This is a genomic window from Halospina denitrificans (genome assembly GCF_004364635.1).
Taxonomy (GTDB): Bacteria; Pseudomonadota; Gammaproteobacteria; order Pseudomonadales; family Oleiphilaceae; genus Halospina; species Halospina denitrificans.
The window spans coordinates 56628-112408 of the sequence record NZ_SOAX01000002.1 but is presented as its reverse complement, the minus strand read 5'-3'; the positions used below and the strand labels follow the sequence as shown (position 1 = coordinate 112408).

General features: G+C 61.4%; 53 protein-coding genes, 2 tRNA genes and 1 pseudogene (2 of these 56 cut by a window edge). 33 read left to right on the top strand and 23 right to left on the bottom strand.

Translation table 11 applies throughout. The features are described 5' to 3' along the window. The 11 genes and pseudogenes from gyrA to pyrF all read left to right on the top strand — a co-directional run. Positions 1-2286 carry the 3' portion of a DNA gyrase subunit A gene (gene gyrA / locus DES49_RS04145; RefSeq protein ID WP_133735138.1) on the top strand. The gene continues 282 nt to the left of window position 1, outside the view, so 2286 of the gene's 2568 nt are visible here — the last part of the coding sequence; its start codon lies beyond the left edge, outside the window; the stop codon is at positions 2284-2286. A 3-nt stretch (positions 2287-2289) separates the two neighbouring features. Further along, positions 2290-3372, top strand: a complete 1083-nt coding sequence (gene serC, locus DES49_RS04140) for a 3-phosphoserine/phosphohydroxythreonine transaminase (RefSeq protein WP_133735137.1) — start codon at positions 2290-2292, stop codon at positions 3370-3372. A gap of 2 nt (positions 3373-3374) precedes the next feature. Continuing rightward, a complete protein-coding gene (pheA, locus tag DES49_RS04135) occupies positions 3375-4472 on the top strand; it encodes a prephenate dehydratase (protein ID WP_133735136.1) in 1098 nt (365 codons plus the stop codon). A gap of 1 nt (position 4473) precedes the next feature. Further along, complete coding sequence (hisC, locus tag DES49_RS04130; protein WP_133735135.1) at positions 4474-5580, top strand: histidinol-phosphate transaminase; 1107 nt, start codon at positions 4474-4476, stop codon at positions 5578-5580. Further along, a complete protein-coding gene (locus DES49_RS04125) occupies positions 5580-7811 on the top strand; it encodes a bifunctional prephenate dehydrogenase/3-phosphoshikimate 1-carboxyvinyltransferase (RefSeq protein ID WP_133735134.1) in 2232 nt (743 codons plus the stop codon). The genes hisC and DES49_RS04125 overlap by 1 nt, the downstream gene beginning before the upstream one ends. Next, the gene (cmk, locus tag DES49_RS04120; RefSeq protein WP_133735133.1) at positions 7808-8491 is read left to right on the top strand and encodes a (d)CMP kinase; all 684 of its coding nucleotides are present in this window, start codon (positions 7808-7810) and stop codon (positions 8489-8491) included. The genes DES49_RS04125 and cmk overlap by 4 nt, the downstream gene beginning before the upstream one ends. 132 nt (positions 8492-8623) lie before the next feature. Further along, entirely contained in the window at positions 8624-10309 is a 1686-nt protein-coding gene (gene rpsA, locus DES49_RS04115; RefSeq protein WP_133735132.1) for a 30S ribosomal protein S1, read from the top strand. 115 nt (positions 10310-10424) lie between these two features. Further along, positions 10425-10724: pseudogene (locus DES49_RS04110) on the top strand (integration host factor subunit beta); the annotation flags it as partial. A 20-nt stretch (positions 10725-10744) separates the two neighbouring features. After that, the gene (locus tag DES49_RS04105; RefSeq protein ID WP_133735130.1) at positions 10745-11050 is read left to right on the top strand and encodes a lipopolysaccharide assembly protein LapA domain-containing protein; all 306 of its coding nucleotides are present in this window, start codon (positions 10745-10747) and stop codon (positions 11048-11050) included. Then, a complete protein-coding gene (lapB, locus tag DES49_RS04100; protein WP_133735129.1) occupies positions 11047-12216 on the top strand; it encodes a lipopolysaccharide assembly protein LapB in 1170 nt (389 codons plus the stop codon). The genes DES49_RS04105 and lapB overlap by 4 nt, the downstream gene beginning before the upstream one ends. A gap of 18 nt (positions 12217-12234) precedes the next feature. Beyond that, positions 12235-12930, top strand: coding sequence for an orotidine-5'-phosphate decarboxylase (gene pyrF / locus DES49_RS04095; RefSeq protein WP_133735128.1), 696 nt, complete (start codon positions 12235-12237; stop codon positions 12928-12930). Here pyrF and DES49_RS04090 read toward each other — a convergent pair. The 4 genes from DES49_RS04090 to DES49_RS04075 form a co-directional block, all read right to left on the bottom strand. After that, positions 12927-13289 (bottom strand): translation initiation factor Sui1, encoded by a 363-nt coding sequence (locus DES49_RS04090; RefSeq protein ID WP_133735127.1) that lies wholly within the window; start codon positions 13287-13289, stop codon positions 12927-12929. The two genes, pyrF and DES49_RS04090, sit on opposite strands and share 4 nt — an antisense overlap. Positions 13290-13467: 178 nt before the next feature. Continuing rightward, positions 13468-14037, bottom strand: coding sequence for a nucleoside 2-deoxyribosyltransferase (locus DES49_RS04085; protein WP_133735126.1), 570 nt, complete (start codon positions 14035-14037; stop codon positions 13468-13470). Positions 14038-14102: 65 nt separating this feature from the next. Further along, positions 14103-14178, bottom strand: a tRNA-Asn gene (locus DES49_RS04080). A gap of 44 nt (positions 14179-14222) precedes the next feature. Then, positions 14223-15401 carry a pyridoxal phosphate-dependent aminotransferase gene (locus DES49_RS04075; RefSeq protein WP_133735125.1) on the bottom strand — a complete coding sequence of 393 codons (1179 nt, stop codon included), beginning with the start codon at positions 15399-15401 and terminating at the stop codon, positions 14223-14225. Between the two features lie 100 nt (positions 15402-15501). Between DES49_RS04075 and uvrB the strand changes: the two genes are divergently transcribed. Next, a complete protein-coding gene (gene uvrB / locus DES49_RS04070; RefSeq protein WP_133735670.1) occupies positions 15502-17529 on the top strand; it encodes an excinuclease ABC subunit UvrB in 2028 nt (675 codons plus the stop codon). Positions 17530-17702: 173 nt separating this feature from the next. Here the strand turns inward: uvrB and DES49_RS04065 are convergent, their stop codons facing one another. The 3 genes from DES49_RS04065 to DES49_RS04055 all read right to left on the bottom strand — a co-directional run bounded on the left by DES49_RS04065 (position 17703) and on the right by DES49_RS04055 (position 19676). Next, complete coding sequence (locus DES49_RS04065) at positions 17703-18101, bottom strand: PIN domain-containing protein (RefSeq protein WP_133735124.1); 399 nt, start codon at positions 18099-18101, stop codon at positions 17703-17705. Continuing rightward, on the bottom strand, positions 18098-18334 hold the full coding sequence (locus DES49_RS04060; protein WP_133735123.1) for an AbrB/MazE/SpoVT family DNA-binding domain-containing protein: 237 nt from the start codon (positions 18332-18334) through the stop codon (positions 18098-18100). Before DES49_RS04060 ends, DES49_RS04065 begins: the two co-directional genes overlap by 4 nt. A 136-nt stretch (positions 18335-18470) precedes the next feature. Further along, entirely contained in the window at positions 18471-19676 is a 1206-nt protein-coding gene (locus DES49_RS04055; protein ID WP_133735122.1) for a cation diffusion facilitator family transporter, read from the bottom strand. Positions 19677-20178: 502 nt separating this feature from the next. On the opposite strand from DES49_RS04055, the gene DES49_RS04050 reads away from it, so the two are divergent. Continuing rightward, positions 20179-21204, top strand: coding sequence for a quinone-dependent dihydroorotate dehydrogenase (locus DES49_RS04050; protein WP_133735121.1), 1026 nt, complete (start codon positions 20179-20181; stop codon positions 21202-21204). Positions 21205-21376: 172 nt separating this feature from the next. Here DES49_RS04050 and rmf read toward each other — a convergent pair whose 3' ends face one another. Then, positions 21377-21589: a ribosome modulation factor gene (rmf, locus tag DES49_RS04045; protein ID WP_133735120.1), complete on the bottom strand. Its 213-nt coding sequence runs from the start codon at positions 21587-21589 to the stop codon at positions 21377-21379. Positions 21590-21909: 320 nt separating this feature from the next. Between rmf and rlmKL the strand changes: the two genes are divergently transcribed. Next, complete coding sequence (gene rlmKL / locus DES49_RS04040; RefSeq protein ID WP_133735119.1) at positions 21910-23433, top strand: bifunctional 23S rRNA (guanine(2069)-N(7))-methyltransferase RlmK/23S rRNA (guanine(2445)-N(2))-methyltransferase RlmL; 1524 nt, start codon at positions 21910-21912, stop codon at positions 23431-23433. On the opposite strand, the gene DES49_RS04035 is transcribed toward rlmKL, so the two are convergent. Next, entirely contained in the window at positions 23430-24056 is a 627-nt protein-coding gene (locus tag DES49_RS04035) for an outer membrane beta-barrel protein (protein WP_133735118.1), read from the bottom strand. The two genes, rlmKL and DES49_RS04035, sit on opposite strands and share 4 nt — an antisense overlap. Before the next feature lie 87 nt (positions 24057-24143). Continuing rightward, positions 24144-24638 (bottom strand): hypothetical protein, encoded by a 495-nt coding sequence (locus DES49_RS04030; RefSeq protein WP_133735117.1) that lies wholly within the window; start codon positions 24636-24638, stop codon positions 24144-24146. A 97-nt stretch (positions 24639-24735) separates the two neighbouring features. Between DES49_RS04030 and DES49_RS04025 the strand changes: the two genes are divergently transcribed. Then, positions 24736-26031 carry a M18 family aminopeptidase gene (locus DES49_RS04025; RefSeq protein ID WP_133735116.1) on the top strand — a complete coding sequence of 432 codons (1296 nt, stop codon included), beginning with the start codon at positions 24736-24738 and terminating at the stop codon, positions 26029-26031. Positions 26032-26038: 7 nt separating this feature from the next. On the opposite strand, the gene DES49_RS04020 is transcribed toward DES49_RS04025, so the two are convergent. Further along, positions 26039-26114, bottom strand: a tRNA-Asn gene (locus DES49_RS04020). Positions 26115-26227: 113 nt separating this feature from the next. On the opposite strand from DES49_RS04020, the gene DES49_RS04015 reads away from it, so the two are divergent. Continuing rightward, positions 26228-27208, top strand: a complete 981-nt coding sequence (locus tag DES49_RS04015) for a YheT family hydrolase (protein WP_133735115.1) — start codon at positions 26228-26230, stop codon at positions 27206-27208. Between the two features lie 155 nt (positions 27209-27363). Here the strand turns inward: DES49_RS04015 and DES49_RS04010 are convergent, their stop codons facing one another. Beyond that, positions 27364-27915, bottom strand: coding sequence for an arylesterase (locus tag DES49_RS04010; protein WP_243864883.1), 552 nt, complete (start codon positions 27913-27915; stop codon positions 27364-27366). Positions 27916-28107: 192 nt separating this feature from the next. Between DES49_RS04010 and DES49_RS04005 the strand changes: the two genes are divergently transcribed. From DES49_RS04005 to DES49_RS03980, 6 genes are all read left to right on the top strand, one after another. Continuing rightward, entirely contained in the window at positions 28108-28794 is a 687-nt protein-coding gene (locus tag DES49_RS04005) for an ABC transporter ATP-binding protein (protein WP_133735113.1), read from the top strand. Continuing rightward, positions 28791-31277, top strand: a complete 2487-nt coding sequence (locus DES49_RS04000) for an ABC transporter permease (protein ID WP_133735112.1) — start codon at positions 28791-28793, stop codon at positions 31275-31277. The genes DES49_RS04005 and DES49_RS04000 overlap by 4 nt, the downstream gene beginning before the upstream one ends. Before the next feature lie 78 nt (positions 31278-31355). After that, positions 31356-32633 carry a 4-aminobutyrate--2-oxoglutarate transaminase gene (gene gabT / locus DES49_RS03995; protein WP_133735111.1) on the top strand — a complete coding sequence of 426 codons (1278 nt, stop codon included), beginning with the start codon at positions 31356-31358 and terminating at the stop codon, positions 32631-32633. A gap of 158 nt (positions 32634-32791) precedes the next feature. After that, entirely contained in the window at positions 32792-34486 is a 1695-nt protein-coding gene (locus tag DES49_RS03990) for a carbon starvation CstA family protein (protein ID WP_424955218.1), read from the top strand. Then, positions 34479-34739, top strand: a complete 261-nt coding sequence (locus tag DES49_RS03985; protein ID WP_133735110.1) for a cory-CC-star protein — start codon at positions 34479-34481, stop codon at positions 34737-34739. The genes DES49_RS03990 and DES49_RS03985 overlap by 8 nt, the downstream gene beginning before the upstream one ends. Then, positions 34730-35725, top strand: a complete 996-nt coding sequence (locus DES49_RS03980; RefSeq protein ID WP_133735109.1) for an ArsA family ATPase — start codon at positions 34730-34732, stop codon at positions 35723-35725. The genes DES49_RS03985 and DES49_RS03980 overlap by 10 nt, the downstream gene beginning before the upstream one ends. Here DES49_RS03980 and DES49_RS03975 read toward each other — a convergent pair. Together DES49_RS03975 and DES49_RS03970 are read right to left on the bottom strand one after the other, a co-directional pair. Beyond that, entirely contained in the window at positions 35722-36903 is a 1182-nt protein-coding gene (locus DES49_RS03975; RefSeq protein ID WP_133735108.1) for an iron-containing alcohol dehydrogenase, read from the bottom strand. The genes DES49_RS03980 and DES49_RS03975 overlap by 4 nt on opposite strands. Next, positions 36900-37448 carry a hypothetical protein gene (locus DES49_RS03970; RefSeq protein WP_133735107.1) on the bottom strand — a complete coding sequence of 183 codons (549 nt, stop codon included), beginning with the start codon at positions 37446-37448 and terminating at the stop codon, positions 36900-36902. The genes DES49_RS03975 and DES49_RS03970 overlap by 4 nt, the downstream gene beginning before the upstream one ends. A gap of 150 nt (positions 37449-37598) precedes the next feature. On the opposite strand from DES49_RS03970, the gene DES49_RS03965 reads away from it, so the two are divergent. Beyond that, positions 37599-38504, top strand: coding sequence for an alpha/beta fold hydrolase (locus tag DES49_RS03965; protein WP_243864882.1), 906 nt, complete (start codon positions 37599-37601; stop codon positions 38502-38504). Positions 38505-38782: 278 nt separating this feature from the next. On the opposite strand, the gene DES49_RS03960 is transcribed toward DES49_RS03965, so the two are convergent. Beyond that, the gene (locus DES49_RS03960) at positions 38783-40072 is read right to left on the bottom strand and encodes a M48 family metalloprotease (RefSeq protein ID WP_133735106.1); all 1290 of its coding nucleotides are present in this window, start codon (positions 40070-40072) and stop codon (positions 38783-38785) included. Positions 40073-40150: 78 nt separating this feature from the next. Between DES49_RS03960 and DES49_RS03955 the strand changes: the two genes are divergently transcribed. The 3 genes from DES49_RS03955 to htpG all read left to right on the top strand — a co-directional run bounded on the left by DES49_RS03955 (position 40151) and on the right by htpG (position 43065). Continuing rightward, entirely contained in the window at positions 40151-40627 is a 477-nt protein-coding gene (locus DES49_RS03955) for a PaaI family thioesterase (protein ID WP_133735105.1), read from the top strand. A 14-nt stretch (positions 40628-40641) separates the two neighbouring features. Continuing rightward, positions 40642-41055, top strand: coding sequence for a PaaI family thioesterase (locus DES49_RS03950; protein ID WP_133735667.1), 414 nt, complete (start codon positions 40642-40644; stop codon positions 41053-41055). Between the two features lie 102 nt (positions 41056-41157). Beyond that, positions 41158-43065 (top strand): molecular chaperone HtpG, encoded by a 1908-nt coding sequence (gene htpG, locus DES49_RS03945; protein WP_133735104.1) that lies wholly within the window; start codon positions 41158-41160, stop codon positions 43063-43065. Between the two features lie 32 nt (positions 43066-43097). Here htpG and DES49_RS03940 read toward each other — a convergent pair whose 3' ends face one another. The 3 genes from DES49_RS03940 to DES49_RS03930 form a co-directional block, all read right to left on the bottom strand. Beyond that, positions 43098-44123, bottom strand: coding sequence for a fatty acid desaturase (locus DES49_RS03940; RefSeq protein WP_133735666.1), 1026 nt, complete (start codon positions 44121-44123; stop codon positions 43098-43100). Between the two features lie 94 nt (positions 44124-44217). Next, a complete protein-coding gene (locus DES49_RS03935) occupies positions 44218-44790 on the bottom strand; it encodes a lytic transglycosylase domain-containing protein (protein ID WP_133735103.1) in 573 nt (190 codons plus the stop codon). A gap of 10 nt (positions 44791-44800) precedes the next feature. Beyond that, a complete protein-coding gene (locus tag DES49_RS03930; protein WP_133735102.1) occupies positions 44801-46534 on the bottom strand; it encodes a proline--tRNA ligase in 1734 nt (577 codons plus the stop codon). Positions 46535-46850: 316 nt separating this feature from the next. Between DES49_RS03930 and DES49_RS03925 the strand changes: the two genes are divergently transcribed. After that, positions 46851-47252 carry a PaaI family thioesterase gene (locus DES49_RS03925; protein WP_243864921.1) on the top strand — a complete coding sequence of 134 codons (402 nt, stop codon included), beginning with the start codon at positions 46851-46853 and terminating at the stop codon, positions 47250-47252. 12 nt (positions 47253-47264) lie between these two features. On the opposite strand, the gene DES49_RS03920 is transcribed toward DES49_RS03925, so the two are convergent. The 3 genes from DES49_RS03920 to DES49_RS03910 are packed head-to-tail and all read right to left on the bottom strand — an operon-like array spanning position 47265 to position 48457. Further along, the gene (locus tag DES49_RS03920; RefSeq protein ID WP_133735100.1) at positions 47265-47615 is read right to left on the bottom strand and encodes a HigA family addiction module antitoxin; all 351 of its coding nucleotides are present in this window, start codon (positions 47613-47615) and stop codon (positions 47265-47267) included. Positions 47616-47630: 15 nt separating this feature from the next. Continuing rightward, positions 47631-47912 (bottom strand): type II toxin-antitoxin system RelE/ParE family toxin, encoded by a 282-nt coding sequence (locus DES49_RS03915; protein ID WP_133735099.1) that lies wholly within the window; start codon positions 47910-47912, stop codon positions 47631-47633. 50 nt (positions 47913-47962) lie between these two features. Further along, entirely contained in the window at positions 47963-48457 is a 495-nt protein-coding gene (locus DES49_RS03910) for an Lrp/AsnC family transcriptional regulator (RefSeq protein WP_133735098.1), read from the bottom strand. Positions 48458-48832: 375 nt separating this feature from the next. Here DES49_RS03910 and leuA point away from each other — a divergent pair, with 375 nt between their 5' ends. Beyond that, entirely contained in the window at positions 48833-50509 is a 1677-nt protein-coding gene (gene leuA, locus DES49_RS03905) for a 2-isopropylmalate synthase (protein WP_133735097.1), read from the top strand. 10 nt (positions 50510-50519) lie between these two features. On the opposite strand, the gene lipA is transcribed toward leuA, so the two are convergent. Further along, positions 50520-51560 carry a lipoyl synthase gene (gene lipA, locus DES49_RS03900; protein ID WP_133735096.1) on the bottom strand — a complete coding sequence of 347 codons (1041 nt, stop codon included), beginning with the start codon at positions 51558-51560 and terminating at the stop codon, positions 50520-50522. 301 nt (positions 51561-51861) lie between these two features. Here lipA and cysQ point away from each other — a divergent pair, with 301 nt between their 5' ends. From cysQ to DES49_RS03880, 4 genes are all read left to right on the top strand, one after another. Continuing rightward, positions 51862-52629 carry a 3'(2'),5'-bisphosphate nucleotidase CysQ gene (gene cysQ, locus DES49_RS03895; protein WP_133735095.1) on the top strand — a complete coding sequence of 256 codons (768 nt, stop codon included), beginning with the start codon at positions 51862-51864 and terminating at the stop codon, positions 52627-52629. Positions 52630-52712: 83 nt separating this feature from the next. Continuing rightward, positions 52713-54095, top strand: a complete 1383-nt coding sequence (locus tag DES49_RS03890) for a sodium-dependent transporter (RefSeq protein ID WP_133735094.1) — start codon at positions 52713-52715, stop codon at positions 54093-54095. Positions 54096-54106: 11 nt separating this feature from the next. After that, a complete protein-coding gene (locus tag DES49_RS03885; RefSeq protein ID WP_133735093.1) occupies positions 54107-54373 on the top strand; it encodes a Smr/MutS family protein in 267 nt (88 codons plus the stop codon). Next, positions 54370-54918, top strand: a complete 549-nt coding sequence (locus tag DES49_RS03880; protein WP_133735092.1) for a DUF192 domain-containing protein — start codon at positions 54370-54372, stop codon at positions 54916-54918. Before DES49_RS03885 ends, DES49_RS03880 begins: the two co-directional genes overlap by 4 nt. Here the strand turns inward: DES49_RS03880 and DES49_RS03875 are convergent. Next, positions 54912-55658: a DsbA family protein gene (locus DES49_RS03875; protein WP_133735091.1), complete on the bottom strand. Its 747-nt coding sequence runs from the start codon at positions 55656-55658 to the stop codon at positions 54912-54914. The two genes, DES49_RS03880 and DES49_RS03875, sit on opposite strands and share 7 nt — an antisense overlap. A 90-nt stretch (positions 55659-55748) precedes the next feature. On the opposite strand from DES49_RS03875, the gene DES49_RS03870 reads away from it, so the two are divergent. Then, a protein-coding gene (locus DES49_RS03870; RefSeq protein ID WP_133735090.1) for a thiol-disulfide oxidoreductase DCC family protein crosses the window boundary here: on the top strand, positions 55749-55781 show its start. The gene runs 366 nt beyond the window's last position; only the first 33 of its 399 coding nucleotides appear in the window; its start codon is at positions 55749-55751; its stop codon lies beyond the right edge, outside the window.

Genomic DNA, 55781 nt, shown 5'->3' with positions numbered 1-55781 from the left:
CCTTTCTCCCTGCGCTACACCCTGGTTGACGGCCAGGGCAACTTCGGTTCCATCGACGGCGATAACGCGGCCGCGATGCGGTACACCGAGGTGCGCATGCGCAAGCTGGCGCACGAGCTGCTGGCGGACCTGGACAAGGAAACCGTCGATTACGTGCCCAACTACGACGGCACGGAGCAGATCCCGGAAGTACTGCCCACGCGGGTGCCGAACCTCCTGGTCAACGGCGCCTCCGGCATCGCGGTGGGCATGGCCACCAACATCCCGCCCCATAATATCGGCGAGGTCATCAACGCCTGCCTGGCGCTGATCGAGAATGACGAGCTGACCGTGGATGACCTCATGGAGTACATCCCGGGGCCGGACTTCCCCACCGAAGGGCTGATCAGCGGCCGCGCGGGCATTGTGGAGGCCTATCGCACGGGTCGTGGCCGCATCTATGTGCGCGCCCGCCACGACATTGAACATGACAAGAAGACCGGCAAGGACGTCATCGTCTTCAACGAGCTGCCGTACCAGGTGAACAAGGCGCGGCTGATCGAGAAGGTGGCCGAGCTGGTCAAGGAAAAGCGCATCGAGGGCATTTCCGAGCTGCGCGACGAGTCCAACAAGGAAGGCATCCGGATCGTGATGGAAGTCCGCAAGGGCGAGAATCCGGAAGTGATCGTCAACAACCTCTTCAAGCACACCCAGCTCGAGAACGTCTTCGGCATTAACGCCGTGGCGCTGGTTGATGGCGAGCCGCGCACCCTGAACCTCAAGCAGATGCTTGAGCGCTTCCTGCTGCACCGGCGCGAGGTGGTCACTCGCCGCACTATCTATGAGCTGCGCAAGGCGCGGGAACGGGGCCATATCCTGGAAGGCCTCTCCGTAGCGCTGGCGAACATCGACGAGGTCATCGAGCTGATCAAGTCGTCTCCTGCCGCGGCGGAAGCCAAGGAAAAGCTGCTGGCTAACGGCTGGCGCCCGGGCCAGGTGAACGAGATGCTCGAACGCGCGGGCCCCGATGCCTGCCGCCCCGATGATCTGCCCGAGGGCTACGGCCTGCGGGAAGGGAAGTACTGGCTCTCGCCGGAGCAGGCCCAGGCCATTCTGGATCTGCGCCTGCACCGCCTGACCGGCATGGAGCAGGAGAAGCTCTTCAGCGAGTACAAGGAAATCCTGGGTAAGATCGAGGGGCTGATCGAGATCCTGAGCGATCCGGACCGGCTGATGAGCGTGATCCGCGAGGAGCTGGAGAAGATCCGCGAGGAATACAGCGATCCGCGCCGCACGGAGATCGTCAGCTCACGCCAGGACCTGACCACGGCGGACCTGATCGACGAGGAAGACCTGGTCGTGACCATTTCCCACAGTGGCTACGCCAAGACGCAGCCGCTGGAGGACTACCGGGCCCAGCGCCGTGGCGGCCGTGGCAAGTCCGCCACCGCCATGAAGGATGAGGACTTCATCGAGAAGATCCTGGTGGCGAACTCCCACGACACCATCCTGTGCTTCACGGACAAGGGCAAGGTCTACTGGCTGCGGGTCTTCGAGATTCCCCAGGGCAGCCGGACCTCGCGCGGCCGGCCCATGGTCAATATCCTGCCGCTGGACGAGGACGAGCGCATCTCCACCTTCCTGCCCGTGCGCGAGTACACGGAAGGCCACTATGTGTTCATGGCCACCGCCAGCGGCACCGTGAAGAAGACGCCGCTGGAGAACTTCTCGCGGCCACGCTCCGCCGGCCTGATCGCCACCAACCTCGATGAAGGCGACCACCTCATCGGGGCGGCGATTACCGACGGCAGTACCGAGATCATGATGCTGGCGACCTCCGGCAAGGCCGTGCGCTTCACCGAGGACCAGGTCCGCTCCATGGGCCGGACGGCCCGGGGCGTGCGCGGCATCCGCCTGAAACCGGGCCAGCAGGTGGTCTCGCTGATCCAGCCGCATCCGGAGGGCTATATCCTCACGGCCAGCGAGCACGGCTACGGCAAGCGCACCCGCGTGGACGAGTTCCCGGCCTACAGCCGGGGCAGCCAGGGTGTGATCGCCATGCAGCGCTCCGACCGTAACGGTGACCTGGTCTGTGCGCTGCAGGTGTTCGAGGGCGATGAGATCATGCTGATTACCGACCAGGGCACGCTGGTGCGGACCGGCATCGAGGATGTCTCGGTGACCGGGCGTAATACCCAGGGTGTTCGCCTCATCCGCATGACGGGTGACGACGAGAAGCTTGTCGGCATCCAGCGGATCGAGGACAGCGGCAACGATGATGACGATGACGAAGTGGAACAGGACTAACCCATGACACGAGCCTATAACTTCTGCGCCGGGCCGGCCGCATTGCCGGCCGAGGTTCTGGAACAGGCGCGCGACGAGATGCTGGACTGGCAGGGCCGCGGCCTGTCGGTGATGGAAATGAGCCACCGGGGCGAGGCCTTCATGGGCATCGCCGAGCAGGCCGAGAAGGACCTGCGCGAGCTCATGAACATTCCCGATGACTACGCCGTGCTCTTCCTGCAGGGCGGCGCCAGCAGCCAGTTCTCGGCGCTGCCGTTGAACCTGGCCGGCCCCAATGACCCGGTGGACTACGTCAACACCGGCGTCTGGTCCCGCAAGGCCATTGCCGAAGCCGCCCGGATGGCGGATGTAAAGGAAGTGGCCAGCTCGGAAGCGGATGGTTACGCCCATGTGCCGGATCCGTCCCAGTGGCAGACCCGGGACAACGCGCGCTACCTGCACATCACGCCCAACGAGACCATCGGCGGGCTGGCCTACAATCGCTTCCCGGAGGCGGGCAATGTGCCGCTGGTGGCCGACTGGTCCTCCGCCATCCTCTCCGAGCCCGTGGATGTCTCGCGTTTCGGGATGATCTACGCCGGTGCCCAGAAGAATATCGGCCCCGCCGGCCTGACGCTGGTGATCGTGCGCCGTGACCTGATCGGCAACGCCCGCGAGGGCACGCCCGTGATGATGGACTATGCGGTGGCGGACAAGGCGGACTCCATGTACAACACGCCGCCCACCTATGCCTGGTACCTGGCCGGACTGGTCTTCCAGTGGCTCAAGCGCCAGGGCGGGCTGGAGGCCATGGCCGAGCGCAATCGTCGCAAGGCCAGCAAGCTCTATTCCTTCATTGATGAGAGCGCGTTCTACGCGAATCCGGTTAACCCGGAGAACCGCTCGTTGATGAACGTGCCCTTTACCCTGGCCGATGACAGCCTGAACGCGGCCTTCCTGGAAGGCGCGGAGGCGCGCGGCCTGCTGAACCTCAAGGGGCACCGCTCCGTGGGTGGTATGCGTGCGAGCATCTATAACGCCATGCCGGAAGAGGGCGTGGATGCACTGATTGATTACATGGCCGGATTTGAAAAAGAAAAAGGCTGATCATGAGTGATGAAGAGACGCGCCTGGGTGAACTCCGCGAGCGCATCGATACCATTGATGACGAGCTGCTGCGACTGATCAGCGAGCGTGCCGAGTGCGCGCGCACGGTGGCGGAGGTGAAGCAGCAGGCCAACCCGGATGAAGCCGTGGCCTTCTACCGCCCGGAACGCGAAGCCCGCGTTCTGAGGCGGATCAAGGAGCGCAATCCGGGCCCGCTGGCGGACGAGGAAATGGCGCGTCTGTTCCGGGAGGTGATGTCCGCCTGCCTGGCCCTGGAAAAGCCCATGACCATTGCCTTCCTGGGGCCCGAGGGGACCTTCACCCAGGCGGCGGCGCTGAAGCACTTCGGCCACTCCGTGCTGAGCACACCCCTGGCGGCCATTGATGACGTCTTCCGGGAAGTGGCTTCCGGGAACGCGGAATACGGCGTGGTGCCGGTGGAGAACTCCACCGAGGGCATGATCAACCATACCCTGGACATGTTCATGAGCTCGCCGCTGAAGATCTGTGGCGAGGTACAGCTGCGCATCCATCACCATCTTCTGGTCTCGCCGGAGGCGGATGCTGCCAGCATTACCCGCGTCTATTCCCACCAGCAGTCCTTTGCCCAATGCCGCAAGTGGCTGGACAGCCACTGGCCGATGCTGGAACGGATCACGGTGAGCAGCAACGCCGAGGCGGCGCGGCTGGCGAGCCTGGAGGAGGGCGCGGCGGCCATCGCCGGTGATATGGCGGCGTCCCTCTACGGGCTGGAAATCCGCCATGCCAACATCGAGGACCGGCCGGACAACACCACGCGCTTCCTTATTGTGGGCACGGAAGAGGTGCCGGTCAGCGGTGAGGACAAGACTTCCATCCTTGTCTCCATGCGTAACAACCCGGGTGCCCTTTACGGGCTGCTGGAGCCCTTCCAGCGCCACGGCATCGACCTGACCCGCATCGAGACCCGGCCCTCGCCCAACGAGACCTGGGCCTACGTCTTCTACATCGATTTCCGGGGCCACCGTGATGAGCAGGCCATACAGGCGGTGCTCGGCGAGGTGGAGGCCCAGTGCGTGGAAATGAAGCATCTCGGGTCCTACCCGATGGGGGTGCTGTGACATGAGCTGTGATTACGAGGCGCTTGCTGCCCGGGGCGTCCAGGGTCTGAGCCCCTACCAGCCCGGCAAGCCCATTGAGGAAGTGGCCCGGGAGATCGGGCTGGATCCGGCCAATATCATCAAGCTGGCCAGTAACGAGAACCCGCTGGGGCCCAGCGAGCAGGCCCTTGCCGCCATCCGGGAGGCCTTCCCCGAGGTAACCCGGTATCCGGACGGCAACGGTTTCCACCTGAAGCAGAAGCTGGCGGAACGCCTTGGTGTTGGCAGCGACTGCCTGACACTCGGCAACGGCTCCAATGATGTGCTGGAAATCGTGGCCCGCGCCTTTGCGGAGCCAGGCACGGAAGTGGTCTATTCCGAGCACGCCTTTGCCATCTATCCCATCGTGACCCAGGCCATCGGCGCCACCGGCGTCCAGGTGCCGGCGGTGGACTGGGGGCATGACCTCTACGCCATGGCGGATGCCGTGACCGAGCGCACCCGGGTGGTGTTCGTGGCCAACCCGAACAACCCCACCGGAACCGTGGTGGAAAAGGAAGGCGTGTACCGCTTCCTGAAGCGGATTCCGGAGAACGTCATCGTGGTGCTGGACGAGGCCTACTGCGAGTACCTGCAGGGCCCGGAATACGCCGATGGCGTCCAGTGGCTGTCCGAGTTCCCCAATCTCATCGTCTCGCGCACCTTCTCCAAGGCCTGGGGCCTGTCCGGCCTGCGGGTGGGCTATGGTATCTCCAGCCCGGAGATTGCGGACGTCATCAACCGCGTGCGCCAGCCCTTCAATACCGGCGTCCTGGCCCAGGCGGCCGCCACGGCGGTGCTGGATGACCATGCCTATCTTGAGCGGGCCATCGAGGTGAACCGGGCCGGGCTGGAGCAGCTTCGCGACGGTTTCGGGCGCCTGGGTCTGGACGTGGTTCCTTCCGTGGCCAATTTCGTTGCCGTGGATACCGGGCGTGATGCCAACGAGGTTCACAACGCCCTGATGCGCGAGGGCGTTATCGTGCGGCCCATCGGGGCCTATGGCATGCCGCGTCACCTGCGTGTGTCGGTGGGGCTGGAATCGGAGAACCGGCGTTGCCTGGATGCCATGGAAAAGGTGCTGTCCTGATGGCGGGCGGGGATGCGCCGCATTTCCGGAGGCTGGTGGTGATCGGCCTGGGCCTGATTGGCGGCTCCCTGGCCCTTGCCGCGCGCCAGAACGCTCTCGCCGCCACCGTTGTCGGCTGTGACGAGCGTCAGCAGTCCCTGGATGAGGGGCTGGCGCTGGGGATTATCGACGAGGTGGAGCCGGACCCCGCTCAAGCCGTTGCCGGCGCTGATCTGGTAGTGATGGCCGTTCCGGTCCAGGCGAACGCCGAGGTTCTGGAACGTATCCGCGGGACACTTCCGGAGACGGCGATCCTGACCGACGTGGGCAGTGTTAAGGGGCGCTTCGTCGCTGATGTGGAACATGCTTTCGGGCATCTTCCCGCGAACGTGGTGCCGGGGCACCCCATTGCCGGCTCCGAGAAGAACGGGGTAGGCGCCGCTTCCGCCTCCCTGTTTGAGCGTCACAAGGTTATCCTGACTCCCTCGGACTCGACGGACTCAACGGCACTTTCGATCCTGGCCGCCTTCTGGTCCGCCTGCGGGGCCGAGGTCCTGACCATGCCGGTGGCGCGCCATGATGAAGTGCTGGCCGCGACCAGCCACCTTCCTCACCTGATTGCCTTTTCCCTGGTGGATACGCTCGCCGGCGAGGAGGACAACCAGGACATCTTCCGCTATGCCGCCGGCGGTTTCCGCGACTTCACCCGCATCGCCGCAAGCGACCCCGTGATGTGGCGGGACATCTTCCTGTCCAACCGCGACGCGGTGCTGGAAGTGCTGACCCATTTCTCCCAGGACCTGGACCAGCTCCGAGGCGCCATTGAAAGCGGCGACGGGCGCCGGCTGCTCCAGGTCTTTACCCGCGCCAAGGCGGCGCGTGACCATTTTTCCCGCATGCTTTCAGGCGAGGCCTATCTCACGACCATGAACAACGAATCGGTACGCTACCGCGCCATTGCCGGCGGTCCGGTCCGGGGTGACATCCGGGTGCCCGGCGACAAGTCCATGTCCCACCGCGCCATTATGCTCGGAGCCCTGGCTGATGGCATTACAGAGGTGGAGGGCTTTCTTGAGGGCGAGGACAGCCTGGCCACGCTCCAGGCCTTCCGCGACATGGGCGTGACCATTGAAGGGCCGGAACGGGGCTTCGTGCGGATTCACGGGGTTGGCCTGCATGGCCTGCAGCAGCCTCATGGCCCGCTTTACCTGGGCAATTCCGGTACCGCCATGCGCCTGTTCGCGGGCCTGATGGCCGCGCAGTCCTTCGATGCCGAGCTGACCGGCGACGAGAGCCTGACCCGCCGCCCCATGGAGCGGGTGGCCACACCCCTGCGCACCATGGGCGCGCGCATCGATACGGCCGAGGGTGGGCGTCCGCCGCTTCGGATTACCGGCAACCAACGCCTGAAGGGCATTGATTACGAACTGCCGGTGGCCAGTGCCCAGGTGAAGTCCTGCCTGCTGCTGGCGGGGCTCTATGCGGAGGGCGAGACCATCATTACGGAACCCGCGCCAACCCGTGATCACACGGAGCGCATGCTCAACGGCTTTGGCTATCCGGTAGCGCGGGAAGGAGCAAAGGCCCGGCTCCGGGGCGGCGGTTCCCTGACGGCCATGCCCATTGATGTGCCGGCGGATATCTCGTCGGCCACCTTCTTTATCGTGGCGGCCGCCATTACCGAGGGTTCGGACCTGTGGTTGCGCCATGTTGGCGTTAACCCCACGCGCATCGGGGTGATCAACATACTGCGCCAGATGGGCGCGGACATCAGCCTCCACGATGAACGGGAAGCCGGCGGCGAACCCGTTGCCGATCTGCGGATCCGCTATGCGCCGCTGAGCGGGATCCGGATTCCGGAAGACCAGGTGCCGCTGGCCATCGACGAGTTCCCGGCCATCTTCATTGCGGCCGCCAACGCAAGCGGTCGCACTGAACTGACGGGCGCGGCCGAGCTGCGCGTGAAGGAGAGCGACCGCATCCAGGTCATGGCCGACGGCTTGGGAACGCTCGGGGTGACCCATGAGGTGCGCGACGATGGGATCGTGATCGAGGGTGGCCCCTACGGGGGCGGCCGGGTGGACAGCCACGGCGATCACCGCATTGCCATGGCCTTCGCGGTTGCCGCGCTGCGGGCCTCGGGGCCCATCGATATTGACGACTGTGCGAATGTTGCCACGTCCTTCCCGGGCTTTGTGGAACTGGCAAACCAGGTGGGGCTGAGTATTCAGGTTTCAGGGGAGACGGCATGAACCAGGTTTCAGAGGCACCCGTTATTACCGTGGATGGCCCGGGCGGCGCGGGCAAAGGCACCATCACCCAGCTTCTGGCACGCCGGCTGGGGTGGCACCTGCTCGACAGCGGCGCCCTGTACCGGCTTACCGCACTTTCGGCAATGAAACAGGACGCGGATTTTGACGATGAAGCCCAACTGGCGCGCATTGCCGGCGAACTGGCCGTTCATTTTGAGCCCACGCCGGAGGATGAGCCGGTGCGGGTCTTTCTGGACGACGAGGAAGTCACCCGCGAGATCCGCACAGAAGCCTGTGGCGACAAGGCCTCGCGGGTAGCGGCCATGCCGGCCGTGCGCGACGCGCTTCTGCAGCGCCAGCGTGATTTCTGCCAGCCCCCGGGACTGGTGGCCGACGGCCGGGATATGGGGACGGTTGTCTTCCCGGATGCGGAGTACAAAATCTTCCTCACGGCGTCCGCAGAGGAGCGGGCCTGGCGCCGCTACCAGCAGTTGCTGGAGCAGGGGCAGAGTGTTAAACTCCCCGACCTTGTAAAAGACATAGAAGCGCGGGACGAACGGGATATAAACCGTTCCACGGCGCCGCTCAAGCCGGCGGAGGACGCGCGGGTTGTCGATACAACCGGATTGTCGATCGAAGAGGTGCTGGATCAGGTCCTGGCAGTAACGGGCCGTACCTGACAGCGCCTTTTTGTTATTGAATGAGTGCATGGCCGCTGTGGCAGAACCAGCATGGCAGCGGGCGTGCTATTAACGAACAGACCCCGGAGGGCTGGATCCGGGGGGGATGGCATTGATCACATAGGACACACAATGAGCGAAAGCTTTGCTGAACTTTTTGAAGAGAGCCTGCAAGACATTGATATGCAGCCGGGGTCCATCGTCAAGGGCACGGTTGTGGACGTTGACAGCGACTGGGTCACTGTCAACGCGGGCCTGAAATCCGAAGGCGTCATTCCCACTTCCCAGTTCTACAATGAAAACGGTGAGCTGGAAGTTGCGATAGGAGACGAGGTCGACGTGGCGCTGGAGGCCGTCGAAGACGGTTTCGGTGCAACCCGCCTCTCCCGCGAGAAAGCGAAGCGCGCTGAAGCCTGGAAGGAGCTGGAGAAGGCCTTCGAGGCGGAAGACGTGGTCAAGGGCGTGATCAATGGCAAGGTCAAGGGCGGTTTCACCGTCGATCTGAAAGGCATCCGGGCCTTCCTGCCGGGCTCACTGGTCGACGTTCGCCCGGTGCGCGACACAGCGCACCTCGAGAACAAAGAGCTGGACTTCAAGGTCATCAAGCTCGACGCCAAGCGCAACAACGTTGTGGTTTCCCGTCGTGCCGTGCTCGAAGCCGAGAACAGCGCCGAGCGCGAGCAGCTGCTTGAAACCCTGACCGAAGGCATGGAAATCAAGGGTATCGTCAAGAACCTGACCGACTACGGTGCCTTCGTCGATCTGGGCGGCGTTGACGGCCTGCTGCACATCACGGACATGGCCTGGAAGCGCATCAAGCATCCGAGCGAGATCGTGAACGTTGGCGACGAGATCAACGTGAAGGTCCTGAAGTTCGATCGCGAACGCAACCGTGTGTCCCTGGGTCTCAAGCAGCTGGGTGAGGATCCGTGGATCAACATCAAGCAGCGTTACCCCGAGAACATCAAGGTGCCGGCCAAGGTTACCAACCTCACCGACTATGGCTGCTTCGCCGAGCTGGAAGAGGGTGTTGAAGGTCTGGTACACGTCTCCGAGATGGACTGGACCAACAAGAACATCCATCCCTCCAAGGTGGTTGATGTTGGCGACGAGATCGAGGTCATGATCCTGGATATCGACGAGGAACGCCGTCGTATCTCCCTCGGCATCAAGCAGTGCCAGCAGAATCCCTGGGAAGAGTTCTCCAGCAACTACAACAAGGGCGACCGGATCACCGGCAAGATCAAGTCCATCACGGACTTCGGTATCTTCATCGGCCTTGAAGGCGGCATCGACGGCCTGGTTCACCTGTCCGACATCAGCTGGCACGAGACCGGCGAAGAGGCAGTGCGCAAGTACAAGAAGGGTGATGAGGTTGAAACCGTCATTCTCTCTGTCGATCCGGAGCGTGAGCGCATCTCCCTGGGCATCAAGCAGCTCGAGAGCGATCCCTTTGCGGAGTTCACCCAGGTCAACGATCGCGGCAGCATCGTGACCGGTACGGTCAGCAGCGTTGACGCCAAGGGCGCCACCGTGACCCTGAGCGACGAGGTTGAAGCTACGCTGAAGGCCTCCGAGATCAGCAACGACAAGGTGGAAGACGCGCGCAACGTCCTGCAGGAAGGTGATGAGGTTGAAGCCAAGATCATCAGCATCGACCGCAAGAGCCGCGTGATCAACCTGTCGGTCAAGTCCAAGGATGTGGAAGACGACAAGGAAGCCATGCGGGATGTGCGCGAGAAGGCGGACAGCTCCAGCACGGCGACCACGATCGGTGACCTGATCAAGGAACAGATGCAGCAGAACGACAACAGCTGAAGTCTGTTTCCACAAGGGTCGAAAAAAACGGGCTGTAACAGCCCGTTTTTTTTGTCTTTTTTGCAGGGTCCGCTAAACTGGATATGCAGTAACCGAACCTGTAAGGAAGGACGGGACCATGACAAAATCAGAACTGGTGGAAATGATTGCCTCCAAGCAGTCACAGCTCTCCGCTAAAGATGTAGAATTGGCTGTGAAAACCATTATTGATCATATGTCCCAGTCGCTTGCCGAGGGACAACGCATCGAGATCCGTGGTTTCGGCAGTTTTTCCCTTCACTACCGGGCTCCCCGGGTGGGGCGCAATCCCAAGACCGGCGAATCCGTGGATCTTCCCGAAAAGTATGTGCCGCACTTCAAGCCGGGCAAAGACCTGCGCGAGAAGGTTAATGACAGCATGAAGGCCGGCTATTGAGCTGGTGACAGGAGATCCCGATGGCCAGGGTGCGCCGATTCTTATTATTACTGCTTGTCGTAGTGCTGGTTCTTTTTGCCATGCTGTTCACCCTGAACAACCAGGAACCGGTCGTCCTTGATTTGCTGTTCTACCAGACGCCGTCACTCAGTGTTGCCCTATGGCTGGTGCTCGCGCTGATTCTGGGTGCTATTCTGGGAGCGGCAGCGGCTTCACTGACGGTTGCGCGGTCACGGATGGCTCGGCGACGCACCGAGAAGCAGCTGAAGCGATCCGAGAAATCCCTTAAAAGGCAGCAGCGGGACGCGGCCAAGAGTATTGAATGAACACCATCCTGCACTGGCTGTTACTGGCGGTTGCGGTAGGCATCGGCTGGGCGCTCGGGCGCTGGCGTTTGCGCCAGCAGTCCGAAGAGGCGGTCATTGACGATGAGGATACCCTCCGCGACCGGCTCCAGTTCCTTTTCACCAACTATTCCGACGAAGCCATCGAGTCCTTCCTGGATACGCTTGCCGTCAGCCAGGAGACGGTTAACCTGCACCTGTCCATCGGCACGCATTTCCGTGAGAAAGGGGAGGTGGACCGGGCCACCCTGATTCACCAGAACCTGCTCGCTCGCCCGGAACTGTCGGGGCGTTACTCCTCCCAGGTGACCTATGAGCTGGCGCTGGATTACCTGGCCGCCGGGTTGCTGGATCGCGCGGAAGCACTCCTCCATGAACTGCTCGGTGTGCGGCACTACGGGGCCCAGGCGGCGGATCAGCTGGTCAGCATCTATCAGCAGGAAAGAGACTGGGATAAGGCGGTTCGTGTCGCGCGCACCCTTGTTGAGGTCCGGGATACGGCGGATGTACGCAAACAGCTGGCGCACCTGCTCTGTGAGAAATCCCGTGAGAGTGATATCTCAGCCAGCTCAGTCGAGGCGAGGAAGTTGCTGGAGCAGGCCCTGGAATACGATTCGGGCTGTGTCAGGGCATCACTGATGCTGGCGGACTGGTGCCAGCAGAGGCATCAGTGGCGGGAGGCGCAGCAGTACCTGAGCCAGGTCTTCGAGCAGAACCCCGCCTTTGGCCCCGAGGCCGTTGTACGGCTGGTGCGTTTCGCGAGGGAGGCGGGCAACGAGCGCAAGCTGCGCAAGCGGCTCTACCGCTTCTATCAGGATCACCCCTCCACGACACTGCTGCTTAACCTGGTGGAGCAGGAGGAGCGTTTCAACAGCGTTGAGACAGCACGCTCCCTGCTCGAGACGGAGGTTACCCGGCGTCCGAGTCTTCGGGGAATGCTTCGACTGATTGAGATGAACGATCCGGAGCCGCGCGGCGAGGGGGCCCAGAGTCGCCTGATCGGTCGCGTCGGGGATATGCTGCTTGAGAACAAGCCGACCTACCAGTGCACGCGCTGTGGCTTCGGTGGGCAGCAGCTCCACTGGCTCTGCCCGAGCTGCAAGCACTGGGAGACCGTGGAGCCCCTGCACGGGGTCGACGGCGAATAACCAAGAGGAGACAACTGCATGTCGCGCGTAATCGTGGCCCTGGACTTCCAGGACCGGCTGGATGCGCTTCAGCTGGTGGGTCAGCTGGATCCGGCTCGCTGTCGTCTGAAGGTGGGCAAGGAGATGTTCACCCGTTTTGGCCCGGGCTTCGTCCAGGTGCTGCAGGGGCGCGGATTTGATGTGTTCCTGGATCTCAAGTTCCACGATATCCCGAATACGGCGGCCGCTGCGGTTGAGGCGGCGGCGGATCTGGGCGTGTGGATGGTGAATGTTCATGCCTCCGGGGGGCGTCACATGCTGGAGGCCTGTGCGCGGCAGCTTGCGGTGCGCAATGCGGATGAGCGGCCGCTGCTCTATGGAGTGACGGTGCTGACAAGCCTTACGGACAATGAGATCCGGGAGATTGGCTGGAGCGGTTCCTCGGAGGAAGCGGTCACACGCCTGGCCGGTCTCGCCCATGAATCGGGGCTGGATGGGGTGGTGTGCTCGGCCATGGAGGCGGAATTACTGAAATCGCGCTTCGGGCCGGGTCTTGGGCTGGTGACGCCTGGGATCCGGCCGGCGTTCGCGGTGCAGGGGGATCAGCAGCGGGTGATGACGCCGGCGAAGGCGCTGGCGGCCGGGAGTGATTATCTGGTCATCGGGCGGCCGATTACCCGGGCTGAGGATCCCATGGAGGCGCTGGCAAAAATTGAGGCGGAGATTGCGGGTTAGCCGCCGGCTTTCTTGACGGTCCAGCCCTGTTTTTCGAGTTCGGTCTGCAGGGTGTCTCTGTGGTCGCCCTGGATTTCGATGACGCCTTCCTTGATGGTGCCGCCGGTGCCGCATTTGGCTTTCAGGGTTTTGGCCAGGGCCTTGAGGTCTTTTTCGGGGAGGTCGAGGCCTTTGACGAGGGTGACGCCTTTGCCTTTTCTGCCTTTGGTTTCGCGGTGGAGGCGGACGATGCCGTCGCTGCTTGTGGAGCGCTGTTCGGTATTGCACTGGCACTGGTCCAGGGGTTGGCGGCATTCGGGGCAGGTTCTTCCGCCGGTTTCCGTTGAGTAAACGAGGCCTCCGGAATTCTTCTTACTCACTGGTCTGTCTCCTGAATGCTGCTGGCTCAGTGCCTTGGCCGGGGTCCGGTGGTACTAATCGGGAATCGCCACAAGTACGTCCCTGTAGGCTGCGCTTTCGCCATCCCTGGCGAAAGAGCTTCCCGCTTAGTACCACCGGACCCCGGCCATTTCGAGTTCTGAGTATGCTGTCACTTCTTTAGGTGTTCTGGAAGTGGTCCCTCATTGCGCTTGCGAGTTCCCGGAACAGATCTTCATCGAAAGATTCTTCTGGCGACAGGCCTTTTGGCCGCCATGGGATTGTTCCTTTAGCGATGAATCCGCCCGTCGACATGATTCCGCAGTCCAGCATCAGGTTATCGCACAGGCCGAATCCTTCAACCATGGTGCCCTGTTGGTCGGTGTCTGCGCCGCCAGCTACGCGCTCGTTGTAGGGGGTGGCGCAGGTGGTGTAGGCGCATACCGGCTTGTTCTGGGCCGTCATGTACCCGAGTTCGTAGATTGTGCCGGCGTCGGCGCTGGGGCCTCTGAAGGGGGTTAGGTTGGCGATCAGGCCTTGGGCGCGGTCCATGAGGGCTTTGTTGGCCTCGAAGATGACTCGGGCCGGGTCCTGGGCTTGTTCCAGATCAAGGTCGTTGTCGCAGGGGGAGAGGGCGGTGAGGCCGTGGTCTTCCAGGATGGCTTTTTTTCGGGCTTCGATCCGGGTGCGGATGGCTTCCGGGAAAAAGACGTCGGGGCCTGCCAGGTAGATGAGGGGCGTTCGGCTCACGGTTGGGTCCTTTTTTCAGGGCCGTAAACGAAAAAAGCCGCTCATCTGAGCGGCTTTTCGGAATATGGCTCCCCGAGCTGGGCTCGAACCAGCGACAACCTGATTAACAGTCAGGTGCTCTACCAACTGAGCTATCGGGGATAAGCGAGGCGTATATTAAGAGCGCCATACGCCGCCGTCAAGTCTCAGAGTGCTTTTGAAAGCCGATCGATGGCATTTTTCAGGTTGTCCATGCTGGTGGCGAAGCTCAGGCGCATGTGGCCGGGGGTTCCGAAGGCGGAGCCCGGGACCAGGGCGACGCCGGCTTCGCTGAGCAGGTGTTCGGCCATTTCCACGTCGTCGTTCACGCCTTCGGTGGCCTCAATGGCGCCCTGGAAGCCGGGGAAGGCGTAGAAGGTGCCGTCGCTGGGCTGGCAGGTGACGCCGGGGAGCTTGTTGAGGGCTTCCACAACGTAGTCGTGGCGTTCCTTGAAGGCGTGGAGCATCTCCGTGACGCACTCCTGTGGGCCGTTCAGAGCCGCCGTGGCCGCGGCCTGGGAGATGGACGCGGGGTTGGAGGTGCTCTGGGACTGGATCTTCTTCATGGCGGCGATCACGTCGGCCGGGCCCGCGGCGTAACCGATGCGCCAGCCGGTCATGGAGTAGGCCTTGGAGACGCCGTTGAGCACGAAGGTACGGTCCTTCAGCGACGGGGTGGCGTTGACGATGTTGGCGAAGGTCCCGTTCCAGAGGATGTGCTCGTACATGTCGTCGGTGGCGATCATCACGTCCGGGCGCTCTTCAAGCACCTTGCCGATCTCGGCAAGCTCCTCGATGCTGTAGGCCTTGCCGCTGGGGTTCGACGGGCTGTTGAGCACGACCAGCCGGGTGCGGTCGGTCATGGCGTTGCGGATCTGCTCCGGGGTCACCTTGAACTGGCTCTCGGCGCTGCTTTCCAGGATCACCGGCTTGCCTTCGGCGATCTTGACCATGTCCGGGTAGGACACCCAGTAGGGCGCCGGGATGATGACTTCGTCACCCGGGTTGAGCAGTGCCAGGGCCAGGTTGAAGAAGCTCTGCTTGCCGCCGCAGGAAACCAGGATCTGGTTGCGTTCGTATTCCAGGCCATTGTCGCGCTTGAACTTGGCGATGATGGCGTCCTTGAGCTCCGGCGTGCCGTCCACGGCCGTGTACTTGGTCTGGCCCGCGTCGAGCGCGGCCACGGCGGCGTCCTTGATGTGTTTCGGGGTGTCGAAATCAGGCTCACCGGCGCCAAGGCCGATAATATCCTTGCCTTCCGCCCGCAATTCAGCAGCCTTGCTGGTGATGGCGAGGGTGGGTGAGGGCTTGATCTGCTGGACGCGGTTGGAGAGTTGCGCGCTCAAACTGGGTGCTCCCTGTTGAAAAGTCGGAATGCCGGAACAATGCAGGACTCATGATAGCATGAGCGCATCGGGCATGCGCGACCCCAAAAGAGAAGGTGGTATGGCCAAAGAGGATTTCAGTTTTCACGTCGCCGCGGATTTTGAACCCGCCGGGGACCAGCCGCAGGCCATCGAGACCCTGGTCGAGGGGATCAACGACGGGCTGATGCACCAGACCCTGCTGGGCGTGACCGGGTCCGGCAAGACCTTCACCATGGCCAAGGTCATCGAGCGGGCGCAGCGGCCAACCCTCATCATGGCTCACAACAAGACGCTCGCGGCCCAGCTCTACGGGGAGTTCCGGGACTTCTTCCCGGATAACGCCGTGGAGTACTTCGTTTCCTATTACGACTACTACCAGCCGGAAGCCTATGTGCCGTCCTCGGACACCTTCATCGAGAAGGACGCCTCCGTGAACGAGCACATCGAGCAGATGCGCCTCTCCGCGACCAAGGCGCTGCTGGAGCGGCCGGATGCCATCATCGTCTCGACGGTCTCGTCCATCTATGGCCTGGGTGATCCGTCATCCTACCTGCGCATGATCCTGCACCTGGACCGGGGCGACGAGATCGGCCAGCGCGACATTGTGCGCCGTCTGGCGGAGCTTCAGTACACGCGCAACGATGTGGAACTTCACCGGGGCCATTACCGGGTTCGCGGCGACGTGATTGATGTCTTCCCGGCCGAATCGGAAGACCAGGCGGTGCGCATCGAGCTGTTCGATGACGAGGTGGAGAACCTGGCCTGGTTCGACCCGCTCACCGGCGAGATCATCCAGCGCGTGCCGCGCGTGACCATCTATCCCAAGACCCACTACGTCACGCCTAGGGAGAAGATCCTCAACGCGGTGGACAACATCAAGGTGGAGCTGGATGAGCGCCTGCAGCAGTTGCGCGACAACAACAAGCTCCTGGAGGCCCAGCGCCTTGAGGAGCGCACCCGCTATGACATGGAGATGATGCTGGAGCTCGGCTACTGCAACGGCATCGAGAACTACTCGCGCTATCTCTCGGGCCGCGAGCCCGGCGCGCCGCCGCCCACGCTCTTCGAGTATCTGCCGGATAACGCCCTGCTGATGATCGATGAGTCCCACGTGACAATCCCCCAGATCGGGGGCATGTACAAGGGCGACCGGTCCCGCAAGGAGACGCTTGTGGAGTACGGTTTCCGGCTGCCGTCGGCGCTGGACAACCGGCCCATGCGTTTCGATGAGTGGGAGCGTCTGGCGCCGCAGATGATCTTTGTGTCGGCGACGCCGGCGAAGTACGAGGCGGAGCATTCAGCCCAGACGGCGGAGCAGGTGGTGCGGCCCACCGGGCTGGTGGATCCGGAGATCGAGGTGCGCCCGGCCACGACCCAGGTGGATGATCTGCTTTCCGAGGTGCGCCGCTGTGCGGAGGCGAACGAGCGGGTTTTGGTGACAACCATGACCAAGCGCATGGCGGAGGATCTGACGGATTATCTGGAGGAGCACGGGGTGCGGGTGCGTTACCTGCACTCGGATGTGGATACCGTGGAGCGTGTGGAGATTATCCGGGACTTGCGCCGGGGTGAGTTCGATGTGCTGGTGGGCATCAACCTGCTGCGTGAGGGGCTGGATATGCCGGAGGTCTCATTGGTGGCGATCCTGGATGCGGACAAGGAGGGCTTCCTGCGGTCGGATCGGTCGTTGATCCAGACCATGGGGCGTGCGGCGCGGAATGTGCACGGTAAGGCGATTCTGTATGCGGACCGGGAGACGGGGTCGATGCGGCGTGCCATTGATGAGACGGAGCGGCGTCGGCAGCGCCAGATTGCCCATAATGAGGCGCATGGTATTACGCCCAAGGGGCTGGAGAAGAAGGTGGCGGACATCATGGAGGGTGTGCATGTTCAGCGGAAGCGCACGGACCAGGCCAGGGAAGTGGCGGAGCCCCAGGCGTCCTATACCGCGGATGTGAAGGGTAAGGATGCGGATCAGATTCTGAAGGATATCGATCGGCTTGAGGATGAGATGTACAAGGCGGCGCAGGATCTGGATTTTGAGAAGGCGGCTCGGCTTCGGGATGAGGCGGCCAAGCTCAAGGAGGCGGCGCTTCGGTTTGGGTGACTGGTAGTCGTCGAGGTTTGGTGCCTGGCATTCAGGCTGGCGGGGATTGTCCTCCGGGAATCGCCACGAGTACGTCCCTGTAGGCTGCGCTTTGGCCATCCATGGCCAAAGAGCTTCCCTACGGACAATCCCCGCCAGCCTGAATACCGAGATCGGGGTTTGTGCTGGTCGCCTTACTGGCTCGCATCGGACATACCGACTGATCCTGCCTTTTTGTCGAAGCTCACTACCATGCTACAACCCCGGTTCTCGCTAATCACGGCAATCAGAGCGTCGGCGAAATCCCCGTTGCTGGCCGAAAAGCGCTTCAGCGCCAGATATACCAGGTCGGCCTCATCGATGACCAATTGCTTGGTGGTCAGCAGAGCGTTGACCACCTCTGCGACGGCCTCCCGGCTCTGGTCGTAACATGCCTCCAGGACCCAGACGACCTCGACCAGCACGATCACGCTGATAAAACCGGGTTCACGGGGTGTCAGCCGTTGCTCGATCCATTCATTGGCCTGGGCTGCCTGCGCTGGGTCGTCCTGGGTGAGGTAGCGTACGACGACATTCGTGTCGAGCCCAATCATTCCCGGCCTGCCTTGTCCCGGATGGCTGCATTCATTTCCTCGATGCTGACGGCACGTTTCGGGCTGATCATGCCCCGCAGCCGCTGTACGTCCTCCGTGGCCGCCAACACTTCCCAATGCCCTTCGGCTACTTTCACGAATTCGACGCGGTCACCGGGGCCAACCCTTAGATCGGATCGAACATTGGCGGGAATCGTGATTTGCCCTTTACTCGTTACCGTCGCTGTGCTCATTGCCTTACTCCAATGATTTAACCTTACCTAAGGTAAGGTACCATGGGCGTGAGCAGGCTTCCAATAGCGGTAAAAACCGTTGCTCAACCCGAGATGCGGGTTCGAAGCTTAGGGGTAGGGTACTTCGCCGCTTTGTCTAGTTCCGGTTGGGACCCGTCCGGAATTCGTCCGCGTACCAGATCTTGATGTCGCCGATCCAGGGCAGGTCCTTGGTGCGGGACTTGAGTTGGCAGGTCAGGCACTGTTGGTCGCGGGCGTCTTCGTTCACGGCGGTGCGGCTTTCCAGGTAGAGTTCCACCGAGACTTCGTCAGAGAGGTAGTGGAGCCTTGGGGGGCAGGTGTTGTGGAAGTTGATGAGGTCGCCCCAGCGGTCTTCGAGCTGTTTGGCCACGGCGCTCCTTGAGGGGAGGATGGCGGCGTGGACGGATTGCTGGAGTTCTTCGTCCTCGGCGTCGATGTGGAAGGTGACTTCCCGAACGTCCGGGACGGCTTCGAGGAGGCGGTGTTCGGCACGGACGCCGATTTCGTGGCCTTCTGAGACGCTGACTTCGGGGTCGACCTGGAGGTGGATGTCGAGGAGGAAGTCGGAGCCCATGCGGCGGCTTTTGATGGCGTTGACAGAGCGTACGCCTTCGGTGGCTTCGGCGACTTCGCGCAGGTGGCGCTGTTTTTCCACGGGCATGGCGGTGTCCACCAGCTCCTTGACGTTGTCCCAGGCCAGGTGCCAGCCGATCTTGGCGACGATGATGGCGATGCCGCAGGCGGCGACGGCGTCGAGCCAGGGGAAGCCGAGCATGGCGCCGGAGGCGCCGAGCATCACGATAATGGAGGAGAGGGCGTCGGTGCGGCTGTGCCAGGCGTTGGCCACGATGAGGTCGGAGCGTATGGCCTTGCCGACTTTCAGCGTGTAGTGGTAGATCCATTCCTTGCTCAGCACCGAGACCAGCGCTACGACGAGAACCGGCCAGCCGGGAATGAGCAGGGCGGCACTCCAGACGCGCTGTACGGCTTCCCAGGCCAGGGCACCGGCGAGGGCGATGAGGACGCTTCCCAGAATGACGGCACCCAGGGTCTCGAAGCGTTCATGGCCATAGGGGTGGTCTTCGTCGGGTTCTTCCCGCGAGATACGGAAGAGCACCAGCACCATGATGTCCGAGGCAACATCGGAGAAGGAGTGGATGCCGTCGGCGACCAGGGCGTAGGAGTTGTAGAGAAAGCCTACGAGCACCTTGAAGACGCCGAGCAGGGCATCCAGAACCAGGCCAACCAGAGTGACCCTGCGGGCGGACTGGAGCTCGCTGTCGGGCTGTTGGCTCAGGACTGTATCTTCGGACGCGTTCATATCGATCCGCACTGCAGTTGTAGGACGGCACAGGATAACCCGGAAGGTGCCCTTACGAATAGAGGATTACATTGGACAATGTCAGTAACGGCGTGTAAGCGGCATTGACGGGCACTTAGCGCTGTGTAGTGGGCTGAATATACACACACGGTATATTTTATGCACAAATAGCGGTCAATGCGCCCCGTTTTGCAAAGTTACGTTAAATGCTTGATTTGAGCTGTTGAACTATATAAGTAGTTGTTTTTAAAGAATAAAATAACTGATTAAAATTTGTTCAATCTGTAGACCCTCGCCCGACACAAGGGTTCTGGCGGTTTACCACAGAATTATCAACAAAGTTTTCCACAGATTCCGTGGAAAAGGTCATGGATTCTTCATCGGTCTGTCACGGAACTGTCATCGCTGGTGGTTATAAGCATTGGTTTGCCACCGACGGGGATCTCTTCCTGTATACTTCGGATTCCGGTTGAATACGTTCCCGATCAAGGCCCTGAGATTCATGTTTCGAGCGTTGCGTTCCCTGCTATTCCAACTCCCCCCTGAAGTGGCTCACAGCCTGGCGCTGGAAAGTGCCCGTGCGGCCGAGCGGACCGGTGTTCTGCAACGCCTCTGGACACCGCCGGTGGGCCGTCCTGTCGAACTCATGGGGCTCAGGCTGCCCAATGCCGTGGGTCTGGCGGCCGGTCTGGACAAGAATGCCCGTTACATTGATGCCACGGCGGCCCTGGGATTCGGGTTCCTGGAGGTGGGGACGGTAACGCCACAGCCGCAGCCCGGCAATCCGAAGCCCCGTCTGTTCCGCCTGGCCGAGTATGAAGCCATCATCAATCGCATGGGCTTCAACAACCAGGGGCTGGCGGCACTGGTCGCCAACATACGCCGCAGTCACTATGACGGGGTGCTGGGCGTGAATGTGGGCAAGAACCGGGATACCGCCATGGAGGACGCGGCCAGCGACTATATTGCCGGCATCGAGCGCGTCTGGCCGCTGGCGGACTACATCACCGTGAATGTGTCTTCCCCCAATACGCCCGGGCTGCGGGATCTGCAGTTCGGGGACTCCCTCAAGCACCTCCTGGAAGCCATCAGGACCAGACAGCAGGCTCTGGCGGCGGAGCACGGGCATTATGTGCCCATAGCGGTGAAAGTGGCCCCGGACATGGATGATGCCGCCATCCAGTTCATGGCTTCCGCACTGCTGGAGTCTGGGCTGGATGGTGTTATTGCCACCAATACGACACTGGATCATTCCTCCGTGGTGCGTCATCCCCAGGGAGAGGAGGCCGGGGGGCTCAGTGGTCGGCCACTGGCGGGGCGCTCCACCGAGGTTATAGCGGCCCTGAGCTCGGCGCTGGGCGGCCAGCTTCCGATTATCGGTGTAGGCGGCATTACGGATGGAGAGACGGCCGCGGACAAGATCCGTGCCGGGGCTTCTGCGGTGCAGCTCTATTCCGGTCTCATCTACCGCGGACCGGCCCTGGTTCGAGAGGCCGTGGAAGCGGTGAGCGCGGTTCAGGGAGGCTGAAATGAAACGGGCCCGCTTGACGGGCCCGGGAGGGACGAGTGGTCCCTCGTTTTTTACTAGAGACGAGCTCTGCTTGTAGTAAGGGTCGAGTGGACCCTTTGGGATCGACAGCCTTTTGTCATCTGTCGGTTATCCGGTCATGTTTTGTTCTGGCCGCCTACCGGCGGTCGATTCACGCTGTCAGGTTCGGCATTCGATGAATCGAGGAGACACCGTGTGTCAGTCCGCTCCAGTGATCTTCGCGTCCTTCCCGCCAACCGTTAATCCATTCCTGGCGTACTTCGGGTTTGTCCTGCGGGCACAGTTCCTTGGATTTACCGGAAAGCCCTGCCATGTAGCCCCTTTTGTAGGCGCGAGCTGACATGTCTCTTTTCTGTCTTTTCATGCTTCTTCACCTCATGTGGTAATCACAGTCTTGCATGAGCGTGCGCACGTTTCCGCCAAACTTTTGTGTTCTGCACCCGTTGCGACGTACCGGCAGCGTGAAACCGGCCATCCATTCGCTCGGGGGCGTTGGCGGACAGATCGATCCTATCAGGGCCCTTGACCGGTTGCTTTCCACAACCGGTGTCTTTGACGCGTCATAGTCAGTAAAGCTCAAAATCTGAGCGCTGTATACCCATAAATTCAAATGGTGGAGGCGCTTCTGATTAGTCCATCCAATAACGCTTGTGTGCCGGGCTTCTACGGGGCATAGTCGCGCCCATGAAACCATTACCGTTTTTTATAACCTGCCCGAAGGGGCTGGTAGAGCTGCTTGATGAAGAAGTCTCGGGCCTGGGGGCCACGGTCACCCGGCGTTCCCCGGCCGGTGTCTGGATCGAGGCGCAATGGCGGACGGCCATGGCGATCTGTCTCTGGTCACGCCTCGCCAGCCGGGTGATCCGTCACCTTGGCCGCTTTGATGCGGCCTACGCGGAGGATCTCAAACGCGCGTCCGCGAGCATTTCCTGGGAGGACTGGCTGGTTCCGGGAACCAGCTTCCGGGTCAGCTTCCAGGGTACGGATGACAATATCCGCAACAGCCACTTCGGGGCCCAGTGCATCAAGGATGGGGTCCTGGATCGCATGAGCGCCGCGGGCGCAACTCGGCCCTCGGTTGAGGGGCGGGATCCGGATCTGCCCATCCACGCGCGCCTTCATCGGGGCAAACTCGAGTTGGGAGTGGACCTGGCGGGTGCCAGCCTGCATCGCCGAGGTTACCGAACCGATGCGGGCGAAGCGCCTCTGCGGGAAAACCTGGCGGCCGCGCTGCTCCACCGGGCGGGATGGCCGGCCATTGCCGCCGACAACGGGGACTTTGTTGATCCACTCTGTGGCTCTGGAACCCTGCTGATTGAGGCGGCCATGATGGCCACGGATTCAGCGCCGGGCCTGTCGCGCTCCTTCGCGTTTGAACGCTGGCCCGGGCATGACGCCGACACCTGGCAGCAGCTTCGTCATGACGCGGAGCAACGCCGGGCCGCAGGCCTCAGCTCCAGCAGGAGTCGTTTTCGGGGCAGCGACCGCGACAGAGCGGTGATCCGGGCCGCCTGGCACAATATTGAACGGGCCGGGCTGACGGATCGTGTCCATGTTGAGCGCACGGACCTGGCCGACTGGGCACTCCCGGAAACAGCAACGCCTGGGCTCATTCTTACCAATCCGCCCTATGGGGAAAGGCTCAAGGCCGATGGTCAGCTCGCCAGGCTCTACCAGCTGCTGGGTGAGCGTGTGCGCGCCTGCGCGGCGGGATGGCGGCTCGGTGTCTTCACGGCGGTACCGGAAATGGGGCACCAGATTGGACTGAGAAGCCATCGTCAGTACCGGCTGTTCAACGGGGCACTGGAGGCGTCGTTACTGCTGTTTGAGGTCAACCCGGAACAGTACCGGACGCCGCAGCGGACCCCGGAGGAGATTGAAGATGGCAAGCCCAGGCCTCATGTTTACAACGAAGAGCGGGCCCGGATGCTGAGCAACCGGCTGCGCAAGAACCGCCGGGTCCTGCGCAAGCGCCTGCGTAACCAACCCGAGGCCCGGTACCGGCTTTACGATGCGGATATTCCGGAATTTGCGGTGCGGGTTGAATGGGAAAACGGCCGGGTTGAGGTGCGCCAGTATACGCCTGCGGCTTCCATGCCGAAGGCGGTGGCAGACGAGCGACTGGCCGAGGCGCTGGCGGTCATTCCCGAGGCGCTGGAGGTTGCGCCCGAGGATGTCCACTTTGAGCCGCAGCGGTTGGATCGCTAGAAATCGAAGCGGATGCCCGTGTTGTACTGCCAGACCTGTATGTTGGTGACGGAATCATCATGCAGGCGGCCTGCCTCAAGGAAAAGGTCGGAGTTCCAGAGGAAATCCGTGTCGATGCCAAGGAGGAAGCTCGGGCCCAGGCTGGTTTCCAGGTAATCCTCGTTCAGCTCCGAGAAGGGTGTCCGGCTCTCGCCCAGGTCTGTCCCTCTCGCTGAACTCTCTATGTGGCTCATGCCCACCTGGGCATAGACGCGCGAGAACATGCTCCAGTGGTGATAGAGGCCCATATAGGCGCTCGCGTAGCGTTCAATCTCCACCTCTTCCAGGCCCTGTGCCGGGCTATCCGTCTTATGGCCGGCCCCGGCGCGAAACTCGACCTTGATGAAGTCATTCAGGTATTTCCCGAACATCAGCCCATAGGCCGGGGTATTGGCAGTATCGCCGTCGGCGCCGATGGAGCGGTGGTAGAAGTTGGTGGCGGTGACCCCCAGGTAATAGCTGCCTTTCAGGCTCTCCGGTTCCGGCATTTCGGGGCGTTGGCGCCTGGGCTGCTGGGCATGGGCAAAGGAGGAAATCAGCAGAACCAGGATCAGACCGGTTACGGGAATAAGGGCGCGATTCATATAAAGGGCCATTCCTTGCTCGGGGTAGGCTCGGATTGTGACGGTCACATGGCAGGATGTCATCGAAGCCCGTCACAAACTGCAGCCTCAGCCGCTGCTGTCGGGGTCCATCAGCCCTTCTTCCTTTGCCAGCAGCAGCTGCGCGTAAACCGCATTCTCCGCCACGGTGGGGTCCAGCGTCTCGCGTGCCATCAGGTCCTGATAGCGGTCGGCGAGGTCCTCAAAGCTGGTGTGATGGAGCAATGCGACCATCGGGGCAAGCTCGAAGGCGGCCTGTTGTCCGACGGTTTCACACAGGCATTCCAGCAGTTCATCGTCCGGGTCGAGGCCGTCGGAAAAGACGGTCGCTTCGGCGAGGTCCTCGTTCATTTCCCGGAAGACATCCACGGGGGCCGCGCCGTGCTCCCGGAAGAAGCGGTCATCCAGCATGCGCTCGTCCTCGTCGTCCGCGAGCCACTCATCCTCCGGCATGATGACCACATACTTGATGCGGCCGTCGGTCAGCGACCAGGAGGCCGCGGTTGGAAACAGCTTCGGGCCGCTGTCGTTGTACTCGAACTTCAGAAACTGGGGTGCTCGCATGGGTCGGCATCAACTGCGTTATCCTGTGGTACCCGTAATGATAAACTGCATCCCCTGATGCTGGCGACCGTTAAAAATTCGACCGATCGGAGACCGTATGGAACTTAATGCTTTCAATCAGGGGCTGCTGGCGTTTCTGGAGGCGTCGCCCACGCCGTATCACGCTGTTTCCGTGATGCGCGAACTGCTGGATAAGGCAGGCTTTGAACGATTGGATGAAACCCATGCGTGGAACCTTGAATCCGGCAAGGGCTATTACGTGGTGCGTAACGATTCCGCGCTGGTGGCTTTCAGGACGGGGCGGAACGATCCCGCCGAAACCGGATGGCGCATGATGGGCGCCCATACCGACAGCCCCTGCCTGCGGGTCAAGCCGCAGCCGGAGATCCGGGAACACGGGTGTTTCCAGCTCGGCGTTGAAGTCTACGGCGGCGCGCTGCTCAATCCCTGGTTCGACCGGGACCTGTCCATCGCCGGGCGGGTCACCGTTGAGGATCGGGACGGCCAACGCCGGGATACGCTGGTGGATTTCCGAAAGCCGATCGCAACCATCCCCTCGCTGGCAATCCATCTGGACCGGGAGGCCAACAGTGGCCGCAGCATCAATGCCCAGACCCATCTGCCGCCACTGGTCATGCTTACCGGCGGCAAGCCGGAGAAGAGTTTCCGGGAATTGCTGGAGCAGCAGCTTCAGGCCGAGCAGCCGGATCTGTCCGTGCGCCAGGTCCTGGATTATGAGCTGAGCCTCTATGATACCCAGGCCCCCGCAATCACCGGACTGCATGACGAGTTCATCGCCTCGGCGCGGCTCGACAATCTGCTGAGCTGCTACCTGGGGCTCCAGGCGCTGCTGGAGGCGGATGGCGAGCAGCCCTCGGTTGCCGTGTTCAACGATCACGAAGAGGTGGGCAGCATGACCGCCGAAGGCGCGCAGGGACCCTTCCTTGAAACCGTTCTGGGGCGCTGGGTCACGGGCGAGGACTATCACCGCGCCATGGCCGCTTCAATGATGATGTCCGTGGATAATGCCCACGCCATTCACCCGAACTATGCGGATCGGCACGACAGCCGTCATGGCCCCCTCCTGAATGAAGGGCCCGTGATCAAGATCAACAACAACCAGCGCTACGCCACCAGCAGCCGGACGAGCGCCCTGTACCGTCATCTCAGCGATCAGCTTGGGTTATCCTGCCAGAGCTTCGTGGTGCGATCGGATATGGCGTGCGGCAGCACCATCGGCCCACTGACAGCGGGCAATCTCGGTGTTAAGACCCTGGATATAGGGGTTCCCCAGCTGGCCATGCATTCCATACGGGAGCTGGCCGGTACGCAGGATGCGCACAACCTGTACCAGGTACTGAAAGCCTACTTCGGTTTGGATGGGCTCTGGTGATGAGAGGTGGCTCCCCGAGCTGGGCTCGAACCAGCGACAACCTGATTAACAGTCAGGTGCTCTACCAACTGAGCTATCGGGGAATGCCGTAAAGCACGGAATCCTACCGCCACCTGTTGCGGACGTCAAATCATGCCGCGCGGCCATGGTGGGTTTCATGTAGGAACCGGAGGCCTGAACCTTTACACTTTCCCGCATGAAAGATCAGTCGCCCTCATTGTCGCCGTTTACGCCACCGCTGTGGCTGCGCAACCCCCATCTGCAGACCGTCTGGCCGAGCCTGTTCCGGAAGCTGGATTTTGAGCCCGATGTCGAGGAGCGCCTGGAAACGCCGGATGACGATTTCCTGGATCTGGACTGGTACCGCCGGGGCAATCGGCGCCTGCTGGTGCTCAGTCACGGGCTGGAAGGTTACAGCCGCCGGCCCTATATGCTGGGTATGGTGGCTGCGGCCCTGGAGCGGGGCTGGGATGTGCTTGCGTGGAATTTCCGCTCCTGTAGTGGTGAGATCAACCGTCAGCCGCGCTTCTACCACAGTGGGGCATCGGAGGATCTGGATACGGTTGTGACCCGGGCGCTTGCCGATGGGGCAGGGTATGAGGCGGTTGCGCTGGGCGGTTTCAGCATGGGTGGCAATATGACGCTCGTGTATCTGGGCGAGAAGGGTGCCTCGGTGGATTCGCGGATTGCGGGGGCTGCCGTCTTTTCCGTGCCCTGTGATCTTGCCGGGAGCGCGGAACAACTGGCGCGGCGGTCGAACCGGTTCTACATGCGTCGTTTTATCCAGGAACTGCGGGTGAAGATGGAGGAAAAGCACGCCCTTTACCCGGATCTGATCAATCTGGATGGCGTTGAGCGGATGCAAACCTTCAAGGAGTTCGATGACCAGTTTACGGCGCCGTTGCATGGGTTCCGGGATGCGGAGGATTACTGGTACCGGTGTTCGAGTCGGCGGTTTATTGGTGGGATTCGGGTGCCCACATTGATTGTGAATGCGGCGGATGATCCTTTTCTGAGTGAATCGAGTTTTCCAAAGGAGGTGGTTGCGGGGAATTCCCGGGTTCGGTTGGAGGTGCCGGACTATGGGGGGCATGTTGGGTTTGTGGGGGATGAGCGGGGTGGGGTTTACTGGTCGGAATGGCGGGCCATGGAGTTTCTTTCCTGTGTTGTTGGGTAGGGGGCTGCTGGGGGTGTGCCGGGAAGCGGATCGGGTACGGCTTTCCGGGAATCGCCACGAGTACGTCCCTGTAGGCTGCCCTCCGCCATCCATGGCTCCGGAGCTTCCCGGAAAGCCGTACCCGATCCGCTTCTCAGGGTTTTGAGTTTGCTCGCCTAGAGCATGGGTTCGAGCTTTTCCCAGACATTTTCCAGAACAAGAGGCTGGGCTTCCGCAGTGGGGTGGATGCCGTCGTTTTGCATCATACCATTCCGGTTGTAGATGTCTTCGAGGAGGAAGGGCAGGAAGTTGATCTCGTGGTTGTTGGCCAGTTGCTGGTACTGGTTGCGGAAGGCGGTTGTGTACTGTTGGCCGTAGTTGGGGGGGATTTCGATGCCGATCAGGAGGACTTTGGCGCCGGTATCCTTGCTGCGTTCGATTATGGTGGCGAGGTTGTTGCGCATGGTTTGCGGATCTTTGCCCCTGAGGCCGTCGTTGCCGCCGAGTTGGAGGATGACGATTTCAGGGGTGTGATGGTCGAGGGCTTTGTTGATGCGGCGCAGGCCGCCGCCGGTGGTTTCGCCGCTGACGCTGGCGTTTCTGACCTGCCATTGGGGGTGGGTTTCGGCGAGTTTTTCTTCGAGTAGGGTGACCCAGCCGTCTTCTTCGGCGATGCCGTAGGCGGCGCTGAGGCTGTCGCCGAAGACGAGGACGGTGTTTTCCGCCATTGCGGTGGCGGGCAGGGTCAGGCAGAGCCAGAGGAGGATCAGGGTCAGGACTGAACTCCTGGTGCTGTGGCGCGTATCAATGGGTTGTGTACGCCGGCTTCCGGAATGATTAGGATTTCGTGGGCTGAGTGCAGTCATAGGGTGTTTTTCAATGGTACCGGGAGTAAGTGGGTGACGGCTGGTGATACGGTAATGATAAGGGCGACGGATCTCACGCACCAGGTGTCGGTGGCGGAGACGTCGCTGACCATCCTTAAGGATGTGGACCTGGTGATCCTGCGCGGTGAGTCCGTGGCGATACTGGGTAAGTCCGGGTCCGGCAAGACGACGTTGCTGGGGCTTCTGGCCGGGCTGGATGTGCCTTCCGTGGGGCGTATTGAGATGGCTGGCGAATCCATCAGTGACATGGATGAGGACAGCCGGGCCCGTCATCGCGCCAACCGCGTCGGCTTTGTGTTCCAGTCCTTCCAGCTGATGCCGACCCTGACGGCGTTGGAGAATGTGCTCCTGCCCCTGGAGCTGGGCGATGCAAAAGACGCCGAATCGCAGGCGCGGGAGCTGCTTCAGCGGGTGGGGCTCGGGGATCGGATGACCCACACGCCCCGCCAGCTTTCGGGTGGGGAGCAGCAGCGGGTGGCGATTGCACGGGCTTTCGCTTCGACGCCCGATGTGCTCTTTGCCGATGAACCCACGGGTAACCTGGATACGGAAACCGGCCAGCAGATTGCGGACCTGCTCATGGACCTGAACCGGGAGCACGGGACCACCCTGGTGCTGGTGACCCATGATGAGGAGCTGGCCGCGCGCTGCAATCGCCAGATCCGGATGGACGGAGGGCGGCTCCTGCCGCCTGTCGACCGGGAGGACCACACGGCATGAACAGTTTCAGTCTGTTCCGCTGGCTGTCCCGGCGCGACTGGCGCCAGCGCGATGTGCGCGTGGTGCTGGCCTCGCTGGTGGTAGCGGTTGCCGTGGTTGCCACCATTTCGCTGTTCGCGGACCACCTTCGCCGCACCATCATGAGTTCGGCCACGGAATTTCTTGCGGCCGATGGGCAGCTTTCCGATGCCCGGCCATTACCGGATGAGTTCCTGACGGAAGCCCGGGATCGGGGGCTGGAGACGGCGCGCCAGGTGTCTTTTGCCACCATGCTCCAGGGTGAGGACGCGCTGGAGCTGGTGCGGGTCAAGGCGGTGAGTGACGCCTATCCGCTCAAGGGAGAGGTTGAAACCCAGTCCGACAGCGATTCGGAACGGGAAAGCGTTGGGCACGGCCCCGAGCCCGGGGAAATCTGGATCAATGCGCGTCTTCTGCCTTTGCTGGATCTTGAGATCGGGGACCAGGTTGGTATTGGTGACGTCGATCTTGAGGTCAGCCGCATCCTGGTGCGCGCCCCTGATGGGGGATTCGATCTGGCGGCCCTCGCACCCCGGGTGATGATGCACCTGGACGACCTTGAAGCAGCGGGCGTGGTGCAGCCGGGTAGCCGTGTGGATTACCGCAATCTCTTTGCCGGGGATGGGGAACAGGTCCAGTCCTTCCGCGACTGGCTTGAGCCCCAGCTCAAGGATGGCCAGCGCTGGCGCAGCATCGACGACGGTCAGCCCGGTGTGGTGGAGGCGCTGGACCGTGCCGAGCGCTTCCTGCTTCTGGGTGGGAGTCTCGCGGTCCTTCTGGCCGCTGTGGCCGTCGCCGTGGCCAGCCGTCAGTACGCCCTGGGTCAGCGCGACACCGTCGCCCTGCTCAAGACACTTGGGCTGGGCGGCAGGTCGATCGGGCGGCTTTTCCTGATGCGGCTGGGACTCTGGGGGGGCATCGGTGTCCTCCTGGGACTGCTGGCGGCGATTCCGATATTCGCCCTGCTGGCGAACGTGGCGAACCGTTTCCTGGAGGATCCGGTGGCCTGGCAGCTCAGCCCCATGGCGCTCGTTGCACCGCTGGTTACCGCCTTTGTGGCGCTCTTTGCCTTTGCGTGGCCGCCCATAAGGCGTCTTCGCCGGGTCTCTGCGATGCAGGTGCTGCGCGCTGAGCCGGGCGAGGGCAACGGTACCCTGGGTCTGGATCTGGGCATCGCCGTGGTGGGCATTTTCGGATTGCTCTGGTTCTACAGCGGCGAGATCTGGCTGGTGGTGGCGCTGCTGGCCGGATTGGCGGCCCTGATGGGCGTTCTGGCCCTCTTTTCCTGGCTGATCGTGGCCCTGTTGGGGCGGGTGCGCGGCGGTAACCGGGCCTGGCGACTGGCGTTGGTAGCCCTCTATCGACATCGGAAGGCCAGCCTGGCGAAAATGGCCGTGTTCTCCATGACGCTGATGCTGGCGGCCACGCTCTTCCTGGTCCGCACGGCATTGCTTGAGGACTGGCAGCAGCAGTTGCCGGCGGACGCGCCCAATCATTTCCTGATCAATATTGCCCCGGATCAGGTGGATGAGGTTGAAGCCTTCCTGAACAATGAGGGGGTAGCGTTTGAGGCACTGTACCCGATGGTGCGGGGACGATTGGTACGCATCAATGATGAGCCGGTGCGCCAGGCTGTTTCCAAGCATGAGGAAATCGGTGCGCTCAATCGGGAATTGAACCTGACCTGGATGGATGACGTGCCCGAGAACAACCGCGTCACCCGGGGCGACTGGTGGCGGGAAGGGGATACCGAGGGTGTTTCCGTGGAAGCCGAGTTGTTCGAGGAGCTGGGGCTTTCAATGGGCGACGAACTGACCTTCCGTATCGGCGACCGCGAGGTCAGCGCCAGCGTGCGTAATGTGCGAACCGTGCAGTGGGACAGCATGCAGCCCAACTTTTTCATGGCGTTTTCACCGGGCAAGCTGGACGACTTTTCCGCCACCTGGATCACCAGTTTCCATCTGGGTGAGAATCGGAAGGGACTTCTGAACGAGCTCGGCCGCGCCTTTCCGTCCGTGTCCATTCTGGAAATCGACCACTTCATCGAGCGTATCCGGACGATCGTCTCCCAGGTCACCACCGCCATCGAGACGCTCTTGATGATGATCCTGGTGGCGGCTGTTCTGGTAATGGCGGCGGTTGTGAGCGCGACCCTCTCGGCACGCCAGCGTGAGGGCGCGCTTTTGCGCACCCTGGGCGCCCGGCGGGAGCTTCTCGTGGGCAGCAGCATGCTGGAATTTGCCATCATGGGGCTGATTGCCGGCTTCCTGGGCGTGGTGGCGGCCGAGCTGGCGGTCTGGGCCCTGCAGTTCCGCCTGTTCGAGGGCAGTTTCCGGCTGCACGGCTGGGTCTGGGCCATCTTCCCCGTGTTGAGCGCTGTATTACTCGCGCTGTTCGGGCGCTGGCAGCTTGGTCCGGTGCTCAATGTGTCGCCCATGTTGTTGTTACGACGACTGGAAGACTAGGTTCCCCGTAGAAAAACGGGCACTGAAACGTCATACTATTAGCGTTAATTTCCCCAAATCCCCGGAGGGAGAGACTCAATGAATAACGAGCAGCTTCAGGCTCTGAAGGAAAAATACGTTGCCGCTGGCGGTGCCAGCCCCAATCCGCAGTTCGCTGATTACGCGGAGAATGCCCAGGTCTGGGATGCGGACGGCAAGCGGATGGTGGATTTTGCCGGCGGTATCGGAGTTCTGAACCTCGGGCATCGTCATCCCCGGGTCGTCGAGGCGGTCAAGGCCCAGCTGGACAAGGTGATGCACACCTGCCAGACCGTCATGCCTTACGCCCCCTACGTCCAGCTGGCTGAAAAGCTCAGCGGCATTGTGCCGGTGCGCGGCCACGCCAAGGTTTTCCTGGCCAATTCGGGCGCCGAGGCGCTGGAGAACGCCTACAAGATCGCTCGTGCGTATACTGGCCGTACCAACGCCATCTGTTTCTCCGGCGCTTATCACGGCCGGACCTTCATGACCATGGCGATGAACGGTAAGGTCAACCCCTACCAGACGGACTTTGGCCCCATGCCGGGTGGCATTTACCGTGCCCCCTTCCCGGTGCCCTATCACGGCGTCAGCGAAGAAGAAGCCTTGCGTGGCCTTGAAATGGTCTTCAAGACCGATACAGGACCCAAAGACACGGCGGCCATTTTCATTGAGCCGGTGCTGGGTGAGGGCGGCTTCTATGCGGCCTCTCCCGAGTTCCTCAAGGCCGTGCGCAGAATCTGTGACGAGCACGGCATCATGATGATTGCCGATGAAGTCCAGTCCGGCTTTGGCCGTACGGGCAAGCTCTTCGCCATCGAACACAGTGGTGTCGAGCCGGATATCATGACCATGGCCAAGAGCATGGCGGACGGCATGCCGATTTCTGCGGTTGTCGGTTCCGACCATGTCATGGACGCCTCCGGCCCCAACTCCCTCGGTGGCACCTATACTGGCAGCCCGCTCGCCTGTGCGGCGGCCAACGCGGCCATTGACGTGTTTGAAGAGGAAGACATCCTCGGCAAGAGCCGGGCACTCGGCGCCAAGCTCGAGGAGCGCTTCAATGACTGGAAGGACCGCTTCAGCCATGTGGACAATGTGCGTCGCCTTGGCGCGATGGCCGCTTTTGAACTCGTGAAGAGCCGGGATACCCATGAGCCGGACGCTGAAATGGCCGGTGCCATCGTGAAGAAGGCCAAGGAGAAAGGACTGATCCTTCTCAGCTGCGGCATGTACGGCAACACGCTGCGTTTCCTGATGCCGATCACCATCGAGGATAATGTCCTTGAGGAAGGGCTCTCCATACTGGAAGAGGCGTTGGCGGAAGTTCACCAGTAATCGGGGTGAACACCTCAACGCACTGAAAAAGGGGCTCGATTGAGCCCCTTTTTTTGGTCCGTGTCGGGGAAGGGTGTCTGTACAGGGTTTGCATCAGTGGTTAAGGTTCACTACAAACAAGAAACCGACAGATCAGGGCAGTTAAGCAGGAGGATGTTGTGACGAGCTGGTTGATGGCACTAATTGCCTTCGTGGTCTTTTTTCTGGGATATCATTTCTATTCCCGCTTTATTGCGGAACGCCTTTTCCAGCTGGATCCGGATTACCGGACCCCGTCCCGGCGTTTCGAGGATGGCGTGGACTTCGTTCCCACCAACAAGTATGTCCTCTGGGGCCACCATTTCACTTCGGTAGCAGGCGCCGCGCCCATCATCGGTCCGGCCATCGCCATGATTTGGGGCTGGGGGCCAGCCCTGGCCTGGGTGCTCATTGGGACCGTTTTCATGGCCGGCATCCATGATTTCGGGACCCTCTGGATCTCGGTCCGCAATCGCGGCCAGTCCATTGGCGCTATTGCCCGCAACGTCATCAGTCCCCGCGCGCTGACGCTTTTCCTGCTGATCATTTTCTTCCTGCTGCTGATGGTGAACGCGGTGTTTGCCGTGGCCATTGGCACGCTCTTCTCCACCTTCCCGGAGAGTGTGCTTCCGTACTGGCTGCAGATTCCCATCGCCATCGCTATCGGGTTCCTGGTCTACCGTCGCCAGTGGGGTATCGTTCTGCCTTCCCTGGTTGGGCTCGCAGCCCTGTTGGGGCTGGTGTACGCGGGTACCATCGTTCCCCTTGAGTTGCCCAAGGAGATGGCGGGCTACTCCAGCACGGCCTGGTGGGTCCTGATCATGCTCGGTTATGGCGCCATTGCCTCGCGGCTGCCGGTCTGGCTCCTGCTCCAGCCACGGGATTTCATCAATTCGCATCTGCTGTTTGTGTGCCTGGTCCTGGTTTACCTGGGCGTCTTTATCGGGCAGCCCGAGATCGTCGCCCCCATGTACAACGAGGCGGTGCCGGATGATGCGCCCCCTCTTCTCCCGCTGCTTTTCGTGACCATTGCCTGCGGTGCCATCTCCGGCTTCCATGGGCTGGTCAGTTCCGGGACATCCTCGAAGCAGCTTCGCTATGAAACCGATGCGCGTTTTGTCGGTTATCTGGGCTCAACCGGGGAAGGGCTGCTGGCGGTCGCGGCCATCCTGGCAACAGCGGCCGGCTTTGCCACCGTCGGGGACTGGAACGACCATTACGGCACCTGGGCTCAGGCCAGCAGCAAGGGCATTGCCGCTTTTGTTCAGGGTGCGGGTAACCACGTGGAGAACCTGGGGATTCCGGTGGAGGTAGCGACCACATTCATGTCCATGATGGTGGTTGCCTTTGCCGCCACGACCCTGGATACCAGCATGCGTCTCCAGCGCTTCATCCTGGGGGAGATTGGTCGCCAATACCGCATGCCTGCGCTTGGCAACATTAACTTCGCAACCGTGATCGTCTTCCTGAGTTGCGCGGCACTCGCTTTCTTTGCGGACCCGAACAACCCCGGCGCCGGTGGCATGGTGCTCTGGCCGTTGTTCGGTACAACCAACCAGCTCACGGCGGGTCTGTCGCTGCTGATCCTGACGCTGGTGCTGTGGCACCTCAAGCGTCCGATTATATTTACCCTGGTTCCCTTCCTGTTCCTGGGCGTCATGACGGCCTGGAGCATGGTGATCAACATCGGTGGTTACCTTGCGGATGGGAATATGCTGCTTCTGGTGATTGGCGGCGGTATTCTGGTGCTGAACGTGTGGCTGGTCCTGGAGGGCGTCAATGCCTTGCGCCATTCACGCGAAGCCTCGGAAATGCTGGATATGGGTGATGGTTAGGCTATGGTGGCAGGGCCTGGTGCGCTTCTATGACGAGATGTACCAGGCCCCTTATCGACGGATATCACGACGGGCCCAGCGGCGGCAGGACGATCTGTTCCGACTGATGGTAATGTCCGAGTCGCTGGGCATCCCGAATCCGGTCTCCTTCTACACCCTGGAGCTGATGCCGTTCGTGCTTGAGGATTTTCATGAGTGGCATCAGCGCATGGGCATGGAGCATTCCCCGCTGGAGGGGTTCCGATGCTGCTAGGGTGGCTTTTCCGTCGTCCCCAAAGGCAACCGGATACCGGTGCCGGTGCCCGAATGACGTTCTTCGGGGGCAAGGGCGGTGTGGGTAAGACTACCTGCGCGTCCGCCTTCAGTGTGGCTCTGGCCGAGCAGGGCCAGCAGGTTCTGCTGATCTCAACCGATCCCGCCCACTCCCTGGGCGACCTTTGGGAACAATCTCTGTCCGCCAATCCGGTTTCCGTGTCAAAGGGCGTGGATGCGCTGGAGCTCGACCCCGACGCCGCGCTCAAGCGTTACATGGGGGAGGTGCGTGAGAATCTCGCGAATCTCGCCAGCCCGGAGGTCCGGGATGCCGCCATGCGTCAGGCGGATCTTGCTGCCTCATCGCCGGGCGCCGAGGAGTCCGCCCTGATGGATGAGCTGGTTCGGCTCACCCTCGAGAACAGTGAGCGCTACGATCAGATTGTGTTTGATACCGCGCCCACGGGGCACACGCTCCAACTGCTGCAGTTGCCCGAGGCTATGCGGGGGTGGACGGACGCCCTGCTCTCAAAGCGGCGTGAAACACTCGATACCGGGAGGGCCATGCAGGGCGGTGATGCTGCCCCAGAGGATCGTGCCGCCCGAATACTGGAAGCGCGCCGGGACCGCTACGCGGCCATGAGGGACAGGCTTCTGGACCCGAACCGTACCCGTTTTGTTCCAGTGCTGAACCCCGACCGGCTGTCACGTCAGGAAACCCTGAGGATGGTGAAAACCCTGGGGGAAGTCGGAATGCGAGTGGACACCCTGGTGATTAACCGGGTTCTGCCGGATTCGGCGGATGGTGACTTTTTGGCCCGTCGGCGTGAGGCGGAAAGGGAGCACCTTGAGGCGATCCGGAGGGATTTCCCGTCGCTGGAGCAGGTTCTGGTGCCCCTGGCGACCGATGATGTCAATCGCGAACAGGGGCTGGCTGCCGTTGCGGCAGCACTGGCCCCTCTGGTCCGCAGTACCAGCCCGGTTTAGCCCCAGGCTTTCTCGAGAACCGCCCGAGCGTCTTCCAGAGTCGCTTCCCTTGGATTGAACATGATGGAGCCATCATCAATGGTCGCCTGTGCAATCCGGTCCAGCTGGCTCTTGTCCACCTTGCCGGTCTCCTGGAGCGTGCGCGGCAGCTTGCAGTCGCGGTAAAGATCATCGCGCATCTTGCGGATGGTGGCGATGGACTCCTCCGCGCGCTGGGACTTGGGCGTCATGGCGTAGATTTCCGGTCCGGCCAGCGGCAGCAGCAGCTCGCTCAGCGGCTCGCGGATGCTCTCCAGGTTGTATTCCAGCACATAGGGCAGGAAGAGGCTCATGCAGAGGCCATGAGGCAGGTGGCAGATGGCACCCAGCGAGTGGCCAAGGGCGTGAACCAGTCCCACCATGGAGTTGGAGAAGGCAATCCCGGCCATGGTGGACGCCTGGGCCATCTCCAGCCGTGCTTCCGCATCGTCCGGCTTCTTCATGACCTTGGGCAGGTTGGCGCTGATCTTCTTGATCGCCGCGGATGCGTAGGCATCACTGAGCGGGTTCTTGGCCATGCAGGTGAATGCTTCCACCGAGTGGGTCATGGCGTCCATGCCGGTAGCAGCCGTGATATGGGGCGGCAGTGTCAGCGTCATGCGCGGATCGATGACAGCGGCGTCCGGCAGCATAAAGCTTGAGGCAAAGGCCAGCTTGACCTCTTTCTCGGTGTCCGCGATAACCGCAACCGAGGTTACCTCGGACCCGGTGCCCGCCGTGGTGGGGATGACAATAAACGGTTTCAGGGGGCGGGTGAGAACGCCGGCGCCGGAGTACTTGGCAATGTCATCACCGCCTTCGGAGACGAGGATGTTGACCGCCTTGGCGGTATCAATGGGCGAGCCACCGCCGATGGCCAGGATGGCGTCGCACTTCTTGCTGCGGTATTCCTTGGCGATGGCCTTGACGGTTTGCTTGGACGAGTCCGCCGGAACGTCGTCATAGATGACGGTCACGTCCATGCCACCCTCTTCAAAGGCGGTCAGGACCTTGTCCAGGAGGCCAGCGGCCCGTACGCCCTTGTCGGTGACAATCATGGGGCGCTTGCAGTTCCGGGACGAGAATTCGTAGGGAACATGTTCCAGTGCTGCCTGGCCGGCAATAACCTTGACCGGGCAGAAAAATTCGTAATAGCTCATGATGACCTCACCGTGTCCACAAAATTGGTAACCACTTTCAGATAGATGCGTGCGCCGTTAATCAGCTTCTCAGGCAGCCCCAGGGAATCCGGGTACTGCTTGACAGCCCGCTCCGCGACCAGCTTCGGCAGGATAAAGGTTTCCAGCCGGTTGAGGACCCGGGTCATGCGCGTGGCGTAACCAAGGTCCCCATCGACAAGGATGCGGTCGTTGGCGAAGGCCTGGGCGGTCTTTTCCTGAAAGGAGAGCACCATGAAGGCGTGATGCAGGTGCTTGAACTGGACGCTCAGGTCCGGCTTCTGGGCACTGTCACCGCCAATATACTGCAGGCTTCCGTCGCGCTGCTTGCGCATCACAAGAGCCGGTCCATTGGGCATGACGCGCATCGCGAAAAGGAATCCGTTGGGCAGGACGCTGACTTCACCGCGAACCTGCTCGTCCACCTGACTGATGGCTTCCATGGATCGTCCGACCACTTCCAGCATGAGCCGGACATAGCCGCGTTTTGCCTGGGACGCCAGAGGTCGTAATCGTTCTCTGATCATGAATGTCTGTTCCCTGATTTGCAGTGGAATTAAACGAGACATGGTAGGCTACGAAGCATTTCGAGCCTGCCTGAATTGTCCGACGCCTTTTGTAACACAAGGACAACTTTGATTACAGGATAACGCTCAAAAAGCTGTTGGAGTACCGTCTTGAGTGAGAGCACTGCCAGCCAGACCGGCCTGAGATACTGGGAAAAACAAACCTCCGCCGGCCACCGGGTCAGCGGCTACCATTCCGAACCATCGGACCGGCCCGTCATCCATTTCGTCCACGGCAACGGCTACAACGGCCTGGTGTACTGGCCACTGCTTCGGCGCTTGGGCGAACACTACGACCTCTTCATCAGCGACATCCAGGGCCACGGCGAGAGCGAGGCCAACGGCCACTTCAAGGGCTGGAACCAGACCTCGCTGCTGTGCGAGGAAGTCTGGCGGGATTACCGCCACCTATGGCCGGATCAGCCCCATTACGGCATGGGACACAGCTTCGGCGGCATCATGACCGCCTTCATGATGGCCCGGGCCCCCTCCCTGTTCACCCGCTCGGTGCTCCTGGACCCGATCATCTTCTCGAAGCGGATGCTGCTGATGATGAAGGTGGGCACCTTCCTGGGCCTCTGGCAGCGCAACAGCTTCGCCCAAAAGACCCGCCAGCGCCGAAGCCACTGGCTGGACCGGGAAACAGCCTATCAGAGCCTGGAAGGGCGCGGCATGTTCAAGGGCTGGGAACCAGAGGCGCTGCAGAGCTATGTGGATTTTGCCCTGAAGGATACGGGGGAGGGCATTGAACTCAAGTGTCCGGCGGAGTTGGAGGCGGAGATCTTCTCGGGTTTTCCGCGTGGACTTTGGCGGACTCTAAAGAAGGTGCGGACACCGACGCATGTGATCTACGGGGAGAGTACCTACGATTTTGTTCGGGATTCCGTGGCTCGCTGGGACGGTTTCAATGAGTGGATTTCCACTGAAAGGGTGTCCGGTGGACACTGTTTCATGCAGCAGCAGCCGGAAGATACTACAAAAAGGGTTTTAAAGGCTCTCGGCCAGCACAAGGTCTGAAACAGGGCAGCGGGGGACACCTGTTCAGGACTGTCTGAGGCCATGGATGGCCGAAGCAAGCTTACATGGACGTATTCACAGCGTGTCCTGAACAGGTGTCCCCCGCTGCCCTCGGCACGATGGCCGATTTCTGGTGCATGAGGAAGGCGGGTATTGCTTTCCGGGAACCGCTATGAATACATCCATGTACGCTGCCCTCCGCCATCCATGGCTCCGGAGCTTCCCGGAAAGCAATACCCGCCTTCCTCATTAGAGTCTGTGCGAGCCTGAGAGTATGCTCAGCTGCCCATTGCCTTAAGTCGCTGACGAGCAAGCTCCCCGATTTGCCCCTGATCCTGGGCAGCCCGCTGGTAATACTGTCTGGCCTCCGAATTCCTTCCCTGCGCCGCCACCGCATCACCAAGCCCAAGGTAGGCAATGCTGGTCTGGACCGAATCCAGGGAGGCCTTCAGGTCCTTTTCCGCGCTCTCCCAGTTCTCCTGCTCACGGTGGAGCAATCCACGGTTCAGGCGGTAGCGGAACATCTGGGGATAGAGCTCCACGGCCTGGTTGTAGTCGGACATCGCCTGGTCCGCGTTATCCATTTCCCGCCGGATATCACCCCGCAGACTGAAGAATGCTGCTTCATTCGGCACCTGGTCAATCGCGGATTCAATCAGGGCCATGGCCTTTTCACGCTCTTCCTCCTGCATCGCCTTCCGCGCCTTGTCGTAGGCCGTGTAGGCATCGCGGTCCCGGCGCAGGCCGGCGAGCTTCTGCTCATAGCGCTCAGAGTAGAATTCACCCGTGCTGCCCAATTCCTTTGCGATTTTCCGGTTGGCCTCGACCCGTTCCTGTGAGGGCGGATGGGATTGGAAAAGGCCGGTGATGAAGTCGTTGTTGCCGCCCTCGGACAGTTTCACGAACACCTGCTGCAGTTCGACGGCGGCCTCGGGGTTGTAGCCGGCCTTTGCCATGTACTGCATGCCGTAGCGGTCGGATTCCAGTTCATGGGCCTGGCTGTACTGGGCCATGATCAGTTGGGAGCCGACGGCGGCGCCGCCCATGATCAGCGGGGCGTAGCGGTTGTCACTCAGGGCCACGCCGAGGCCGATGCCGGCCACGCCCAGATTGATGAGCATGCCGCGCTGCATGCGCTGGGCGCTGTGGCTGGCGGCGGCGTGGACGACCTCGTGGCCCAGGACGGCGGCGAGCTGGGCTTCGTTGTCCAGCTCTACGAGCAGCCCGCGGTTGATGGCAATTTTGCCCCCGGGCAGGGCCCAGGCATTGGGGACACCGCTGTTGATGACCGTGAACTCGTAGGGCATGTTGGGGCGGTCGCTAACCCTGGCCAGGGACTGGCCCACCTCGCTGACGTAGGCATTGAGTTCCTCGCCCCGGTAATAGCGCCCACCCTGGATCTGGAGGGTGGGCTGGTACTGTTCCTTGCCGATGGCAACTTCCTCGTCCTCCGACATCATCAGGCGGAGCTGGCTTTCACCGGTGACCGGGTTGGTGGTGCAGCCGCCCAGAACCAGTGCTGTCAGAAGGATAAGGGGAAGGGTCCGTAAGGCCGGATGTTGCCGCATAACCTGTCTCACCTCGCTGTGAATCATGTCCTGTTTTCGTTATAGTGCGCCCGTTCCCAATCGAAACGCAAAACCGCCATGAATGATGAAACCCTGTTCGGCCGGGTGTCCCGTTTTATCGGTACGCTGCGCCATTGTCAGCACCTCGGCATCCAGGCCGTTTCCGCCCGGAAGAATGAGCTGGTCGTAGAGCTTCCCTACACCGACGCCATTGTCGGTAATCCGGAGACCGGCGTCATTCACGGCGGCGCGATCACCACCCTCATGGATACGGCCTCGGGCACGGTTGTGATCTGTGCGCTGCCGGAATTTGAGCTGTGCCCGACACTGGATCTGCGCGTGGACTACATGCGGGCGGCCGAGCCGGGCCATCCGGTCTATGCCCGGGCCATTGTCTACCGGGTCACCAACAACATCATCTTCACCCGCTGTGAAGCCTACCAGGCAGACCCGGACCAGACGATTGCCCACTGCGTGGGCACTTTTATGCGGATCGGGCCGGAAGCGACGCCCAAGGCCTATCGGGAACTGATTACGGGAGGAGACGCGGAGTGAGCCTTTCCCAGGAAATGCGCAAGGCGCTTCAGGCAGGGGATTACCAGAAGCTGATTGATGCCGTCCCCTATGCTCGCACCCTGGGGATGGGCAGTGAGACTTTCGGCGATGAGGTGGTCTTCCGGCTGCCGCGCAACGAGGACAATCTGGGGAATCCGATACTGCCAGCGATCCATGGTGGTGTTATCGGCGGCTTCATGGAGATGTCCGCCATGATCTCACTGATGATGTCCCAGGAAACGCCCCGGCTTCCGCGCATTGTCGATTTCTCGCTGGACTACCTCCGTGCCGGCCTCGACCGGGATACCTTCTCGGAATGCCACCTCACGCGCCAGGGCAACCGGGTGGCGAACGTCATTGTCACCGCCTGGCAGCAGTCCCGCCGCAAGCCCATCGCCACGGCGCGCGCCCACTTCATCATGGATTAATCACAAGGGGCGGTCCGCGTCCCTTGAAATCCACACCGCCGCCCCCATCTTGCGCTGTAACCCTTAACAAAAGAACCGGCATCGTAAGGAGAATCTCGCATCATGACGGTGGAGACGCAGAAAGAAACACTTGGCTTCCAGACCGAAGTCAAACAGCTCCTCAACATTGTCATCAACTCCCTGTATTCCAACCGGGAAGTTTTCCTGCGGGAGTTGATTTCCAACGCCTCCGACGCCGAGGACAAGCTTCGCTTCGAGGCGCTGTCCAACAACGCGCTGCTCGAGGAAGATCCGGATCTGGCCATTCACCTGAGCCATGATTCCGAAGCCGGCACCATCACCATCCGGGATAATGGCATCGGCATGACCCGGGACGAAGTGATCGAGAACCTGGGCACCATCGCCAAGTCCGGTACCTCCGACTTCCTGAACCAGCTCACCGGCGACCAGCAGAAGGACGCCAAGCTGATCGGCCAGTTCGGCGTTGGCTTCTATTCGTCCTTCATCGTTGCGGACCAGGTTGAAGTCACCACCCGCAAGGCCGGCACCGAATCCTCCGAAGGCGTGCACTGGGTGTCCAGCGGCGACGGCCAGTTCACCATTGAGCCGGCCCCGGACGCGCCCCGTGGCACAACCGTTGTGCTGCACCTGCGCGAGGATGCCAAGGACTTCGCGGACGGCCACCGTCTGCGCCATCTGGTGAAGAAGTATTCGGATCACATTTCCTTCCCGGTTCGCATGCCGCCGGAGCCTACCGGTGAAGAGGATGAGAACCAGGAGGACAAGCCGGCGGAGGAGACCGTCAACGAGGCAACGGCGCTCTGGACCCGGCCGCGCAGCGAGGTTTCCGAGGACGAGTACAAGGCGTTCTATAAGCACATTGCCCATGACTTCGAGGACCCGCTGACCTGGTCCCACAACCGGGTGGAAGGTTCGCTGGATTACACCAGCCTGCTCTACATCCCTGGCCGTGCGCCTTTTGACCTGTATAACCGGGAAGCGTCACGGGGCCTGAAGCTCTACGTGCAGCGCGTCTTCATCATGGACGACGCCGAGCAGTTCCTGCCGCTGTACCTGCGGTTTGTGCGCGGCGTGATCGACAGCAACGACCTGTCGCTGAACGTCTCCCGTGAGATCCTGCAGAACGACAGCACCGTCGAGAGCATCCGCACCGCGCTGACCAAGCGGGTTCTGGACATGCTCAAGAAGCTGGCCAACAACGATCCCGAGAAATACCAGCAGTTCTGGGACCAGTTCGGCCAGGTTCTCAAGGAAGGTCCGGCGGAAGACTTCGGCAACCGCGAGAAGATTTCGCCCCTGCTGCGCTTCGCCTCCACCCACACCGGGGAAGCGACCCAGAACGTCTCGCTGGACGATTACGTGGGCCGGATGAAGGAAGGCCAGGAGAAGATCTACTATCTCTGCGCCGATTCCCACCAGGCGGCCAAGAGCAGCCCGCACCTGGAAATCTTCCGCAAGAAGGGCGTCGAGGTGCTGCTGCTGTCCGATCGCATCGACGAATGGATGATGGGCTACCTCAGCGACTATGAAGGCAAGCATCTCCAGGACATCACCCGGGGCAGCCTGGACCTGGACGAAGTCGAGTCCGAGGAAGAGAAGAAAGAACAGGAAGAGGCGTCCGAGCAGCACAAGGACCTTCTGGAGCGCGTCAAGAAGACCCTCGAGGATCGCGTGAAGGAAGTGAAGGTGACCAAGCGCCTGACCGAATCACCGGCCTGCCTGGTGGTTGGCGACTACGACATGGGTCACCAGATGCGCAAGATCATGGAAGCGGCCGGCCAGCCCGTGCCGGACAGCAAGCCGATCTTCGAGATCAACGTGGACCATCCGCTGGTCCAGCGCCTGGAAAAGGAACAGAGCGAGGACCGCTTCTCCGACCTGACCCAGGTCCTGTTCGACCAGGCCTCGCTGTCCAGCGGCGAGCAGCTTGAGGATCCGGGCACCTACGTGTCCCGCCTCAATCGGCTGCTTCTGGAACTGGCCGAGTAATCCGGGGGGAGGCAGAGCAAAAAGGAGAGACCCTATCCGATGCTCGCCTCCCTGAAGGAAACCAGCCGCCGTTTGTCCTCGTCCCAGAGCGCCAGACGCACCGACTCGATGCTCTCGCGCAGCGTGATCCGACTGAATGTCTGAAGTTGCGGGTAGTCCCGCAACACTTCGGGTAGGCGGTAGGAGGGGATGCGACTGGCCAGGTGGTGGACATGGTGCACACCGATATTGGCGCTGAACCAGCGCAGGATACCCGGCAGCACATAGTAGGAACTCCCCTGCAAGGCGGCGTCGTGGGCGTTCCAGTGTTCGTCGTGTTCCCAGTAGGTGGTCTCGAACTGGTGCTGAACGTAGAACAGCCACACCCCCAAGGTTGAGGCGAGCAGTGTGATCGGAACCTGAACCAGCAGAAAGGGAACCACTCCCACCAGCCAGATCATGCCGGTTACCAGCACTGCAATGGCCGCGTTGGTGCCCATGGTGCTGATCCAGGGCATCCAGCCGTCACGCATGGACCTGAAAGGCAGCCGGTAGTTCAGCAGGAAGATGTACATGGGCCCGAAACCGAACAGCACCAGCGGGTGGCGGTACAGGCGGTAGCGCCATTGCTGCCACCGGGGCAGGGCCTGGAACTCGCGCACGGTCAGGGTGTCGAGCCCGCCGATGCGCGGCCGGTCAAGGTTGCCGGAGTTGGCATGGTGAAGGTTGTGGCTGTGGCGCCAGTAATCGTGCGGGGTCAGGGTGAGCACACCGATGATGCGGCCAGCCCAGTCATTGGCGCGCCGTGACCTGAAAAACGACCGGTGGCTGCAGTCGTGCTGGATCATGAACAGCCGTACCAGGAATCCCGCGGCAGGAATGGCCAGTACCAGAGCCACCGGCCAGTACCCGGCACTGAGGGCCAGCCACGCCAGAGCCCAGGTCAGCGCGAAGGGGATTGCGGTGATGAGGATCTCCACAATGCTGCGTGCCAGACGTGGCTTGCAGTACGCCCTGAGTGTCTGTTTCAGGGATCCGGGGGCGGTGGTGATGTCAGGTGGTGATGCTGCTGTACCCATGGTGCTTCTGTCGCAAATCCGATTCTCGAAATGCCAGCGTGCATCAGAATGGGCATTGTCTCTGTACGCTACCGCACCTTCGCCGGTAGCCTTATCAGTCATTCACACGGAAATACTCCTCAAAGGCATTGAAGACGCGTTCCGGATACCAGGTCTTGCCCGTGCTCCCGTTGTAGCGTGCCAACGCTCGGGCCAGATCCCCGTTTTCCTTCTCAAGGTAATAGCTCAGGATCGTCGTCCCATAACGAAGGTTGGTATCCACCTCGGTGAGATTGTCCTCCGGCCGCCCGATTTCATTCTTCCAGAAGGGCATTACCTGCATCAGCCCCTGGGCTCCGACCGACGAGATTGCAAAACGGTCAAACCCGCTCTCCACCTGGATGACGGCGAGAACGATTTCCGGGGACAACCCCTGGCGTGTCGCCTCCTGATGCACCAGCTTCAGGATCTTCATTCGGCGGCGGTTGTTCTCAAGCCACTGATCCGTCCGCCCCGACATGTCGACGAGCCAGACTTCCGCATCAAAACGGTCCTCGAAACTGTTGGCTGAATTGACCGTCTCGCGAAGCTCGCGACGAAGCTCCGGGTCCGGCTGTTTGGTGGAGCCGGGCGCCGGCAGGGGAGTGAGCAGTGTTAGCACTACCAGAAAAAGAAACGGGTACTTCATGTCCCTGAGTCTAGTGCGCCTTGACTCGAGCCGCCAGGAAACCAGGAATGTCATCGGCCGGAATATCCTGCTTGTCTTCGTCGGCCCGCCCCTTGTATTCGTAGGTGCCCGCCTCGATGCCCCGGTCGCTGATCACAACCCGGTGCGGGATACCGATCAGCTCAAGGTCGGCGAACTTCACGCCCGGGCGTTCCTTGCGGTCGTCCAGCAGCACGTCGTAGCCGCTTTGGGTGAGCTGCTCGTAGAGCGCTTCGCCAGCCTCGCGCACCGTTTCGGACTTGTGGCCGTTGAGGGTCACGATCGCTACCTGGAAGGGGGCGATGGCCTCGGGCCAGATGATGCCGCTGTCATCGTGGTTCTGCTCAATGGCGGCGGCGACCAGGCGGGAGACGCCAATGCCGTAACAGCCCATCTCCATGGCAACGGCCTTGCCGTTCTCATCCAGGACCGTGGCATTCATGGCTTCGCTGTACTTGCGCCCCAGCTTGAAGACGTGGCCCACCTCGATGCCGCGCCGGATTTCCAGGATGCCCCGGCCGTCAGGGCTGGGATCACCTTCCTCCACTTCGCGAAGGTCGGCCGTCTCGCCAAGGGCAACATCCCGATCCCAGTTGGCGCCGGTCAGGTGGTAACCGGTGCGGTTGGCGCCACACACGAAGTCCGCCAGGTGGGCCGCGGCATGATCCACAACCATTGGCACCTTCAGCCCGACCGGGCCGATGGAGCCCGTATCCACGCCCAGCGTTTTGCGGATGTCCTCGTCGCTGGCCATGGTCAGCGGCTCGGCGACATTCGCGAGTTTTTCCGCCTTGAGGTCGTTCAGGGTGTGATCGCCGCGCAGGACCAGGGCGACAAGGGGTTGATCGCTGCTGTTCTCATCCTTCTTCGGCGCGTGGACCAGCAGCGTCTTGAGCACGCGGTCCGGCGTGGTGTTCAGGAAACCGGCAACCTGATCAATGGTGTTCTGGTCCGGGGTAGCCACTTCCTGCATGGTTTCGGTGGCCGCGGGACGCTCGCCCTTCGGAGGCAGGGCTTCGGCCAGTTCGGTATTGGCCGCGTAATCACTCTCGGAGCTGAAGGCGATGGCATCCTCGCCGGAGCTGGCCAGGACGTGGAATTCCTGCGACTTGCTGCCGCCAATGGCGCCGGAATCCGCCTCCACGGCGCGGAAGTCCAGGCCCAGGCGACGGAAGATGGCGCTGTAGGTCTCGACCATGACCTGGTAGGTTTCGTTGAGCGATTCCGGGCCGACGTGGAAGGAATAGGCGTCCTTCATCAGGAATTCACGTGAGCGCATTACGCCAAAGCGCGGGCGGCGCTCATCCCGGAACTTGGTCTGGATCTGGTAGAAATTGGCCGGCAGGTCCCGATAGCTCCTGAGTTCGTTGCGCACGATATCGGTGATGACCTCTTCATGGGTCGGGCCGTAGCAGAAGTCCCGCTCATGGCGGTCCTTGACCCGCAGAAGCTCATCGCCGTACTCGTTCCAGCGCCCGCTCTCCTGCCAGAGTTCGGCGGGCTGGATCGCGGGCATCAGCACTTCCTGGGCGCCGGAGCGGTCCATTTCCTCGCGCACGATCCGCTCGACCTTGCGCAGCACCCGCAGTCCCAGAGGCAGCCAGGTATAGAGGCCTCCGGCCAGTCGGCGGATCATGCCGGCGCGCAGCATCAACTGGTGGCTGATGATCTCGGCGTCGGCCGGTGTTTCCTTGAGGGTGGCGATCAGGTACTGGCTTGCGCGCATAGTGTTCTTTCCGTTCGAAGGAATGAAAGGTTTTGGTTGCGACCCGGGTGCGGTATTTTACGAAGCCCTGCGGCTTAGGTACAGGGCTTGGGTTTGTCGTGCTGCATGATTTGTGCGGTGGTCAGTGCGAGGAGGTCTTTCCGGGATACGCTGTGAATACGTCCCTGTACGCTGCGCTTCGGCCATCCATGGCCGAAGAGCATCCCTCCAAGACCTCCCCGCACTGACCACTTCGAGTTATGAGTATGCCGTCCCGACGCTGGCGTGAGAGCTTGGGTTAGGCAGCCTCGGGCATTGATTGGAGAGAGCTATGAAGTTGAAGGCCGAAGACGTGGAAAAGCTGATCCGGGACGGGGTGCCCATGGCCGAGGATATTGATTTCCGGGTCGATCGGGTGGATGAGAACGTGGCCGTGGCTCGGGTGCCGTTCAATGAGCGCCTTGTCCGTCCCGGCGGCACGCTTTCCGGGCCCGTGCAGATGGCGCTGGCGGATGCGGCTATGTATGCGGCGGTACTGGGGACGCTGGGCGAGGTGCAGATGGCGGTGACCAGTAACCTGAACATCAACTTCCTCCGCAAGCCCGGTCAATGCGACCTCGTTGCCACGGCGGACGTAATGCGGCTTGGCAAGCGTAACGCGGTCTGCGAGGTGCGGCTGGTGTCTGTCGATAGTGATGAACTGGTGGCTCACATCACCGGGACCTATGCATTGCCGTGACAGTAGGCTCCTTCACGCGACCCGTGGTGTGATTTCCCGCTCGATGGTGTCTGCCGTGTTCTGTCGTGCCTGGCGCAGTTCGTAGTCCGCCTGCAGGCGCATCCAGAATTCGGGTGTTGTGCCGAAATAGCGTGCCAGACGCAGTGCCGTATCCGCAGTCAGGTTACGCTGTCCGTTAATAACGCCGGTGATGCGGTTGGCCGGCACGTGGAGTTCCCGCGCCAGCGCTGAGGCGGAAAGCGCCAAAGGCTGCATGAATTCTTCATGCAGGATTTCTCCCGGCGAAACGGGAGCTTCATGATTTTCTTCCGCCACCACGCCAGCAAAATCAGTTTGATGAAGCTGATCCCGCTTGATAGTCATAATAATCCTCTCTGTTTAATGGTAATCACAGAATTCAACATCCCAGGCATGGCCGTCTTCAAAACGGAAACAGAGCCGCCATTGGGCATCCACCCGCATGCTCCATTGCCCGCTGCGGTTACCGCTGAGTTTTTCCAGCCGGTTACCCGGCGGTATCCGTAGCTCTTCCACTCGTTCAACAGCATCCAGTTGCACCAGTTTCCGTCGGGCTTTGCGCTGTAAGGGCTTGGAGACCTTGCGTATGACGCGGTCATCAAAGAGCGCAGCGGTCGTCTTGTCCGCAAAAGATTTGATCATACTTTATTTTAATATGTATTACGTAACGCGTAAAGGTGCGTCTCGTGAGACTACAGGTACTTCAGAGGCAACTCGGTGTTATCAATCACCCGCCGCATCACGAAGCTGGAATGCACGCCACTGACGCCGGTAATGCGGGTGACCTTGTTGAGAAGGAACTGCTGGTAGTGCTCCATATCCGGCACCACCACCTTCAGGATGTAGTCCGCCTGCTGACCCGTGATCAGGTAGAGTTCCTGGACCTCCGGGTAGGTCGCGACCTGCTCCTCGAACTCCTGGAACCGCTCCGGGGTGTGGCGGTCCATGCCGATCTGCAGGATAACAGTGAGTGAAAGACCCAGCTTGCGACGATCCAGAAGTGTCTTGCGGCCAAGGATGATGCCGGCTTCCTCCAGCGCCTTGACCCGGCGGGAGCAGGGGGAAGGAGACAGGCCAACCCGTTCAGCGAGTTGCTGATTGGTCAGCCCACCGTCCTTCTGAAGATGTTCCAGAATCTGGCGGTCGATACGGTCAATCTGGACCAGTTCGGAGTCCGTTTTCGCCATGGAATAACGCCTTTTTTCTTGGGTAAGCCATACATCACCGAATATATGGTTAATAGTAGCATTATATTGCGTAATTATTCGAAAACACCACAAATTCGCAAACACATTGCTCGGTTATTTGGTTATTGTATGACTGTCCCCGAAGGGCAGCCTCCCTGTTACCGCAGGATGAGCGACCTTCGGAAAGGCGGACCCGCATCAGGGACGCCGGTGATGCCGAACCGGGTCACCATGGACCGGAAGTCAAAAGCTTCTGAAAGCGCGGCAGACGTGTGATCCACGGAGCGCGATAGAGCCGCGGCGGTCGGGGCAGGCCCAGTGGGCTTGCCCGTATGCCGTTGTGCCAGAAAGCAAATAATCCAGAGAGGACAAGCCATGGCGTTTGATCATCGTAAGTACCGTCCGTTCAAGCCCTTGAACAAGACCGATCGGCGCTGGCCGGACCAGGTCATCGAGAAGGCACCGATCTATTCGGCGGTGGACCTTCGCGACGGGAACCAGGCCCTGGTCAAGCCCATGAACATCTCCCAGAAGCAGCGTCTGTTCGACCTGCTGGTCAAGCTGGGATACAAGCAGATCGAGATCGGCTTTCCGGCGGCGAGCCAGCCGGATTTCGATTTCTGTCGCAAGCTGATTTCCGAGAATCGCATCCCCGAGGATGTGACCATCCAGATCCTCACCCAGGCGCGTCCGGAGCTGATCAAGCGGTCCTACGAGGCGCTTGATGGGGTGCATCGCGCCATCGTCCACGTCTACAACTCAACGTCCACCGTCCAGCGCGAGCAGGTGTTCGAGATGGACATGGAAGGGGTCAAGCAGATTGCCGTGGACGGCGCGAAGGAAGTGCAGCGCCACGCGAAGAACTATCCGGACACTGAATGGATCTTCCAGTATTCCCCGGAAAGCTTCTCCACCACCGAGGTGGATTACGCGGTTGAAGTGGTGGATGCCGTCAACGAGGTGTGGCGTCCCGACCAGGGCCAGCATGTGATCATCAACCTGCCGGCCACCGTGGAAATGGCTACCCCCAACGTCTTTGCGGATCAGATCGAATGGTTCTGCGATCATGTGCAGAAGCGCGAGCATTTTGATCTCAGCGTGCATACCCACAACGATCGGGGCTGCGCCGTTGCGGCGGCGGAGCTGGCCATCATGGCCGGCGCGGACCGTGTCGAGGGTACGCTGCTGGGCAACGGTGAGCGTACCGGCAACATGGACCTGGTGACCTTCGCCATGAACCTCTACTCCCAGGGGATCGATCCGAAAGTGGATCTCTCGGGCATGGCGGAGGTTGTGGACGTGGTGGAAGCATGCACGGAGATTGCCACCCATCCGCGCCACCCCTGGGCGGGCGAACTGGTCTTCACGGCCTTCTCCGGCAGCCACCAGGACGCCATCCGCAAGTGCATGGGCAAGCGCAGCGAGGGCGACATCTGGAATGTGGCCTACCTGCCCATTGATCCCAAGGACATTGGCCGCCGTTACGAGGAAGTGGTGCGGATCAACAGCCAGTCCGGCAAGGGTGGCGTGGCCATGGTCCTGGAGCGCGACTACGGCATCAGCCTGCCGCGCTGGCTCCAGATTGAATTCGCGAAGGTGGTGCAGAAGGAAGCCGAGATCACCGGCGGTGAGGTGGATTCGGATACCATTCACCAGCTCTTCGAGCGGGACTACCTGCAGGTGCCCAAGGGCTGGACGCTGCACACCTATGACCTGCACCGCACCGATGACGGCGTTCGAGCCTCGGTTGTTGTGGGCAATGGTGAGCGTACCGAGCTCAAGGGCTCCGGGCAGGGTGCCGTGGAAGCCGTTGTGGCCGCGCTCCAGGAACGCCACGATGTGACGGTGGCCGTGGAGGCCTACGATGAGTTTGCGCTGGGTGAGGGGACCAGTGCCAACGCGCTGGCTTGCATCCGTATCCAGGTGGACGGCGAGGTCTACAGCGCGGCGGCCCTGGCGGAAGACACCACCTCGGCAACGCTGCAGGCGCTGCTGTCCTCGGTGGCGCGCTGCGTCAACGCCAGCGTGGTGGACACCAGCGCGGTGATGTGACGGTCGGGCGTCAGCCTACCGTCCTGACCGGGATGATGTTCGGGTCCGGCTCGCTGCCGGGCACTTCCGGTGTTTCCGAGAGTCCCAGGTTGTTCTTCTCGAACACGCGGTCCGCGCGGTAGCTGGAGCGGACCATGGGGCCGGAAGGCACTTCCAGGAAACCCTTCTCCAGACCCTTTTCCCGATACCACTCGAATTCCTCCGGCGTCACCCAGCGTTCCACGGGCAGGTGGTTGCGCGTGGGCTGCAGGTACTGGCCGAAGGTAACGATGTCGACGCCGATGGCGCGCAGGTCATCCATGGTCTTCAGTACTTCATCCTCGGTCTCGCCGAGGCCCAGCATCAGGCTGGTCTTGGTGATGACCTTGGGGTTGTGCTTCTTGGCGTGCTCCAGCACATCCAGGGTCTTCTTGTAGCCGGCCCTGGGGTCGCGGACGCGCTCGGTCAGCCGTTCCACGGTTTCCACGTTCTGGGCGAAAACTTCCAGGCCGGAATCAACCACGGTTTCGACGTGTTCCGGGATGTTATCGAAATCCGGAGTGAGGGCTTCCACGGCGACGTGCGGGGTGCGGCGCTTGATGGCGCGCACGCAATCGGCGTAGTGGCCGGCGCCGAAGTCGTCCAGGTCGTCCCGGTCGACGGAGGTGAGCACGATGTAGCGCAGGCCCATCATTTCCACGGAGTGGGCGGTGTTTTCGGGCTCTTCGGTGTCGAGCCAGCCCTTGGGGTTGCCGGTGTCGACGGCGCAGAAGCGGCAGGCACGGGTGCACACGGAGCCCATGACCATGATGGTGGCGGTGCCGCTGTTCCAGCATTCGCCCATGTTGGGGCAGTGGCTTTCTTCGCAGACGGTGCTCAGGCGGTGTTCGTGGACGTTCTTCTTGACCTGTTCGAAGCGTTCGCCGCCGGGCATTCTGGCGCGCAGCCAGGAGGGTTTGCGGGTGCGTTCGACTTCCTGGGCGCGGGAGGCTTTCTGGCCGTCCTTGATGGCGGCGAAGCCGTGTTCGCTGCGGTATTTCTGGCCGCTTTTTGGTTTCTGGCTATCACTCATGTGGACCGATACTCCGTTGAGTCCGCTGCCTGAAACTTTCGTGCAAAGGGGGTTCCGGCCACTTTCTCCGGGAATCGCTATGAATACATCCCTGTACGCTGCGCTTCGGCCATCCATGGCCTCAGAGCTTCCCGGAGAAAGTGGCCGGAACCCCCTATCCATCATCGTGCAGCGGGATGATCGATTGGGAAGTGATCAACATTGTAACGAATTTGGCACCAAAAATCGCGGGTGGGTGGACTCGGCCGGCTGGTGACGCCACAATTCCGCCCACTGAAAACGGCAGCGATGGACACCGGATATGAACTACGACGCGCTTGTTCCCGAATTGCTTGAGATCGCCGCGCGCGCGGGCGAGGACATCATGAGGTTTTATCACCATGGTTATGAGGTGACGCAGAAGGCGGATGACAGTCCGCTGACGGAGGCGGATATGGCGTCCCATCACCGCATTGTGGAGGGGTTGAAGGGCCTTGATGTTCAGTACCCGATCCTGTCCGAAGAGGCGGAGGTGTCCTGGGAGGAGCGCCGCAATTGGGAGGCATTCTGGCTTGTGGATCCGATTGATGGGACCAAGGATTTTATTAACCAGACGGGGGAGTTCACGGTCAATATTGCGTTGATCGAGGACGGTGTGCCTGTGCTTGGGATTGTGACGGTGCCCGCCCTGGGGCTGGAGTACTGGGGTACGGCGACGTCCGGGGCTTTCCGGCGTCGGGGCCGCGAGGAGGAGCGGCTTCGGGTGATGGATCCGCCGGAGGAGAAGCGCGTGGTGGCGAGCAAGAACCATATGAACGAGGAGACGGAGCGGTTCATTGAAGGGCTTGGGCCGCATCGGCTGGTGCAGGCGGGGAGCTCGCTCAAGTTCTGCCGTATTGCCGAAGGCGAAGCCGATATCTATCCGCGCATCGGGCCGACCTGTGAGTGGGATACGGGCGCCGCGCAGGCGGTCCTGGAGGCGGCCGGGGGCCGTGTGCTGACGTTTGAGGGAACGCCGCTTCGCTATGGCAAGGAAGACGTGCACAATCCGCATTTTGTGGCGGCGGGCCCCTGGTATGAGCCGGTCTGAGTATTGATTGCAAGTTGCAGACCGGATAGGGTTTGCCGATCACTCGACATTCAAAAAATGATAATCAGAGGAAGGGCTCAGCAATGACTGAAAAGCGCAGTTCGGTACATGGTGAGTGGTCCAGCGGCCTCATTTTCATACTTGCCGCGACAGGCTCGGCCGTTGGGCTGGGGAACCTCTGGCGTTTTCCGTATCTGGTTGGGGAAAACGGCGGGTCCGCGTTTATTATTCTCTATCTGGCCTGCATCCTGCTCGTGGGCCTTCCGATCATGATTGCCGAGGTAACCATCGGCCGCAAGGGCCGGCGCAGCCCGATCAACAGTCTTCGCTTGGTCGCCCGTGATGAGGGGATTTCCCAGAAGTGGTCGTTGATTGGCTGGATGGGCGTCATTGCCGGCTTTCTTATTCTGTCCTTTTACAGCGTCGTCGGCGGCTGGTCGCTGTTCTATACCTTTGAGGCCCTGAAGGGTGGGTTCAGTGGGATTTCCTCCGATGCGGCCTCCTCTCTCTTTGAGGGCCTGGTCGCAAGTCCGGGGTCCGTTCTTGTCTGGCATACGGTTTTCATGGTGATCCTGTTTGGCATTGTGGCCGCCGGGGTCAAGCGCGGGCTTCAGCGTGCCGTTACCCTTCTGATGCCGTTGCTCTTCCTTCTGCTGGTGGGCCTGGTCCTGTACGGGATGACCACAGAAGGGTTCGGCGAGGCAATGACGTTCCTGGCAACCCCCGACTTCAGCGTGATTGACGCCAGCGTTTTCCTGAAAGCGCTGGGGCAGGCCTTCTTTACCCTGAGCCTGGGCATGGGCGCGATCATGGTCTATGGCGCCTATCTGCCCCAGGAAAATTCGATCCCGGTCAGCACGGGCTGGATCGTGGGTATGGATACGCTGACGGCACTTCTGGCTGGCCTTGCTATCTTCCCCATCGTCTTCACCGTCGGCATGGAACCGGGCGAGGGTCCGGGGCTGGTTTTCGTGACCCTGCCCATCGTCTTTGGTGAGATTCCGCTGGGCCTGCTTCTGGGTATTGTCTTCTTCGTCCTGCTCTCCGTCGCGGCCATTACCTCGGGCATGTCCCTGCTTGAGCCCTCGGTGGCCTACCTGACTGAGTCCACAGGCGGGAGCCGCGTCAAGTCCGCGGCCATAATCGCCTTCCTGATCTGGCTGCTGGGTGCGGCCTGTGGGCTGTCTCTCAATATCTGGTCGGGGGTTACCCTGCTGCCGGAGAAGAGCATCTTTGACTCGGTGGAATACGTCTCCAGCAACATCCTGCTTCCGCTCGGCGGCCTCTTCATGGCCTTCTTTGTTGGCTGGATGATGCGGACCCACACTGTTGCCTCGGAGCTCGATACGCACCATCACCACAACCTGTTCCTGCTCTGGCTGTATGTGACGCGTTTTGTGGCGCCGGCAGCGGTACTCTTTATTTTCCTGAACGCCACCGGCCTCCTTGCCTTCTTTACCGGGTAGCGTGATCGGTCATGGCCAAGCTGACCCTGGATCTGCACCCCATATTCAATCGTGGGGCGCAGATCGAGCAGGAGTTGGAACGGGTGATTGACGAAGCGGAACGCAAAAAAATCACCACTGTGGAAATCATTCCAGGCAAGGGAAGCGGGCAACTCAAGAAGCGGGTGCTGCGCTTCCTGGACCGGAAGGACATCAAGCAGCGTTACCACCGGCTGGACAAGGACCGGAACAATCACGGCCGGCTTTTTGTCTACTTCCGGTTCCGGAGCGGGCAATGAGCCGGGGGTGGCTCCAGGTGGCCGGCGCGCTGCTTGCGCCGCTTGTGCTGTTATCCGCCTGTACCAACCAGATCCCCGGAGATTCCTCTCCGGCAAGCGTGACCCTGTGTCTCCCCGGTAACAACGGGTGGATGCCGCTGAGCGCGGAAATCGCCGCAACGCCGGAGGCCAGGAGCCAGGGGGTGAGTGGCCGGGAGCGTCTGCCACGACGGTCGGGTATGCTTTTCGTCTATCCGCAGAACCAGGGGCCAGGCAATCAGTTCTGGATGTATCAGACCAACATTCCCCTGACCATTGCTTTTATGAAGGCCGATGGAACCATTGCCAGGCTTCAGGGAATGAGTCCCTGCCTGAACGAGGATGGAGATCAGTGCTCCCGTTATGAGGCGGGTGTGACCCATCGGCTCGCCCTGGAAGTGAATCAGGGGCTGTTTGAGGCGCTGGGCGTGAAGGCTGGAGATCGAATCGCACTGGACCCGTCACCGCGGGGCAAGTGCCGGGAGCGGGTTCCGTTCTCCGTGGACACGCTCCCTGGGGCTCACTGATCGGTCCCGTCGTCCCGATCAGACAGCTCACGATCGACGATGGCGCTCAGTTGCGCCCAGTTGGTGCGGGTCAGTGGGATGTTGTCCACGAGGACCGTTGGCGTGCTGGTAATGCGAAGATCCCTGGCCAGGTTGTGGCTCTCGTCAATCTCATCCCTGTGAATATCGCCGGACATGCAACGGCGAAAGCGTCTTGTGTCGAGGCCCTGGGATTCCGCATAGTCCAGGAAGATCTCGTCCGGGCTGTCGGCACCACTCCAGTCGGACTGCTTCTCGAACAGCGTCTTGTGCATTTCCCACCAGCCGTCCTGGTCCTCGGCACAGCGGGCCGCCTCAGCCGCGGGGATCGCATTGGCGTGTTGGCGGAGGGGCAGGTCAAAAAACACCAGCCGGACCTGACCACTGTCAATGTATTCCGCTTTCAGGCGCTCGATCGTACTGGAAAAGTCTGCACAGGCCGGGCACTGGTAGTCCGCGAATTCACGGACCACGAGTGGCGCGTCATCATCGCCGATGCTTACGCCCAGCCCGTCCTGCTCCGCCGGGAAGGCGCTGCGCCCTTCCGCCGTGGGCAGGGAGGAGGGCTTCATGAGCTTCGGGTTGCTGAGCCAGTAGACACCGAAGACCACCGCAATGAGCGCGACCACGCTGAGGCTTGCCGCCAGTAGTCGCTGTTTCTTCTGCTTGTGGGCGAGGGGGCTGCGTTCGCCCGTCTGGCGCCGACGTTTTGCTTCTCCCATGATTAGGCGGTCCCATTGTTGGTTCGTTATGATGGAATCGGACGAACAGAGGTTAGCCCGGTGACGGGGTGCTGACAACAGGTGGCGACAATGAAGGACAAGACCACACCCTTGAGTGTGTAC

Bases quoted from the DNA above. Each gene is read 5' to 3' on its own strand.
- DES49_RS03960 (WP_133735106.1), bottom strand. From the start codon at position 40,072: ATGCGGCAACATCCGGCCTTACGGACCCTTCCCCTTATCCTTCTGACA.
- DES49_RS04030 (WP_133735117.1), bottom strand. From the start codon at position 24,638: ATGCGAGCACCCCAGTTTCTGAAGTTCGAGTACAACGACAGCGGCCCG.
- leuA (WP_133735097.1), top strand. From the start codon at position 48,833: ATGGCGTTTGATCATCGTAAGTACCGTCCGTTCAAGCCCTTGAACAAG.
- DES49_RS03970 (WP_133735107.1), bottom strand. From the start codon at position 37,448: ATGATCAGAGAACGATTACGACCTCTGGCGTCCCAGGCAAAACGCGGC.
- DES49_RS03980 (WP_133735109.1), top strand. From the start codon at position 34,730: ATGCTGCTAGGGTGGCTTTTCCGTCGTCCCCAAAGGCAACCGGATACC.
- DES49_RS03975 (WP_133735108.1), bottom strand. From the start codon at position 36,903: ATGAGCTATTACGAATTTTTCTGCCCGGTCAAGGTTATTGCCGGCCAG.
- DES49_RS03985 (WP_133735110.1), top strand. From the start codon at position 34,479: ATGGTTAGGCTATGGTGGCAGGGCCTGGTGCGCTTCTATGACGAGATG.
- DES49_RS04125 (WP_133735134.1), top strand. From the start codon at position 5,580: ATGGCGGGCGGGGATGCGCCGCATTTCCGGAGGCTGGTGGTGATCGGC.
- DES49_RS04025 (WP_133735116.1), top strand. From the start codon at position 24,736: ATGGAACTTAATGCTTTCAATCAGGGGCTGCTGGCGTTTCTGGAGGCG.
- DES49_RS03920 (WP_133735100.1), bottom strand. From the start codon at position 47,615: ATGACTATCAAGCGGGATCAGCTTCATCAAACTGATTTTGCTGGCGTG.
- DES49_RS03935 (WP_133735103.1), bottom strand. From the start codon at position 44,790: ATGAAGTACCCGTTTCTTTTTCTGGTAGTGCTAACACTGCTCACTCCC.
- DES49_RS04000 (WP_133735112.1), top strand. From the start codon at position 28,791: ATGAACAGTTTCAGTCTGTTCCGCTGGCTGTCCCGGCGCGACTGGCGC.
- cysQ (WP_133735095.1), top strand. From the start codon at position 51,862: ATGAACTACGACGCGCTTGTTCCCGAATTGCTTGAGATCGCCGCGCGC.
- pyrF (WP_133735128.1), top strand. From the start codon at position 12,235: ATGTCGCGCGTAATCGTGGCCCTGGACTTCCAGGACCGGCTGGATGCG.
- DES49_RS04105 (WP_133735130.1), top strand. From the start codon at position 10,745: ATGGCCAGGGTGCGCCGATTCTTATTATTACTGCTTGTCGTAGTGCTG.
- DES49_RS04050 (WP_133735121.1), top strand. From the start codon at position 20,179: ATGTTTCGAGCGTTGCGTTCCCTGCTATTCCAACTCCCCCCTGAAGTG.
- DES49_RS03880 (WP_133735092.1), top strand. From the start codon at position 54,370: ATGAGCCGGGGGTGGCTCCAGGTGGCCGGCGCGCTGCTTGCGCCGCTT.
- lipA (WP_133735096.1), bottom strand. From the start codon at position 51,560: ATGAGTGATAGCCAGAAACCAAAAAGCGGCCAGAAATACCGCAGCGAA.
- hisC (WP_133735135.1), top strand. From the start codon at position 4,474: ATGAGCTGTGATTACGAGGCGCTTGCTGCCCGGGGCGTCCAGGGTCTG.
- DES49_RS04035 (WP_133735118.1), bottom strand. From the start codon at position 24,056: ATGAATCGCGCCCTTATTCCCGTAACCGGTCTGATCCTGGTTCTGCTG.
- htpG (WP_133735104.1), top strand. From the start codon at position 41,158: ATGACGGTGGAGACGCAGAAAGAAACACTTGGCTTCCAGACCGAAGTC.
- DES49_RS03875 (WP_133735091.1), bottom strand. From the start codon at position 55,658: ATGGGAGAAGCAAAACGTCGGCGCCAGACGGGCGAACGCAGCCCCCTC.
- rmf (WP_133735120.1), bottom strand. From the start codon at position 21,589: ATGAAAAGACAGAAAAGAGACATGTCAGCTCGCGCCTACAAAAGGGGC.
- rpsA (WP_133735132.1), top strand. From the start codon at position 8,624: ATGAGCGAAAGCTTTGCTGAACTTTTTGAAGAGAGCCTGCAAGACATT.
- DES49_RS03930 (WP_133735102.1), bottom strand. From the start codon at position 46,534: ATGCGCGCAAGCCAGTACCTGATCGCCACCCTCAAGGAAACACCGGCC.
- rlmKL (WP_133735119.1), top strand. From the start codon at position 21,910: ATGAAACCATTACCGTTTTTTATAACCTGCCCGAAGGGGCTGGTAGAG.
- DES49_RS03890 (WP_133735094.1), top strand. From the start codon at position 52,713: ATGACTGAAAAGCGCAGTTCGGTACATGGTGAGTGGTCCAGCGGCCTC.
- serC (WP_133735137.1), top strand. From the start codon at position 2,290: ATGACACGAGCCTATAACTTCTGCGCCGGGCCGGCCGCATTGCCGGCC.
- DES49_RS04065 (WP_133735124.1), bottom strand. From the start codon at position 18,101: ATGATTGGGCTCGACACGAATGTCGTCGTACGCTACCTCACCCAGGAC.
- DES49_RS04005 (WP_133735113.1), top strand. From the start codon at position 28,108: ATGATAAGGGCGACGGATCTCACGCACCAGGTGTCGGTGGCGGAGACG.
- DES49_RS03950 (WP_133735667.1), top strand. From the start codon at position 40,642: ATGCGCAAGGCGCTTCAGGCAGGGGATTACCAGAAGCTGATTGATGCC.
- DES49_RS03940 (WP_133735666.1), bottom strand. From the start codon at position 44,123: ATGGGTACAGCAGCATCACCACCTGACATCACCACCGCCCCCGGATCC.
- pheA (WP_133735136.1), top strand. From the start codon at position 3,375: ATGAGTGATGAAGAGACGCGCCTGGGTGAACTCCGCGAGCGCATCGAT.
- uvrB (WP_133735670.1), top strand. From the start codon at position 15,502: ATGGCCAAAGAGGATTTCAGTTTTCACGTCGCCGCGGATTTTGAACCC.
- DES49_RS03915 (WP_133735099.1), bottom strand. From the start codon at position 47,912: ATGATCAAATCTTTTGCGGACAAGACGACCGCTGCGCTCTTTGATGAC.
- DES49_RS03885 (WP_133735093.1), top strand. From the start codon at position 54,107: ATGGCCAAGCTGACCCTGGATCTGCACCCCATATTCAATCGTGGGGCG.
- DES49_RS04055 (WP_133735122.1), bottom strand. From the start codon at position 19,676: ATGAACGCGTCCGAAGATACAGTCCTGAGCCAACAGCCCGACAGCGAG.
- DES49_RS04060 (WP_133735123.1), bottom strand. From the start codon at position 18,334: ATGAGCACAGCGACGGTAACGAGTAAAGGGCAAATCACGATTCCCGCC.
- gabT (WP_133735111.1), top strand. From the start codon at position 31,356: ATGAATAACGAGCAGCTTCAGGCTCTGAAGGAAAAATACGTTGCCGCT.
- lapB (WP_133735129.1), top strand. From the start codon at position 11,047: ATGAACACCATCCTGCACTGGCTGTTACTGGCGGTTGCGGTAGGCATC.
- cmk (WP_133735133.1), top strand. From the start codon at position 7,808: ATGAACCAGGTTTCAGAGGCACCCGTTATTACCGTGGATGGCCCGGGC.
- DES49_RS03955 (WP_133735105.1), top strand. From the start codon at position 40,151: ATGAATGATGAAACCCTGTTCGGCCGGGTGTCCCGTTTTATCGGTACG.
- DES49_RS03910 (WP_133735098.1), bottom strand. From the start codon at position 48,457: ATGGCGAAAACGGACTCCGAACTGGTCCAGATTGACCGTATCGACCGC.
- DES49_RS04015 (WP_133735115.1), top strand. From the start codon at position 26,228: ATGAAAGATCAGTCGCCCTCATTGTCGCCGTTTACGCCACCGCTGTGG.
- DES49_RS04010 (WP_243864883.1), bottom strand. From the start codon at position 27,915: ATGGCGGAAAACACCGTCCTCGTCTTCGGCGACAGCCTCAGCGCCGCC.